This window comes from Amycolatopsis sp. NPDC059027, from assembly GCF_042739735.1.
Lineage (GTDB): Bacteria > Actinomycetota > Actinomycetes > Mycobacteriales > Pseudonocardiaceae > Amycolatopsis.
Genome location: NZ_JBHYIK010000035.1, coordinates 1 through 45,322, shown reverse-complemented (window position 1 = coordinate 45,322; position 45,322 = coordinate 1). Strand labels below are relative to the sequence as shown.

At 68.9% G+C, this 45,322-nt stretch carries 39 protein-coding genes; 21 read left to right on the top strand and 18 right to left on the bottom strand.

The annotated features are described in order from the left end of the window. Window positions 1–119: 119 nt before the first annotated feature. The 3 genes from ACFWY9_RS24135 to ACFWY9_RS24125 form a co-directional block, all read right to left on the bottom strand. Window positions 120–836, bottom strand: coding sequence for a S1 family peptidase (locus ACFWY9_RS24135; protein ID WP_378328356.1), 717 nt, complete (start codon window positions 834–836; stop codon window positions 120–122). A 214-nt stretch (window positions 837–1,050) separates the two neighbouring features. Then, window positions 1,051–2,286 (bottom strand): sodium:proton exchanger, encoded by a 1,236-nt coding sequence (locus ACFWY9_RS24130; RefSeq protein WP_378328357.1) that lies wholly within the window; start codon window positions 2,284–2,286, stop codon window positions 1,051–1,053. 101 nt (window positions 2,287–2,387) lie between these two features. After that, window positions 2,388–3,152: a methyltransferase domain-containing protein gene (locus ACFWY9_RS24125; protein ID WP_378339984.1), complete on the bottom strand. Its 765-nt coding sequence runs from the start codon at window positions 3,150–3,152 to the stop codon at window positions 2,388–2,390. 144 nt (window positions 3,153–3,296) lie between these two features. Here ACFWY9_RS24125 and ACFWY9_RS24120 point away from each other — a divergent pair, with 144 nt between their 5' ends. Together ACFWY9_RS24120 and ACFWY9_RS24115 are read left to right on the top strand one after the other, a co-directional pair. Next, window positions 3,297–3,698: an Lsr2 family protein gene (locus ACFWY9_RS24120; protein WP_378339983.1), complete on the top strand. Its 402-nt coding sequence runs from the start codon at window positions 3,297–3,299 to the stop codon at window positions 3,696–3,698. A gap of 14 nt (window positions 3,699–3,712) precedes the next feature. Next, window positions 3,713–4,354, top strand: a complete 642-nt coding sequence (locus tag ACFWY9_RS24115; RefSeq protein WP_378339982.1) for a MerR family transcriptional regulator — start codon at window positions 3,713–3,715, stop codon at window positions 4,352–4,354. A gap of 41 nt (window positions 4,355–4,395) precedes the next feature. On the opposite strand, the gene ACFWY9_RS24110 is transcribed toward ACFWY9_RS24115, so the two are convergent. From ACFWY9_RS24110 to ACFWY9_RS24100, 3 genes are all read right to left on the bottom strand, one after another. Then, window positions 4,396–4,524: a hypothetical protein gene (locus ACFWY9_RS24110; RefSeq protein ID WP_378328361.1), complete on the bottom strand. Its 129-nt coding sequence runs from the start codon at window positions 4,522–4,524 to the stop codon at window positions 4,396–4,398. A 219-nt stretch (window positions 4,525–4,743) separates the two neighbouring features. Then, a complete protein-coding gene (locus ACFWY9_RS24105; protein ID WP_378339981.1) occupies window positions 4,744–5,616 on the bottom strand; it encodes an SGNH/GDSL hydrolase family protein in 873 nt (290 codons plus the stop codon). 129 nt (window positions 5,617–5,745) lie between these two features. Next, on the bottom strand, window positions 5,746–6,963 hold the full coding sequence (locus ACFWY9_RS24100; protein WP_378328363.1) for a PucR family transcriptional regulator: 1,218 nt from the start codon (window positions 6,961–6,963) through the stop codon (window positions 5,746–5,748). Window positions 6,964–7,138: 175 nt separating this feature from the next. Here ACFWY9_RS24100 and ACFWY9_RS24095 point away from each other — a divergent pair, with 175 nt between their 5' ends. Continuing rightward, window positions 7,139–7,750 (top strand): TetR/AcrR family transcriptional regulator, encoded by a 612-nt coding sequence (locus tag ACFWY9_RS24095; protein WP_378328364.1) that lies wholly within the window; start codon window positions 7,139–7,141, stop codon window positions 7,748–7,750. Between the two features lie 140 nt (window positions 7,751–7,890). Continuing rightward, window positions 7,891–9,210, top strand: a complete 1,320-nt coding sequence (locus ACFWY9_RS24090; RefSeq protein WP_378339980.1) for a hypothetical protein — start codon at window positions 7,891–7,893, stop codon at window positions 9,208–9,210. Window positions 9,211–9,490: 280 nt separating this feature from the next. On the opposite strand, the gene ACFWY9_RS24085 is transcribed toward ACFWY9_RS24090, so the two are convergent. The 4 genes from ACFWY9_RS24085 to ACFWY9_RS24070 all read right to left on the bottom strand — a co-directional run bounded on the left by ACFWY9_RS24085 (window position 9,491) and on the right by ACFWY9_RS24070 (window position 15,020). Beyond that, complete coding sequence (locus tag ACFWY9_RS24085; RefSeq protein WP_378339979.1) at window positions 9,491–10,528, bottom strand: LLM class flavin-dependent oxidoreductase; 1,038 nt, start codon at window positions 10,526–10,528, stop codon at window positions 9,491–9,493. Window positions 10,529–10,955: 427 nt separating this feature from the next. Next, the gene (locus tag ACFWY9_RS24080) at window positions 10,956–11,186 is read right to left on the bottom strand and encodes a hypothetical protein (protein WP_378339978.1); all 231 of its coding nucleotides are present in this window, start codon (window positions 11,184–11,186) and stop codon (window positions 10,956–10,958) included. Window positions 11,187–11,356: 170 nt separating this feature from the next. After that, entirely contained in the window at window positions 11,357–14,101 is a 2,745-nt protein-coding gene (locus tag ACFWY9_RS24075) for a CHAT domain-containing protein (protein ID WP_378339977.1), read from the bottom strand. Next, window positions 14,091–15,020 carry a hypothetical protein gene (locus tag ACFWY9_RS24070; RefSeq protein WP_378339976.1) on the bottom strand — a complete coding sequence of 310 codons (930 nt, stop codon included), beginning with the start codon at window positions 15,018–15,020 and terminating at the stop codon, window positions 14,091–14,093. Before ACFWY9_RS24070 ends, ACFWY9_RS24075 begins: the two co-directional genes overlap by 11 nt. Window positions 15,021–15,092: 72 nt before the next feature. On the opposite strand from ACFWY9_RS24070, the gene ACFWY9_RS24065 reads away from it, so the two are divergent. Beyond that, window positions 15,093–15,440 carry a hypothetical protein gene (locus tag ACFWY9_RS24065; protein ID WP_378339975.1) on the top strand — a complete coding sequence of 116 codons (348 nt, stop codon included), beginning with the start codon at window positions 15,093–15,095 and terminating at the stop codon, window positions 15,438–15,440. A 4-nt stretch (window positions 15,441–15,444) separates the two neighbouring features. Then, window positions 15,445–16,329 carry a hypothetical protein gene (locus tag ACFWY9_RS24060; RefSeq protein WP_378339974.1) on the top strand — a complete coding sequence of 295 codons (885 nt, stop codon included), beginning with the start codon at window positions 15,445–15,447 and terminating at the stop codon, window positions 16,327–16,329. A 714-nt stretch (window positions 16,330–17,043) separates the two neighbouring features. On the opposite strand, the gene ACFWY9_RS24055 is transcribed toward ACFWY9_RS24060, so the two are convergent. The 3 genes from ACFWY9_RS24055 to ACFWY9_RS24045 form a co-directional block, all read right to left on the bottom strand. After that, a complete protein-coding gene (locus ACFWY9_RS24055) occupies window positions 17,044–17,460 on the bottom strand; it encodes an organic hydroperoxide resistance protein (protein WP_378328372.1) in 417 nt (138 codons plus the stop codon). A 2-nt stretch (window positions 17,461–17,462) separates the two neighbouring features. Continuing rightward, complete coding sequence (locus ACFWY9_RS24050; RefSeq protein WP_378339973.1) at window positions 17,463–18,407, bottom strand: NAD-dependent epimerase/dehydratase family protein; 945 nt, start codon at window positions 18,405–18,407, stop codon at window positions 17,463–17,465. 101 nt (window positions 18,408–18,508) lie between these two features. Next, on the bottom strand, window positions 18,509–19,072 hold the full coding sequence (locus tag ACFWY9_RS24045; RefSeq protein WP_378339972.1) for a TetR/AcrR family transcriptional regulator: 564 nt from the start codon (window positions 19,070–19,072) through the stop codon (window positions 18,509–18,511). Between the two features lie 173 nt (window positions 19,073–19,245). Here ACFWY9_RS24045 and ACFWY9_RS24040 point away from each other — a divergent pair, with 173 nt between their 5' ends. After that, window positions 19,246–19,677 carry an amidohydrolase family protein gene (locus ACFWY9_RS24040; RefSeq protein WP_378339971.1) on the top strand — a complete coding sequence of 144 codons (432 nt, stop codon included), beginning with the start codon at window positions 19,246–19,248 and terminating at the stop codon, window positions 19,675–19,677. A 229-nt stretch (window positions 19,678–19,906) separates the two neighbouring features. Here the strand turns inward: ACFWY9_RS24040 and ACFWY9_RS24035 are convergent, their stop codons facing one another. The 3 genes from ACFWY9_RS24035 to ACFWY9_RS24025 are packed head-to-tail and all read right to left on the bottom strand — an operon-like array spanning window position 19,907 to window position 23,614. Next, window positions 19,907–20,881, bottom strand: a complete 975-nt coding sequence (locus ACFWY9_RS24035) for an AraC family transcriptional regulator (RefSeq protein WP_378339970.1) — start codon at window positions 20,879–20,881, stop codon at window positions 19,907–19,909. Between the two features lie 28 nt (window positions 20,882–20,909). Further along, window positions 20,910–22,022, bottom strand: a complete 1,113-nt coding sequence (locus ACFWY9_RS24030) for an alpha/beta hydrolase family protein (protein ID WP_378328377.1) — start codon at window positions 22,020–22,022, stop codon at window positions 20,910–20,912. Next, window positions 22,019–23,614 carry a bifunctional 3-(3-hydroxy-phenyl)propionate/3-hydroxycinnamic acid hydroxylase gene (locus tag ACFWY9_RS24025; RefSeq protein ID WP_378339969.1) on the bottom strand — a complete coding sequence of 532 codons (1,596 nt, stop codon included), beginning with the start codon at window positions 23,612–23,614 and terminating at the stop codon, window positions 22,019–22,021. Before ACFWY9_RS24025 ends, ACFWY9_RS24030 begins: the two co-directional genes overlap by 4 nt. 210 nt (window positions 23,615–23,824) lie before the next feature. Here ACFWY9_RS24025 and ACFWY9_RS24020 point away from each other — a divergent pair, with 210 nt between their 5' ends. From ACFWY9_RS24020 to ACFWY9_RS23965, 12 genes are all read left to right on the top strand, one after another. Then, window positions 23,825–24,949 (top strand): FAD-dependent monooxygenase, encoded by a 1,125-nt coding sequence (locus ACFWY9_RS24020; protein ID WP_378328379.1) that lies wholly within the window; start codon window positions 23,825–23,827, stop codon window positions 24,947–24,949. Between the two features lie 14 nt (window positions 24,950–24,963). Then, entirely contained in the window at window positions 24,964–26,106 is a 1,143-nt protein-coding gene (locus ACFWY9_RS24015; RefSeq protein ID WP_378328380.1) for an alpha/beta hydrolase family protein, read from the top strand. Window position 26,107: 1 nt separating this feature from the next. Next, entirely contained in the window at window positions 26,108–27,046 is a 939-nt protein-coding gene (locus tag ACFWY9_RS24010) for a VOC family protein (protein WP_378339968.1), read from the top strand. Window positions 27,047–27,080: 34 nt separating this feature from the next. Beyond that, window positions 27,081–27,542, top strand: a complete 462-nt coding sequence (locus ACFWY9_RS24005) for a lipocalin-like domain-containing protein (protein WP_378328382.1) — start codon at window positions 27,081–27,083, stop codon at window positions 27,540–27,542. Then, entirely contained in the window at window positions 27,542–28,015 is a 474-nt protein-coding gene (locus ACFWY9_RS24000; protein WP_378339967.1) for a cupin domain-containing protein, read from the top strand. Before ACFWY9_RS24005 ends, ACFWY9_RS24000 begins: the two co-directional genes overlap by 1 nt. 335 nt (window positions 28,016–28,350) lie before the next feature. Continuing rightward, window positions 28,351–29,169 (top strand): polyphosphate kinase 2, encoded by an 819-nt coding sequence (gene ppk2, locus ACFWY9_RS23995; RefSeq protein ID WP_378328384.1) that lies wholly within the window; start codon window positions 28,351–28,353, stop codon window positions 29,167–29,169. An 88-nt stretch (window positions 29,170–29,257) separates the two neighbouring features. Next, window positions 29,258–29,455: a DUF1918 domain-containing protein gene (locus tag ACFWY9_RS23990; protein WP_378328385.1), complete on the top strand. Its 198-nt coding sequence runs from the start codon at window positions 29,258–29,260 to the stop codon at window positions 29,453–29,455. Continuing rightward, window positions 29,442–30,347, top strand: coding sequence for a universal stress protein (locus ACFWY9_RS23985; protein ID WP_378328386.1), 906 nt, complete (start codon window positions 29,442–29,444; stop codon window positions 30,345–30,347). Before ACFWY9_RS23990 ends, ACFWY9_RS23985 begins: the two co-directional genes overlap by 14 nt. 41 nt (window positions 30,348–30,388) lie before the next feature. After that, window positions 30,389–31,549 carry a CHAD domain-containing protein gene (locus ACFWY9_RS23980; RefSeq protein WP_378328387.1) on the top strand — a complete coding sequence of 387 codons (1,161 nt, stop codon included), beginning with the start codon at window positions 30,389–30,391 and terminating at the stop codon, window positions 31,547–31,549. Between the two features lie 87 nt (window positions 31,550–31,636). Further along, a complete protein-coding gene (locus tag ACFWY9_RS23975) occupies window positions 31,637–32,245 on the top strand; it encodes an HPP family protein (RefSeq protein WP_378328388.1) in 609 nt (202 codons plus the stop codon). Continuing rightward, a complete protein-coding gene (locus tag ACFWY9_RS23970) occupies window positions 32,242–33,129 on the top strand; it encodes a universal stress protein (protein ID WP_378328389.1) in 888 nt (295 codons plus the stop codon). The genes ACFWY9_RS23975 and ACFWY9_RS23970 overlap by 4 nt, the downstream gene beginning before the upstream one ends. Then, window positions 33,126–35,486, top strand: coding sequence for a phosphoketolase (locus tag ACFWY9_RS23965; RefSeq protein ID WP_378328390.1), 2,361 nt, complete (start codon window positions 33,126–33,128; stop codon window positions 35,484–35,486). The genes ACFWY9_RS23970 and ACFWY9_RS23965 overlap by 4 nt, the downstream gene beginning before the upstream one ends. Before the next feature lie 574 nt (window positions 35,487–36,060). On the opposite strand, the gene ACFWY9_RS23960 is transcribed toward ACFWY9_RS23965, so the two are convergent. Together ACFWY9_RS23960 and ACFWY9_RS23955 are read right to left on the bottom strand one after the other, a co-directional pair. Further along, complete coding sequence (locus ACFWY9_RS23960) at window positions 36,061–36,642, bottom strand: hypothetical protein (RefSeq protein ID WP_378328391.1); 582 nt, start codon at window positions 36,640–36,642, stop codon at window positions 36,061–36,063. 249 nt (window positions 36,643–36,891) lie between these two features. Beyond that, on the bottom strand, window positions 36,892–39,240 hold the full coding sequence (locus ACFWY9_RS23955) for a tetratricopeptide repeat protein (protein ID WP_378328392.1): 2,349 nt from the start codon (window positions 39,238–39,240) through the stop codon (window positions 36,892–36,894). A 452-nt stretch (window positions 39,241–39,692) separates the two neighbouring features. On the opposite strand from ACFWY9_RS23955, the gene ACFWY9_RS23950 reads away from it, so the two are divergent. Further along, a complete protein-coding gene (locus ACFWY9_RS23950; RefSeq protein ID WP_378339966.1) occupies window positions 39,693–44,726 on the top strand; it encodes a PA14 domain-containing protein in 5,034 nt (1,677 codons plus the stop codon). A gap of 10 nt (window positions 44,727–44,736) precedes the next feature. Next, complete coding sequence (locus tag ACFWY9_RS23945; protein ID WP_378339965.1) at window positions 44,737–45,168, top strand: hypothetical protein; 432 nt, start codon at window positions 44,737–44,739, stop codon at window positions 45,166–45,168. Window positions 45,169–45,322: the final 154 nt, after the last annotated feature.

The following is a 45,322-nucleotide window of genomic DNA, read 5'->3' as shown; positions in this document are numbered from 1 at the left end:
GTCATCACCCGCGGCGCGAGCGACTCGGCTTCCTTCGACGAGGTGCTGGAGCTGCGGGACCGCGGGGGCGGCGGGGGGGCCCCCGCCGCCGCCCCCCCCGACTCGAGGTTCGGGGTGATTCAGTTGTTGGCGCCGATGGTGTCGCGGATCCAGTCCATATTGGACGCGATTCCGGTGTAGATGGTGCCACCGCTACCGCACGAGCCGCTCGTTCCACGGCTGGTCACGGCGACGGCTTCGCCGTTCACCAGTGCGGGAGTGCCGGAGTCGCCGTGACAGGCCGCGGCGGTCGGCGACTGCTTGACGCAGACCTCGGTGTCGTCGATCCCGCAGGCGGAGCCGTCGAGGACCGTGGTGTCCAGTTGCTTGAGCTTCTTCGGCGAGTAGTGATCGGTGTTGCTCTCCCAGCCCCAGCCGAGCAGTTTGATCGCCGCGCCGGCCGAGGGCAGGTTCGCGGCCACTTTCATGGGCGCGGATTTGGCCGGAGCGGTCAGGCGGATCAGCGCGATGTCAGCTCCGTCGCGGGTGAACGTCTTGTCCCATTTGACGAGTTCGCCGCCGGATGTCCGGTCGTTGGACCCCACGCGCAGTTGCTCGAACTGGTGGCCGATGCAGTGGGCGGCCGTCACGACCCAGCGGTCCTGGATGAGCCCGCCGCCGCAGCCGTGTCCCTCGTTCGCGTCGTCGTGTCCGAGGTCCACGATCCAGGAATAGCTTTCGGTCGCCTCGCCGCCGCCGATGATGGCGGGCTGGGCGGCGGAGGCCGTTCCCGGTGCGGCGAGGCACAGCGCGCCGGCCGCAAGCGGCAGGAGCAGGGAAGCAAGGCGCTTGTGCACGTAAACACTCCTCACGCTCGAGAATTATCTTCGCTGACACGCTACGACCGCTCTCGCGCGCCGAATACCGACCAACGTCGGGAGTTCCCCGGTGTTCAAGCGTGACGAGCGGGAATTTCTCCGGTGACGATCCGGGAATCGTTCATGGGCTGTCCACATCGCCGGGCGCGAATACTGAGTGTCCATTGTGGATGAGCGGTCGTGAAGTCCGCCGCTAGTGCGGATCCTCCGGGATGTGACCGCCGATCGCCATCGTCGTCGGCTTCAGCTGACGGAGCCGGGGGATGAGGAGCGTCACCGCGACGGCCAGATAGACGTAGGTGAGGATGAGCCTCGCGGATTCGCCTGGCAGCACGAACTGGACGGCGAACAGGACGAAGAGCCCGATCGCCTCCCACAGCCGGAACCGGAGGTCGAGCAGGACCACTACGGCGAGAACTGTCTGCGCCGCGGTCAGTGCCACCTCGTCGACCTGGCGCTCGACGAGGGGCAGCGCGGCGGAACCGCCGCCGAGCAGGTAGGCGATCGGCAGTGCGCCGACCAGCAGCGTCCATTGGTTGATCTTGCTGGACAGCAGCGCGCCGAGTCCGTCGGCGGCACGCAGCCGCCAGGCGAAGACCACGGCGACGATCAGTTCGGGGGCTTCCGATGCCAGCGGTGCCAGCCACTGGATCAGCAGGAATCGGTCGATGCCCAGCGCGCTGCCCGCTTCGACGAGTGATTCGGCGAACGGCTCGGCGGAGGAGAACACCAGCACCGCGGCCACCGCGAACAGCAGGATCGTCAAGGGCCGTCGGCGGTTCGCCCGCAGTGTCGCCAGCCGGGCCGGAACGCCGGCGAGTTCCTCCAGGTCTTCGGCGCCGCACCGGCTCATCCGCCACAGGTAGAACCCGTACCACCCGATCAGCACAACCGAAAGGTACAGTCCGATGTGGCCGGTCAGCGGCATCACGAACGCGACGAGCGCCGCGACCGCGAGGAAGGCGACGTCGATGCGGTGGTGCGGCTCGAGCCGGATGTGCGGGCTTGCCGAGCCGCGTGATCGGCGGACGGCCAGCGCGGTGGCGATGGCGACCAGCGGCCAGCCCACGCCGACGAGCAACCTGTTGGCGCCCGTCATGTTGGCGGCCGCGTAGGCCACGTAATCGGGGCGAGTGCCCGCGCTGTAGGCGAAATAGAGGTCCACGGCGTACTCCGGGAGCACGGCGATGAGGGCGAGCAGCGCCAGTGCCAGCGCGCCGGAGATGTCGGCACGCGCGGTTTCCGCCGCCCACATCAGCATCACCGCCGCCGCGAGCACGCCGAGTCCGAACAGGACGCCGCCCCAGACGGCGTTCGGGTGCGTCCCGGTCAGCCTGAGCACGACGGCGGGTGCCGCGGCGACCGCGACCAGGGTGAAGCGCAGCGCGACGGCGCCCCGGCTCGGGAGTGACCAATTTTGACTGTTCATGGTGTCTTTCCTGTCGCCCGGTCACTTCGGAAGATAGAACAGAGCACACGGGGCAGCCATCCGAAACGAGGGGCTTTCGCCGAACATCACCCGAGAGGCAGCTATCCGGGGAGTTGTGCGGTCATCATGAGCTGACTGTCGCCGAACCGGTAGGGCTCGTCGGTCGGCCCGGCGAACCGTGCCACGTCGACGAAGCCCGCTTCGGTGAGCAGCTGGCCGAGGTGGGCACTGGTGTAGATCCGATGAACGGCCGTCGCGGTGACCTCGGCCGCACCACGGCGGAAGGTGTCGTGCGAGATAATGGCGGACCGCTCGACGTCGTAAGTGTTGACCGATTCGACCTCGATATCGCCGACCTGATGTGCGGAGCGCTCGGCATCGACGAAGCCCGGCAGCACCGATTCGGCGGTGATCCCGACGTCCACCACGATGCCGCCGCCGGGCCGGACCGTGGCAGCCATTCCCGCGACGAAGTCGCGTAATGCTTCGATGTCCAGGTAACCGAAGCTGTTGCCCATGCACACCACGGCGTCGTATGCGCCGTCGTTCGGTAATTCCCGCATTTCGGCCACGGCGAGGTCGACATCGAGGTCGCGTTCGGCGGCCCGCTTGCGTGCGTGGTCGATCGCTTCCGAAGAGATATCGATACCGCGTACCCGGTGTCCGCGGGCAGCAAGTTCGAGTGAATGCCTGCCGCTCCCGCACGGCACGTCGAGTACCCGTGATCCGGCGGTGAGGCCGAGCCTGCGCACGATGAAATCAACCTCGTCCTCGGTGGAGAACGTCGTCGCGACTCGTCGCCAGAACTCGTTGGGCAGCTCGGTGAAGAACGTTTCGAACCAGTTGTCGGAAACGTCGCTGGACATGAGTGAGCCTCTCGCCGTGCCGATTGCCGTGTCTATCGCGTCGTGATTCTAGGCCAGTGCCCATGCGGCCGGCTTACAATCGGCTAGACTTCGTAGGTTGTCGGGGCGCGCATGCCCCGCGTAGCGGCAAGTGAGGGAAGTGTGATGGCTCAGAAAGTTCTGGTTCAGGTACTGGACGATATCGATGGCAGCGAGGCCGACCAGACCGTTCCGTTCAGTTTGGACGGAGTCGACTACGAGATCGACCTTTCGCAGGACAACGCCGAAGAGCTGCGGGACCTGCTGGCGCAGTTCGTGTCGGCGGGGAGGCGAGTGGGTGGCCGGAAGGTGCGGTCGACGGTCGCCCAGTTCCCGGGTTCGGTGTCCGGCGGTGGTTCGGTGTCGCCGGAGGATCGCGAGCGTTCCCGGGCGATCCGGGCCTGGGCGCTGGAGAACGGTTTCGAGATCTCCGATCGCGGCCGGATGCCGCGCGAGGTCATCGAAGCGTTCGAGGCCGCGGAGGCGAAACCGGTGAAGACGACACGCAAGCGGGGACGACGGAAGTAGCCTGTCACCACCTGATGCTGTCCGATGAAGGGGTGAAATCCGGGGTACGGATCAGGGAAGCCGCCGCCTTGTACGATCTCGCGCCGTCCACATTGCGCTGGTGGGAGGCGCAAGGGGTACTCGACGCGCCAGAACGGGAAGCCGGTAAGCGGCTGTACAGCGACTGCGATCTTCGGCGGATAGGGCTCGCCTACCTGTGCCGTGTGGCCGGGAGGATGCCACTGGAACAGGCCGCGGTCGTGACCGCGGGCACCGCGAACGTCGAAGCGTGGCATGGGGTCGTGGGTGCGCAGGTCGCTCGTCTCGAGCGGGAGATCGGGTTCCTGGTGGCCGCGCGCGACTACCTCGCTCACCTCATGCTGTGCTCCGACGACGATCCGGCGCTGTGTCCGCACCTGGACGGCGAGCTGGTCGCGCGTACGCCACGCGGACGTGTCGCCGGAGGCGACCTGCTCGAAGCCGCGCAGGCGGCAGCCCGGCACGAGGAACGCGACGAAGCTCGGAGCGGGGGCGTCGAGAACCCGGAAGACGTTCCCCTGTGCCCCGGGTGTGGAGAACAGGTCGATTCGCCGTCTCGGGGGAGGCCGCGCACCTACTGCTCCCACGCTTGCCGGCAGCGAGCCTATCGCGCGCGCCGCGGCAGACCAGGCCGGTGATCCCGCGATGCGCACTCGACGAACGCTGACTGGCCTGAGTTTCATGGCCGGCGCTCAGTATCTCGCCGCAGACAGTCGCGAGCCGCGACGAGCGCTTCGACTCCGCCGCACTGCGCGGTGACGGCTTCCTCGCCGGTCAGGCGGTTCTCCAAACCTTCCACAGTGGACATGTTCGCAGGGCTTTCCTCGCTGAGGAAAAGGTGAAACGAGTGAGCCCGTCACCGTGTTCGTGTCCAAAAAGGACGGATCTGTGTTCGGTGAGAACTGTCGCGCCGTGAAATGTTCATCATTCGCGAGCGGGCCGGTGGAACGAGTGTCCACCGGCCCGTCAGCATGTCCCGGGGTCTTTCAGTCCTCTGTGGATGAATGCGGCATCGGCTTTACGTGGTTCAGGACAGGCCGAGCGTCTCGAGCGTGTGCTGTGCCATCTGCCGCTCGCCCTCGGCGTTCGGGTGGACAGGCCCGAGAGTGCCGGACGGCACGACGGGCTCGACCCAGCGGGTACCGGCCGGTTGGCAGGCGTCGTGCCCTTCGGAGATCTCCGAGTAGTCGACGAAGGTCGTGTCGGTGGCGTCGGCGGCACGCTTGATCGTGTCGTGCAAGGTGGTTTGCAAGTCTCGCACGTAGCCGAGGTCGCCGGACGCGAGCGGGATCGTCGGGAAGCACCCCGCACCGCTGGGCAGAATGTTCAGGTAGTCGCCGATCGCGACGCGTGCGTTGGGGGCCTTCTTTTTCACGGCGGTGAGCGCCTTGACGAGGTTCGGGTAGGTCTTGGTCCTGACCGTGTGCGCGAAGGAGTCACCGAAGGCCGTTTCGCACGGGCTGCCCGTTCCACCCGAGAGCACTCCGGCGGCGCCGCAGGCGATGATCGCGGAGATGAAGGTGTTGTTGTCGTTCCCGCCGATCGACATGGTGACCAGCTTGGTGGCCGACGACAAGGCGTCGACCTGTGCCGGAACCCCAGGATACTGCGGGAGCGTGTAGTGCGTGGTCGAAGCGCCTCCGCACGAGACGTCCTTGAGGCGATAGCCCTTGGTCGCGGCGATCACGTGGGCCCAGTTCTTCGCGGACTGCGCGCACAACGGACTCATGCCCGGCGCGAGTGGCAGGATGCCGGAACCCGCGCTGAAACTGTCCCCCATGTTGACGTAGTCCGGCGCGCTCGCTGTGTCCGCCACGGCGGAACCGGGAACCGCTACAGTGGCGAGTAGTGCGGACGAGACGATCGCGCCGGCAACGCGGGCGCGAGAGAACAAAGGCATCGGCGGTCCCCTTTGACAGGCCGGAATCAGAATGTCGAGCCATCATCGAGGACCTGACCCGGGAACAACAGTGGACGCCGCCCGAAACTTTACGCGCGAGTTTGTAGCTGTCTCCAAGAACGGCCGTCGCTACTGTGCGCTGACGAACCGGTGGGCGATCACCGCCGCGCGCAGTGTCTGCCAGCCTTCGCGCGTCGTGGGATCCACCTCGGTGAGACCGCGGACGCGGCTCAGCCGGTAGTCCACCGTGTTGACATGCAGATGTAGCCGCTTCGCGGTCTCGCGGCGAACGCCGTCGCAGGCGAGATAGGCGGCGAGGGTCTCCCGGAGGTCCGGATGACCGGCCAGGCGCTCGACCAGGTCCGCCAGTGCGGCCCTGGCCGGTCCCGGCCGGGTCACTTGGACTTCGAACCGAAGGGCGGTCAGATCGTAGACCCGGGGTTCGAGCGCGAGCCGGTCGGCGACCTCGGCGGTGTCCACCGCCGCGCACACGGCCTCCGGCATCGTGTTCGCGACGGCATTCGCCGTTCCGGCGGCCCAGCGATCACCGACCACAGGGGCGAGCGCGGTGGTCAGGCCGTCAGCACGCGCCTGGCCTTTGAGCATGATGGTGCCGCCTGTGGCGGTCAGCCCATCGAGGACGGGCGTGCCGGACAGGTCCGTCAGAACCTGGCGGATGGCGCGGTTCCTCCGGCGCACCTCCACCGCGGCGGTGACCTCGTTGCCGGGCACTGGTTCCGTGAACCGGAGAGCCAGCACCGTGCGTTCGCGCCACGGTGCGAGCCCCGCGTTTTCCCAGAGTTCGGGGGTTTCCCGGCCGGTGAGCACCGCGTCGAACAGCTGACCGCGGATCTCGCGGTCGCGTCCGGTGACGGCCAGCGTCGTCTCCATGAAGCCTTCGGTGACCGCCGTGCTCAAGGTCAGCAGGTATCTCAGCATCCGGCTGCCGATCGCCACCACCGCGGCGACTTCGTCCCCTCGGGCGTACTCGGAGACCACCTCCCACGCCGCCCCGGCGCCGGCGTAGTTCGCTGCCAGTACCAGGCGCAGCGGAATTCCTTCCTCGGCCCGCCGTGCCGCGGACCGCGTGACCACCGCCAGCTCGGCCCCCGTCGGCATCCGGTCCTCGCGGAGCATGCGGGTGACGAGGCCGAGATGGAACTCCGCGATCCCGCGGACGTCCACCTCGATCTCGGCCTCGGGCAGTTGCCGGTAATAGGGCACTTCCGTCAGTATTCGCCGCACCATCGCGTCCAGCAGGCACGGCATCCTGTCCGCCAGCCGCACGGCCAATGACGCGGAGCCGAGGTGGGCGCCGTCCCGGTGACCGATACCGCTCGTGGTCATGACCTGCCCCCGCCTGCCGAGGACGTGCGCGGGTGGCGGGGCACGGGGTGGTGCTGCACGGGAGCCTCCCAGAGGTCTGCGTCACTCGCCCTTGCGCAGCCTCCTGGATCCAAAGAAATATTTCAAGTACTCGCTTTTTAAGTTAGTCTTGCGTCATCCGGCAGGAGGAGACGATGTGGCGGACCAGCGGCGGACCCAGTCGGAGCGCCGCGCGGCGACCACCGCACGCCTGATCGAGGGCGCCATCGGCGCCGTGGTCGACCTGGGCTACGCGCGCACGACGGCGAAGGAGATCTGTGCGAGGGCGGGGGTCTCGCAAGGTGCGCTTTTCGGGCGTTTCGCGACACTGGTCGACCTCGTGCTCGCCGCGGCGCGGGAGGTCGCGCGGCGGCAGATCGAGAACTTCGCCCGCCGTTTCGCCCGGCTGTCCGACACCGACGACGTTCCGACGGTGCTCTCCCTCGTCCGGGAAGGGGCCAGGGACCCGATCAACGCGGTCTGGATCGAACTGCTGGTGGCGGCCCGAACCGACGCTGACCTACGAGCACGATTCGAGCCGATCGTCAGCGAGTACGTGGCCGCGATGTTCGTGAACGCGGAGCGCGTCCCCGCCGTACGCAGGCTGCCCCAGGAAGCCCGCGCGGCGGCGCTGATGACGACGCTCCACTTCTTCGACGGGGAGGCCTTGGGCGCGGCGCTCTACCCGGACCCCGAACTCGACGCCCAGCGGCTGGCGGTCATCGGGGTGATGACGGAGTCCTATCTCAAAGAGCAGGGAGCGCGATGACGCCGCCGCGCACCGAGGTGATCCGAGCGGCTTCGAAGATCCTTCGAACGGGGGGTGCCAGGCGGCCTGCGCGGGCGCATATCGTTCGTTGACATGGGTGAAAATGTGCGCGACGCTCGATCATTCCGGTTTCGCGCGAAATGACGACGCGGCTTTCCGTTTCGGAGGTCCTCCGCAGTGCGGCTCCGAAGGCCGAGAATCCGCTGCCCCCGCTCGTCAACGCGGGGCGGGCCCGGCAGCGGGTGGCGTTGCCGTACCGGTCACGCGACAGTGTCGATGGGACCGGCGGCGAGCATTCCTCGCCCGCGCTGATTCTGGAGAACGACTGTCTCCGGGTAACCGTGCTGCCTGCTCTCGGTGGGCGGATCGAATCGTTGTACGACAAGGGAAGCCGTCGGGAACTGGTACCCGGCGGTGACGTCGCGGGCGGTATCGAATGGAATCTCGGTGACGGCGGTTTCGCCGGCGCCGCTGTGGTGCCGATGTATGCCGCGGAAGTCGACGGCCCGGACGGGACACCCGCGCTGCGGCTGTGGGAATGGGAGCGGACCCGCGATCTGGCCTGTCAGGTGGATCTGTGGCTGCCGGAGGATTCCTCCCTGCTGCTCGTCGGGGTGAAGGTCCGCAACCCGCATGACCACGCGGTGCCGGTCGGGTGGTCCTCGAACATCATCGTCTCGCGCACCGTTCGCCTGCTCGGCAGGCCACGGGAGAGCAGCCGTTGGACGGCTGCGGTGGGCGAAGACGGAGCAGGGCTGGTGCAGTTGTCCGTGTCGCCCTCGAACGAGCACGTCGCGGCCGGAGGTTCGTGGCACCGGCTCGAAGCGTTCGGACCGTGTTACGCGGGAGCGGCCGCCTGGCGTGGTGACGCCCGTGTCGCGGCTACGGATCTGGAACGGCGGCTTCCGGACGCGGGGCTACTGGGGCGGCTGAGCCGAGCGTGGCTGGGGGCTGCCGACAACCCGCCGCGCGACCCGTTGTCGCATGGCTCGGGATGGGGTGCGCTGGAGACCCACCGGATGCTCGTCGAGTTTCCGGCCACTCCTTATCCCGCCGAGTCAATGGGTGTGGAGCAACGCTCATGGCTTTCCTTGCTCGACGGTACGCCGTGGACGGGCGACCCCGTGGTGGACCCGGGCCCGACGCCGGTCAACGCGTACTGGCGTGAGCTGCTCGAATACGCGCCGGCTACCTGGACGACCTGGTACCACCGTGGCGTCGCTCGCTGGGCTGCAGGTGAGCGCCGGAAGGCGGCCGACGCGTGGGCGATGTCGTTGGCGCACGCGGAAAACCCCTGGGCGCTTCGGAACCTGGCCGTCGTTTCCCGGCTGTCCGGTGATACCGGCCGCGCCGCGCGCCGCTATGCGCGTGCCGTGGAGCTGGCGCCCGCCGTCCGCGCACTCGCGACCGAGGCGCGGCTGGCCGCCGAAAATCCCGCCCGGCCGGCAACCGGGCATTGAATGTCCACTGTGGATACGGGTGTGGGTAGGCGCTCGTACTCCGCCCTGGCGCTTCGCGCAGGCGCAGCGCGGTTCCGGATCGTCGAGAAGACGCCGGAACAGGGCAGCGTCCAGCAACGGCCGACGCCGAGGGCCGCGTACGACAGGCGGGCCGCGACTACCGCCACAGCGTCTCCAACGAGAACGGCTGCCTGTGTCTCGCGGGGCCTACTGTTCGACGGGTGCTTTCGGCAACCGGTGCGGGAAGCGCCGGTGGGCCACGGCCGGACGACTACTTCGTTCAGGCGGTGAGCTTGGCGAACTCGGCCATTTCCGCGGGCGGGTCGACCACCGGCTGGATGACGATCTCGTCGATCCCGGCCGCCGCCATGGCGGCGATGCGGGAAAGGAGGTCGTCCCGCGTGCCGGCCATGGCCAGTCTGTCGATCAGTGCCGGCAGGACCAGGTCCCGGTCTGCCGGATCGATGCGTCCCAGGTAGTTGGTGTAGAGCATGCGGTACCGGTCCGGCGCTGTGGCGGTGGTGCCACGCCGGTCGAGGAACCGTCGCACGGCTTCCCGTTCCTCGGGGCCGAGTACCTCGGCGAAGGAGGGTTTGTCGGCGGCGAAGACCAGGAAGGACAAGACGGTGTGGCCTGTCGCGTCCCGGACCGCGTCGCCGTACGGGTCCTCGCTCTCGCCGAGTACGTGCAGCGAGGTCATCAGATAGCAATCGCCGCCAACCGGCGTGCTCGAGTTCTCCCGGCGAGCACCGTGGAGCGCGCGCCAGGCAGAGGGATCCAGGGTGGCGAAGGAAAGCAGGCCGGTGCCGCGACGGCCGGCGATGGCAGCGGCCTTCACACCCTGCGCGGCCACCACGAAATCGACGGGGCCGGCGGTGTCCCGGTACTGCCCGGCGTGCAGGAACCGGATGTCGCGGACCCGGTCGCCCTCGCGGTAGCTGATCGAGCGGCCGGCGCACAGATCCTGCAGCGAGGCGGTGAACGTCTCGAGCTCGGCCCCGGTGGCAGGCGGCATTCCCAGGGTGCGCCGGGCGGAGTTCCCGGTGCCGACTCCGCAGATGATCCGGCCCGGTGCCAGCGCGTCGAGGCTGGCGAGCGCGCTCGCGGCGGCCGGTATCGACCGCAACGCCGGTGACGTCACGCCGACGCCGAGTCTGATCCGGCTGGTGGCCTTCGCGCACAACGCCAGCGCCGCGAACGGATCGCCGTGGACCATGGGGGTGTCGTAAACCCAGAAGCTGCTCAAGCCCAGTTCCTCGGCCTGTACGGCGAGTTCCTCCACGCCGGGCCGTGCCGCGACCACAACGCCTGCACGCAAGATGCCTCCCCGGACTCGTCGCGCCAAGGCATGGCCATCGTAGCCTTCCCTCGCCGTGCCTGTCGACGAAACGAACCAGCGGCCCGTGTGCGCGTACGAGAATCGACCTGATTCGGGACCGCGTGGCTTTCCGGCCCCCTTCTGTGCGAACGAATCCCAGTCAACGGGGGCGGTGCCCGGTCGGGGCGCATACGGCAGGAAGGTCCCGGCCGGGCACCTCGCGTGTGCGGTTGCCGGGGGTTGACGGCCGCACCGTGGATGTCCTCAGTGGAGGGAGAACCCTGGGACTCCTGTCGCCTTTGGCTCTGCCACGGGATGCGGTTTCGCAGGCGGCGGTCCTCCGAAATGGACCACCGCCGGTGACGTCTCGTGCCCGGCAGCGGGTCTGCCGGCTGGAGGCGGCTTTCTGTGCCCGTGTTCATCGGGGTCAACCGCTCGGCGTCGGCGCCTGCTTGATCAAGGGGATGATCGGGCCGAGCTGGCCGATCATCCCCTTGAGCCAGGTCAGTGCCGCGTCCGCGTTGATCAGCAGCCAGATCCCGATCGCGACCGCGCCGAGCACGAGCAGCACGAGCAGGAGTCCGGCGACCAGCAGGAGCCAGACGACCAGCCTGCCGAAGCCGGAGGTCTTGCCTGCTGTTCCCAGATTGTCGGCCATGGTTGCTCCCATCTCCTCGGTGGCGCCGGGCTGGTACCGTCCACTGAGAACTATATAATCACATAGCAATGTATGCATATATAGCGTGAGTGGTGTCACCGCTGGTCAGGTATCTCAGCCGGCCCGGCGAGGACGCCGAGGCTCGATCCCGGATCCTTGGCTGGCCAGGATCATGGCCCGGTGTGCGCGTGTGCCGCCCAGCGCAAGGGGTGGCCACCCGCGTAGTGGTCCCGGAGGTCGCGCGTGGCGGCGTGCACGGCGTCGGCGGGGTGGCTTCCCTTGCCGAGCAGTTCGGTGTAGACGCGCTCGGCGAATTCCGCTTCGTCGCTGATCGGCCACAGCGTGGAGATCACGTGCGGATACCCGGCCTGCTGGAACGCCGACGCGATGTGGATCGCCTCGTCCGGGAGTGTGATCCCGGTTCGTCCGGTCGCGCAGGCCGACAGGTAGGCGAGCCAGGCATCGGGGGTGTGGCCGTCGGCGATCTCGGTCACGGTCAACGGGCCGTCGGCGAGTACGAGGTGACCGGACGAAGGGTCGGTCGCCCGGCTCGTGGCGTGACACGCGAAGTGGACCAGATCGCTGTTCGCGATCGCGGCACACACCTTGGCGCGCGTCGCCTGCTCGTCGCGCAGGACACGAATTCCCGGGAGCAGGGTTCGTAGCGCCTCGATCTCCCGTCGTGCGCCGGTCAATTCGGGGTAACCGTCCACGTGGGACACTCCGACGGCCAGCGGCGAGACCGGGACGCCGGGGCCCGGCTCGGTCGCCGTGGCGTGCCTCAGTGCGGCGATGGTCGGTGTGTACGAGGAAATCACCCGATCCAGGACCGTGCGGCCGTCCTGCTCGACGTGGTATCCGGCCGCGTGCAGCGGCAGGAACGCGAGCGGTCCCACGGGCATCCACCACAGCCGGGGCGGTTTGCCGCCGACCGGAATGTCCATAGTGGACAGAATCGGTTCGGCTACGACGTCCCACAGCCAGCGCAGCAGCCGGGCGACGAACCGGGAGGCGGCCCACACGTCGTCGACGTCGAACGCGTGTTGGAACTCGGTGATCTCCACGGCGTACTGGAACGCCCCGATCCGGTGCAGCACGGCATCCAGGGTGAGCTCCGGCAACGGCACCGTACGCACCCGCGAGCCGGTGACGATGATCGCCGCGCAGCCGTGTTCGCTGACGTTCACGGCCACCACCGGGCCGGTGACGGCGCCGCCTGCCTGCGGCGGTTGTCCCAGCGCCTGGGTCAGCAGCACCCCGCGCCCGCGTTCCAGCAACCGCAGTGCTTCGGTCGCGTCGCCGTGCCGTAACGCGCAGGCCGCCGCGTCGGCGGCCAGGCCGGGGTGACGCAGGTTGTGCTCCTGATCCGACCTCCGGAGCTCGGCGGGCGCCGACTGGGCGAACGCGTCGACCGCTATCCGGTAGCCCGCGGTCGCACTGGCCCACTCGCCGGCGCGCGCGGCCAGCGCGCCCCAGCTCGATCCGGCGCTGATCCTGGCGTGGACGTCGGCGAGGGGATCGCCTGCCGCCTCGGTGAAGGCGGCGATGGCGCGCACGCGGTCCTCTTCGCTACCGCTGTCGCGGAACCGCTTCTCCAGAGCCGTTCCGAGCACGTCGAACCGGGCGACCCGCGATCCCGCCACCTCGCCGGTCGCGGATTCGGCGAACCGCACCGCCTCGTCCAAGCGGGCGGCACCGGCGTGCTGGTCCTGCCACAGCATGGCCAGGTTTCGGGTGATCATCGGGCGTGCGTGATGATCGGACGGCAGGTTGTCCAGGGTGTCCTGCATGATCTCGATCGCTTCGGCCAAGTCCGCCGGCGTGCCGGCGGGTGTGAGCGCGTGGCTCGCGAGCGCGAGTGCGAGACCGGATCGCGCGACGTACCGCGTCGGGTAGTCCCGCGAGGACGCCTTGCGATAGGCGGCGATCGCTTCGGTGAGGTCGGCCAGGTGGTGGTACCGGTGGAACCGATTGCCCAGGCACCTTCCCAGGTTCACCAGGTCTCTGGCCGGCACCGGGTCGTCGTCCGTCGTCCGCTGGGCCACCACCGCCCGCTGAACGGAGATGGCCTCGTCCAAAACCCTCGTGTCGTCCGTGGCCTCGAACAGCGCGTTCAGCGACAGGCCGAGATTCGCGCGGATCTCGGCGCTGTCCGGCTCCAGCCGAAGCGCGGCACGCAGCAGTTCGATCGAACGCCGCAGCGCGGCGACGTCCCGCTGCCGTCGATGCTGGTAGCGCAGGACACTGGCGAGGCAGCTGAGCGGCCGGGGTTCCTCCGGAGCCAGCGAGATCGCCCGTTCCGCCGCCTCCCTCGCCCGAGCCAGGTCTTCCGGCCGGTCGGCGTGCTCGTAGCGCCGGAGCAGGCTTTCGGTGAGGTTGAGCTGCGTGCGTGCCTGGTCGTTCGGCCACTCCAGCAGCCGCTCGGCGGCGTCGACCGCCAAGTCGAGATCGGCCCCGTCCGACGTGTGTTCGTAGCGGACGCGAGGGAGCTCTCGAAGGTAGGACAACGCGATGACACGTAGGTCGCGGTTGTCCCCGGCCGACTCGTCGGCGCTGCGCAGCGCGGCGATGCTCTCGTCGAGGTCGTGTACCCACGAGCGCCGCGTGGCCAGCGCGACGCCGTGCATCAGGGCCACCCACGCGGCCAGTTCGTGATCGCGCTGTGGGTAGCCGTGGGCGTAGCGGCCCAGTTCGACGGCGGCGTCGAGGGCGCCTGGCCGTTCGGACGTCTTGCCGAACACCAGCTCTCGCAGTACGCCGGCCATCCGATGAACACGATGTGTCCCGCTCACCCGCGCCCTGGCCAAGGCCATGATCAGCGCGCGGACCGCGACGTCGATTCGTTTCCGGTTCGTGGACCCCGCCGCCGCGTAGAGATCGCTGACGGCTTTCGCGATCGCGTCCTCAGCCGGCATCGTGACTCTCCAGAACGAGACGAACCGGCTCGGGGATCACCAAGGCACCCTGCTCGGGCGGGCCCGCCGCCAACCACGTCTTCGGAAACGACACGGACTCCGCCGCACGCACCACCCGGAACAGCCGCAGGGCCTCGGCGAGATCGTCGGCGGCGTGGGCGCCGGCCAGCGTTCGCCTGGTGTGCCTCAGGATGTGCACCAGGGCGCACACGTAGGTGGCCTCCAGATCGAACCCCGCGCTCAGCTCGCGCAGTTCGCGGGCCTCGGCCACCGCCTCCGGCGCCAGCACGGCGGAGTGGTCGCTGCCCCGGCCGGCGGCCTCCTCGAGCCGCTGCGTGAGCGAGGTCAGCAGTTCCTGCCGCCGACGGGTCGCTTTGCCCGGCCATGGCGTGTCCTCGGCCACGACCCGTCCCTTGGCGAACACCTTGATCCGGTGCAGGAGGGCGTCCCGGTGGAACCAGTCGGGCCGGACAAGCCGGACGACCTTGCCGATCTCACTGGTGAAGGCGGATCGCGGCACCTCGTCGGCGCCCGGTGGGATGAACTTGAGCGCCTCCTCGATCGCCGCCGGAGCGAGCCAACGACCGTGGCGCCGGTCCTGGCGAGACCGCGAGCGGTCCGCCGCCAGGTCCGCGAAGGCACCGCCGACCACAAGCCACTCACCGGGATCGAGGATCTCCGACAGCCCTTCGCCGTATGGCTGATCAGCCCGTGCTCGCCGCTCCTTCAGGGTGTAGAAGTCGAATCGACGAGGTGCGCCACAGGCCGGGCACGCCCAGGTGTAGGTCCGTTCCGTCCTGGTCACGCCGTGGACGGCGCCACCCGACCAGACCTCGACCGTGTCGTCGCCGCAGTCGCACGGATGCACGCCCATGTACGCGTGTTGCTCATCCACCGAGCGGGACGGCAGAGCGGCCATGGTCACCAGCATGCCGCACGATCATCGGCGAAACAGCCGATTTCGGTAATCGCTTCAGTACGATCTGCTGCCATGGGTGATCCGAGGGACGATGTGGCCAGGCTCTGCGCCGGCCTTGCCCTGCTCCGCAAGTACGCGCCGGACGACGTTTCCGGGCTGATCGAGCAGGCCAAGGACGGGCGGCTCACCGCCGAAAGCCTGGACTCGGTGCTGGCCAAGGTGCACGGCCCGCCACCGCCGTCGGTGTGGCGTGGCGATCAGCCGGGCCCCGCGCTGCTCGGCCGGTTCGGCCGCCGGTCGGCCCATGAGGTGTACGTGTGCCCGAACAGCCGTTGTTCCCGGGTCACGCCAAGGAGATCGGGTGAACCGGCGCCGACCTGCCACCTCGACGAGGCGCGCCTGCGCCCGACGAAGTTGTGACGGGATGTCCGCCTTCCTGAGCGAGTTGGGCCGCAAGCTCGCGGAGAAATGGCTCTCCCTGCTGGTGCTTCCCGGGTTGTTGCTGCTCGGCGCCTGCGTTGCCGGCGGTGTCCTCGGGCAGGCGCACTGGGCCGACACGACACGGCTCACGGCCGTGGCACGGTCCTGGAGCACGGCGGTGCAGGCCTCGGGCGCGGTGCTCGCCGTCATGATCGCGGCGGCCGTACTGCTGGCCGCCGCCGCGCTCGGCGTCGCCGCGACGGGCCTCGGCTGGGCGGTGCGGAAGGTGTGGCTCGACCCGTGGCCGCGCTGGGCCGGCTGGTTGCTGGTGCGATCCCGGCGGGCCAGGTGGAACCGCGCGACGGCCGCGTATGAAACCACCCTGCTCGAGGCGCGGAACGCCGACGACCCCGAGGCAGCGCGGCAGGAACTCGACCGGTTGGCCGGGCGGCGCAACCGGATCGGCCTCGTGCGGCCGGGCCGGCCAACCTGGATCGGTGACCGGATGGCCGCGGTGGACGCCAGGGTGTTCGCGGAGTACGAGCTCGACCTCGGCACGGCGTGGCCGCGGCTGTGGTTGACCGTGGCCGACGCGACGCGCACGGAGGTACGTGCCGCCGCGACGGCGTTCGGCGCGGCGGCCACCCTCTGCGGCTGGGGCCTGCCGTATCTGGCCCTTGGCGTGGTGTGGTGGCCGGCGGCCGTGCTCGGGCTGCTCATCGTGGTGACCGCCTGGCGTCGTGGCCGAAGCACGGTCGCCCTGTACGCCGACCTCGTCGAGTCCGTTGTGGACCTGCATGCCGCGGGACTCGCCGACGCGTTGGGCATCAGCGCGCCGCCGGACACCGCGGGGGCCGAGATCACCTCGCGGCTGCGTAAAGGCGCGTGACAGTACCTCCACAGCGTGCGTTACGCGGGAGAACGCGGCCCCGGCGAGTACCGGCGCGATGGTGGCCAGCGCGTGCAGTTTGGCGCGAGGCCGGTGCCGATGAAGTCCGGCAGTCCGGGGTCGCAGGAGACCACAATGGACAGTCTGCAAGCGGAAGGAGAATTCCGGAGAACACAGACTCCGGGTCATCAAGTCCGATGACCTGGAGTCTGGGGGCGCGTCATCAGGGACCCGAGCCCCGAACCCGCTGGTCAAGAGCCGAAACTCCGTTGTGTCGAATGATGCCGCGCGGGGCTTTTTCGTCTGCTCGGGGCCGATTGGACAGTAGTGGCACGGCGGCCATTGCGCACTGTCCGAGCCTCGCTGTGAGTCAGTCCGGAACTTGCGCCAAAGGCGGCCTGTGGATCGTGGGACTTCGGCCAGTACGGCGACTGGATGTCGCTGTGGTCCCTGATCGTGGCTGCGGGTGGACAAGCGTGCTACCCAGGCTCCGGCCGAGCCACGCGAGCGGCGAGGCGGTCACGGGCTCGAACGGGGCGCGGGGTCGAACGCTCCAAAGCCGATGCTCAAGGAGCACCTGGTGTCGAAGGGGTTCTACCCGAGGACACCCTGGAAACCACGAGGGACGATCTCCCCGCACGCGTTCCGTGAGCGAAGATCGTCCATCGCCTGTGCCCCATGACCGTTGTGCTCGCGGGTGCCGGGGCCCGCCGGTCAGACGGCCACGCGCAGTGTGACGTCGACGTTGCCGCGGATCGCCCGGGAGTACGGGCAGCGCCCGTGGGCGTCCTCGGCCAGCGATTCGGCGTCCTCTTGTGACAGCCCGGGAAGCGAGACGGACAGCTCGACGTCGAGCAGGAACCCGGCCTCGTCCTGGGCGAGGCTCACCCGCGCGACGACTGTGTCGCCGGACAGCTTGACCTTGCGCTGCCTGGCGACCAGTCGCAACGCGCTGTGGAAGCAGGCCGAGTAGCCCGCGCCGAACAACTGCTCGGGGTTGGTCGCCGTGCCGGAGCCGCCCGCTTCCTTGGGGAGCGCGAGGGCGGTGTCCAGCAGGCCGTCGTGGGAGCGGACCTTGCCGTTGCGGCCGTCACCGCTGGAGGTCACTTCGGTGGTGTACAGGGTCTTCATTGTCATTGTCCTTTCCGGACGGAGTGGGCGAACCAGGCGAGGGTCTTGGCGAGTGCTTCGCGCATGGGGGTGGCGCGGACACCGAAAGTGCTGGTGTAGAGGGAGTCGTCCATGACGAACGGCTCGGTGTGCCAGTAGAAGAGTTCGCGGTACTCGGCCATGAACTCCTCGTCGTAGGGGCCGAACGGTCCTGGCTCGCGCTGCACCGTGATCTGTGTCGGCTCGCCGGTCAGGTCGCCGATGACGTCGTGGATCTGCCGGGTCGTGTACGGGCCGTCGACGGGCAGGTGCCACAGCTTGCCCAGTGCGCGCTCGTCGGAGCCGAGTACGGCGAGCCCGGCGGCGAGGTCGGGCACGTAGGTGTAGCTCTTCGGCAGGTCGATGTCGCCCAGCCCGAGCCGGGCCTCGCCGGTCAGCGCGGCCGGGAACACCGACACGCCCAGCGAGGACAGCAGAACGCGCGGGCCGAAGAAGTCGGCCGCCATGCCGAGTGCGACGCGGACGTCCCCGCGCTGGTGCGCGGCCAGGTATCGCTCGGTGATCGCGGCGCGCGTCTTGCCCTTCGGGCCCGGCGCGGCGAGCGGCGTCCGCTCGGTCATCGGCACCCCGCCGGTCGGGCCGTACTGGTTGAGCGTCTCGACGGTGACCAGCTTCGCGCCGCTGCGACCGACGACGTCGAGCAGCGCGTCCTGGATCACCGGCAGCACCTGCGGCTGCAACTGGTACGGCACGTGCGTGCAGTTGTAGACGACGTCGGCACCCTCCACTACCTCGGCGAGCTTGACCCGGTCGGTCACGTCGGCGGCGACCCGCACCGAACCGGCGATCCGCTCCCCGCCGCCGGACCGGTTCACCGTGCGTACCCGGTGGCCCCGGGCGACGAGCCGCTCGGCGAGGGTCAGGCCGACCGGTCCGGTGCCGAGGACGACGTGCAGTTCCTGGTTCATCGCTACTCCTCCCGTATTGAGTGGTTAACCACTCACACTATGGGTCAAAAGAAAGCCGCGCGACGCGGCTGTTCTCACGGTGAAAGCTCAGTGGTGAAAACTCAGTAGTGGCGCAGGCCCGCCGAGAGCGTGTTCGCCCACGGCGCGTCGAGCTCGGTGGCACCGATCGCCACCACCAGGTGGCACAACGCCCCCCAGGCCATGAAGTGCTGGATCGCGTCGGCGTCCGCGCCGGAAACGCTGCGCACGTACTCGACGGTCCTGGCGTAGCTGCGCTGCACCACCTCGCGCACCGCGGGCTCGGAAGCCGCGGCCGCCTGGGCGTGCACCTGGACCAGTAACAGGTCCTTGTCGGCGATGAGCCGGGCGTATTCGTCGCCCATCGCCATCAGCACCTCATGCGGCTCGCTGCCGCGTGCCTTGGCCGCCCCCCTGGCGAAGCTGTCCCGCACGAGGTCGAAGCAGTGCTCGACGACCGCGACGAACAACGCCTCCTTGTTGGGGAACAAGCGATAGACATAGGCCTGCGAGATACCCGCCCGCTTCGCCACCTCGGTGGTGTTGGTGCCGTAGTAGCCACGGGCCGCGAAGCTGCTGACCGCGGTGCTGAGCACCACTTCCCTGCGTTCCTCAGCGGTGCTGAGCACCCGTCCCGTCGCTGCCATATGAGTAATAAACCACTCACACTTTCCCGTGTCAACCCCTCGACGCTTCCCGCCAGGCCGCCCAACCCGCGCCGCCAACGACCGCACACGAGCCGGTCAGCCGAAAGGCCAAGGTCCGTCCCGTTCGACAGCGTCCTGGCCCCGGCCGGCATGTGACCCTCCCGCGCCCTCCGATGACAACGGCCCCATGCCGTAGGTCGCTTGTGGACGGTGGCGGTCGGTCGATCTTCGGTGGCGTCTCCGACCGATACCCCGGCGCCCGGATCATCCTGGGGCACATGGGCGATTTCCTCCTGGCCCAGCTGCACCGCATCGACGCCCGCTACCGCGACCTCGACCCTCGACTACAACGATCACTGGAGAAAGCGCCCTCGGAGTACTTCGGAACCAACATCACGATCACCACGTCCGGCGTTTTCTCGCGCGCGGCACCGCTCGGCACGATCCAGACAATCGGCGTCGACAACGTGATGTTCTCCATCGACTACCCTTTCGAACCGACCAGGGAAGCGGCCGAGTTCCTACACGCCGCACCGCTCTCCAGCCCCGACAAAGAAAAAGTGGCATACGTCAACGCCCAACGCATCCTGCGACTCACACCGTAGCCGTGCCCGGCCCGATCGGCCGCCACCGTCCACAAGTGACCGGCGGCACGGGGTTTACCCTTGGCAGGGAAACGACAAGGGGCTAGTTCGCGGCCCGCGTCCGGGCCAGTGGATTGATCGCGATTCACGACTTGACGCTTTCGCAATGCCAGGGAGAAAAATGAAGCCCAGAAGATGGCTGCCCCTTTCGGGCTGTCGGCCGGTGGCTTCGAGTGGCTGGAATCGGACGCTACCGCCGGGAGGCGGTGGTCGACGGCAGTTCGCCGAATCGTGCACGGTAGTCACTCGCGAACCGGCCGAGATGGGTTACGCCCCAGCGATAGGCGATGTCGCCGATCCCGTCGTCGGTGGACAGGATGTCGTGGTGGATCCGGTCCAGCCGGAGGTTGCGCACGTAACTCATCGGCGACGTCCCGAGCTTCCCCCGGAACGCGCTGCTGACGGTCCGTGCGCTGCACCCGGCGGCTTCCGCGATCCGGCCGAGGGAGATCGGTTCGGACAGGTTGTCCTCGACGAAGGCGATCGCCGCGCGCAGTGCCCTGGGATGCGGCGTCTGGCCGACGCCGCGCAGCGTCGCGGTATGCGTGTGGGGCTGGGCCAGCAGCAGCGCGGTCACGATGCACCGAAGCTGGTTCCGGCGCAGTTCTTCGCGCTGGAACAGCGGGTCGTCCGAGTCCAGCTGCTCGATCAGCGAACCGATCAGCAGCCGCACCGTGCTACCTCGCGGTTCGGCCAGGTCGAGCGGAAGGTCGAAGCGCACCGCGGAACCGGTCGGGCGCCCGGTGAGCGCCGCGAGTTCGCGCTGGACGAGGCCGGCGTCGATGCGCAGGCCGAGGAACCTCGTTCCCGGCCGGTTCGGCCGAAGGTCCTGCGCGTCGCCCGGATTGAACACCCCGGCCCGCGCGCGGCTCAGCACGGCCTGCCGGCCGCCCCGGCTCGCGGTGATCTCACCGGCCACGCCCAGGTTGACGAAATACGAATCCCGCCCTGGCGCCGCGCGCACCCGCACCGCCAGTGACGAGGCGAAGTAGCCGACGGCGAAATCCGCGGCCGCGACGCCGCGTACCTCGTGCTCGCCATCGGCGAACGGGCCCAGGGGACTGGCGTTGACCGCGCCGCCGAACAACCGGCCGGCCGACCGCAGCAGGTTCACCGGATTCTCGGACTTCGTGATGACGTAATCACGCAGGGGACTCGACAACATCGCTCACGCTCCCTGGTAGGCAAGACGATCATGCCATCGATCGAGCTGGCGGAACACTGCTCGAAGCGTGCAGCCGGTCGGTGAACCAGTCCGCGACCAGCACATGCTTGGCGTGCGAATGGTTGTAGACGCAGTGGTCGCCGTCGGGCCACTCGGCCCAGTGCTTGTCGGGCGATCCGGCGCCGTCGAACAGCGCGCGGGCGTTCTCGACCAGGAACACCCGGTCCGGTGTGCCGTGCAGGACCAGCAACGGGACCCGCAGGAGGGCAAGGCGTTCCGGGGTGAGCCGATAGCTCTCCATCGCGGACCGGGCCTGCTCCGGATCGTCGATCCCGAGCAGCGGCCGCACCTTCGCGGTGAACCGGGGAAAGCGGTCCAGGATCTCGGCGGGGCGCACGGTGCCGCCGTTGACACAGCAGGCCGCGAAACCCTCGCCCGCGCTCGCCGCCAGTGCGGCGAGGAACCCGCCCATGCTGTTCCCCCAGATCCCCACCCGGTCGCCGAGCCGATCGTCCGCCCGCAGGGTCCGCGCGACCGTCTCGAACGCCTTGTCCACCTCCGGGGTCATCGTGCTGCCGTGGAACAGCCTGCTCTCGCCCTGCCCGGGACCATCGGCGAGGAATGCGGCGATCCCGCGGTCGAGCAGGTAGGTGGCGCCGACGTGGTACTCCTCTCGCCAACCGTCGAAACCACCGACGATCACCACGGTGGGCGGGGCCCCGGCCCCGGCCGGGCGCAGCAGCCAGCCGGACACGATCCCGGCCGGGGTGTCGATGTCCCGGTGCTCGGCGATCGGCTCGGTCAACGCGCCCGCGGCGCCGAAGGCGGTGATCAGCTTGCGGTAGAGCTCCCGTTTGCGTGGCTCGGTGTCGGCGAGCGGGACCTGCCCGGCCCGGAAACAGGCCGAGGCGAACAGATACCAGTCGCGGGCCGTCAGGGTGTGCCCCCCGGCCAGCGCGCGGTCCGCGCGAGCCATGTTCCGCTCGCCGAGTTCCTCGGCCGCCTCGTCCCACGGGCGGCCGGTGTCGACGAGCCGGTAGAGCTCGGTGACATCGGCGAAATCCATGCCGTTGCCGACGAGCCGCCGCACCGGCATCGCCCGCTTGTGCGCCTCGGCCGCCGCTTTCCCACTCGGAGTCATGAAATGGCCGCGATCCGCACCGGTGCCCCGATCGCCCGGTCGAGCGCGTCGACGACCCGGCCCACCCCGCTGCTGTCCTGCGCGGCACCGAAGATGCGGAAGTCGGGGCGGTAGAGGATCATCGAGACGCCGGTCCTGGCGAAGTAACCGGCGTAGTAGCCGTTGATGTCGGCGGTGTCCTCGCCGAGGGCGACCACCCGGACGCCGAGCCGGTCGAGCACCGCGCGGTGCCCCGCGGTGAGGCGAGAGTCGGTGCCGGGAGCGAAGAGCAGGGTCCACCCGCTGCCGACCACGTCGTCGAATCGCCCGGTCTCCCCGCCGGCTCGCACCCGGCCCTGCGGGGCGAGCCTGCCGACAACCTCGGCCGCCCTGCCTTCGGCCCCGGTGTCCAGCAGCCCGTCCAGCAGGTGCGGAAACGGCGGCGGGGGCGGCACTTCGCCGCACCGGAACGCCTCGTCCCTGGCCTCGGCGATCTCCGGATCGAAGGTGCAGGACACCCGGCCCGCCTCGATGGACATCCGGATCAGCGTCTCCACGTGTGGCGCGCGCTCGATCTGGTAACTGTCCAGCAGGGTGTCCTCCGCGATGCCGCGCAGCACCAGATCGAGCCGCCAGGCCAGTGCCTTGGCGTCGCGGATGCCGGAGCACATGCCCTGTCCCATGAACGGCGGCATGACGTGCGCGGCGTCGCCGATCAGCAGGATCCTTTCGTCGCGCCACCGGTCGGCGAGCTTGGCCTGGAAGGTGTAGACCGCGTGCCGGACGAGCTCGGCCTTGTCCGGGGTCACGGCGTAGGGCGCGAGCAGGTCCCAGGCCACGCCGGGATCGCGGAAGCGTTCCGGAGCCTCGCCGGGCAGCAGCGCGAATTCGAACCGGCGGTGCCGGGTGCCGAGCTGGAACAGACAGTGCGGCCGAGCTGGATCGCACACCTGCCCGTTGTCGAATCCGAAGTCCAGCGGGACCTTCGGTTCGAGATCGCAGACGAACCAGGTCTCCCGGAACCCGAAGTCGGTCTGCGTGGTGCCGAGCCGGTCGCGGACGAAGCTGTTCGCGCCGTCGGCGCCCACCAGGTACCGGCCGCGCACCGTCCGGGTCCGCGCGCCGGCGATCTTCTCGCCGTCCGGGGAGGTGGTGATTTCACGCAACGTGACTTCGACGTGGTCCTCGTGCCGGGTGAGCGCGGTGGCCTCCCAGCCCTGATGCACCGAAACGGTCGGCTGAGCCCGCACGGCCGCGTCGAGCGCGTCCTCGATCGACGGCTGATACATGATGTAGTCCGACGGCCAGCCGGAAATGCCGTCGGCATCCCAGTCGAACGTCAGCAGGGTCTCGCCGCGCGCGTTGCGGAACACGTACTTGGTGGCCCGGACCATGTCCCGCTCGATCCGCTCGGCGATCCCGAGGGACTGGAAGATCCGCATGATCTCGTGATCGACGTGGCCGGCGCGGGCCCGGCCGTACAGCCCGGGCCAGCGTTCGAACACGGCGACCCGGTGGCCGCACTGTCCGAGCAGGGCCGCCATGGTCTGGCCGACCGGGCCGTAACCGATTTGCACGACGTCGTAGGGCAGGTCGTCGTCTGGCTGGGGCATCGTTGCCTCCCAAGGATCTGCGCCGCCGCCGATAGCGGCTGTGGCCACGCTAAGCCGGTGACGGCGGGATCGGTGTCCGGTTCCGGAGATGCCTGTCCGATTCCGGCGGCCCGGAAAACGTTGCCGGAACCGGACAACGGCCGCCGGAAACGGACGGGAAAGCCGGGCTCACGGACCTAGTTTGGTCGAGCACATCGGCATGGAGGTCCTATGGAGAACAGTGACGGCACCCGTTCGGCGTTGATCGTCGGTGCCGGCATCGCGGGGTTGACCACGGCGAGCGCCCTGGCGCGGCGGGGGTGGAGTGTCGAGGTCGTCGAAACCGGCTCGGAGGGCGCCACCGCCGGGTGGGGGCTGAGCCTGACCGGCCCGTCGCTGCGGGCGCTCCACGGTCTCGGCCTCGCCGAGCACTGCCTCGCCGCCGGATACGGCATGAGCGTGATCACCAACGTGGACGCGAACGGGGTGACGACCCCGATCGAGCTCCCGCGCCTGATCGGCGACGATCGCCCGGCGATGGCCGGCATCGCGCGCCCGGAGCTGCACCGGATCCTGCGTGCCGAGGCGCTGCGGCTCGGCACGCGAATCCACTATGGACTCAGTGTTTCCCGCCTGGACCAAGGAAACGGTCAGGTACGCGTCGAGCTGACCGACGGAACGGCGCGCACCGTCGACCTGCTCGTGGGCGCCGACGGCATCCGCTCCACCGTCCGGGACCTCATCGGCCGGCCCACCCCGATCCGGTATCACGGCCAGATGGTGTGGCGGGCCCGCGTGCCGCGGCCCGGCTGGGCCACGAGCATTCACACGTTCGCCGGTGCCGGCCACCAGACCGGAGTCGTGCCGATCTCCCCGAGCCAGGCCTACGTCTTCCTCACCGAGAACGGAGTGCTGCCGGACGTGCTGCCGGACGCCGAGCTCGCCGCGCGCATGGGCGATCTGCTCGCGCCGTTCACCGGCCGGATAGCGGAGATCCGGCCCGAGGTCGCGCGGTCCGATTCGGTGGTCCGGCGGCCGGTGCAGACCGCGTTCGTCGACACGGCGTGGTCCGACGGGACCAGCGTCGTCATCGGCGACGCCGCGCACGCGCCCTCGCCGCAAATGGCCAGCGGGGCCGCGCTCGCCATCGAGGACGGCCTTGTCCTGGCCCAGGAACTGGACCGGTACGAGGACATCCGGAAGGCGCTCGAGGCGTTCACCGGCCGCCGCCGGGAACGGTGCTCGGTCCTGGTGAAGACCTCGGTCGCGATCGCCCGGCTCGAGCAGGAGCAACGGCATCGCGATGCGTATCCCCTCATCGAGGCTTGCCACCAGCGGATGGCGCAGCCGGCGTGACACAGGAGGTTCACTTGTCCGACAACACCGCCCCGTCCCTGTCCGAGGCGAAGTCGTGGTTGCGCACGCACCTCGCACAGCGACGCAACCCGTTCAACGCCATCGGCCAGGACGCCGCGGCGCGGTACATCGAAACGCTGCCCGGCGTCGACCCGGTCCGGTGGGCGGAGCACTGGCTCGGCGGTGCGGCGGAGTTCGCGGCGTCGGCCGAGCGGGCCGAGGCCGACGGCGACCGCGGCGACGCGCTGGAAAACTGGTGGCAGGCCTACCAATTCGCGTTCCTCGGGCGGTACCCGTCGCCCATCCACCCCGCCAAACTGGCCGCGTACGAGCTGGCCCGGAAATACTTCGCCCGGGTGTGCGAACTGGAGGACACGCCGGTCGAGCGGGTCAGCGTGCCGTTCGACGGCCGCGCGGGCGAAGGCGACTCCGTCTCGTTCCTGGTGGCCCGGCCGCCCGGTTCCACTGTGGACAGGCCACCGGTCGTGCTGATGTGGGGCGGAATCGACGTGTGGAAGGAGGAAAGCTACGCCCGCGGCCGGCTACTGCGCGAACGTGGTTTCGCCACGGTGCACATCGACAAGCCGGGAGTCGGGCAGTCCCCGGTGCCGGCAGGTCCGGACGCGGAACGCCAGTGGGATCCGGTGTTCGCGTGGCTGCGAACCCGAGCCGACCTCGACGCGGACCGGGTCGCGGCTCTGGGGTTGTCCTTCGGCGGGTACTGGGCGATGAAACTGGCGCACACGCACCGCGAACAGCTCACCGCCGCGGTCAACTGGGGTGGCGGCGTGCACCTGACGTTCCAGCCCGAGTGGCAGGAGAAGTCCCGGAACGCCTCGTCCTATCTGATGGATCTCATGCCCGCCCGCGCTCGCATCTTCGGTGGCCACACCTACGAGGACTACGTCGCGCGATGCCCCGAACTTTCCTTGCTGGATCAGGGAATTTTGGAACAGAAGTCGTGCCCGCTGTTACTGGTCAACGGAAAGGACGACCAGCAGAACTGCTCCGCCGACATCCACCTCGCCCTCGAGCACGGCGACCCGAAGACCGCACGGCTCTTTCCCGGCGGACACATGGGATCCGGCCCCGTCCTGCCCACCATCGTCGACTGGCTGACCGACCGGCTCGGCCACCCGGCAACCGAAGGGAACTGACATGCACGCCACCGGTTTGATCACGCACCTGCGGCACGTCGACATCGCGATGCCGAACTTCGCCGAGCAGCGCGTCTTCTACCGGGACACGTGGGGGCTGACGGAAACCGCCGACGACTCGGGAGTGTCGTTCCTCGCCGCCGAGGGCTCACCGGAGCTGTATGTCGTCCGGCTGCGCAAGGACGAGCGGAAACGTACCGACCTCATCGCGTTCGGCTCCGCCGGCCCGTCCGATGTGGACACCCTGACCGAGCGACTGATCGGTCAAGGAGTGACGCTGGTCCACGAACCCCGTGTGCTGGACACACCGGGCGGCGGCTACGGCGTCCGGTTCTTCGACAACGAGGGCCGGGTGGTCGAGGTCTCCGCGGACGTCGCGGTCCGGGCACACCGCAAGATCGAGGCGCGCGAGTCCATCCCGGTACGGCTTTCCCACGTGCTGATGAACACGCCCACCCCGGAAGCGACCGTCCGCTGGTACATCGACCACCTGGGGTTCCGGCTGTCCGACACGATGCGTGTCGGCGACCGCGAGATCATGTGGTTCCTGCGCTGCAACACCTTCCACCACAGCTTCGGCTTCGTGCGTGGTCCGCATGCCGCGTTCCACCACGCCTCGTTCGAGATGCGCGGCGTCGACGAGTTCATGCGCGGCACCGGGCGGATGAACCGTCTCGGTTTCGAGCGCCTCTGGGGCCCCGGACGGCACCGTGCCGGGGACAACTCGTTCAGCTACTACCTGGACCGGGCCGGCAACACCGTCGAGTACACGACCGAGCTCGAGGTGATCGACGAGGACACCTGGCACCCGCACATCTACGACCTGACCGATCCCGCCAACGCCGACCAGTGGGGCACCGCGAACGAGATGGACGAGTTCATCGCCGCCCGCTCGCACAACGACGTCGACCGCGGCCTGTTCATCGCGCCGCCGATGTGACCGGGCACGGCAACCGAGACGAAGGAATCCAGTGATGACATCGGTTCGCGCCCGCCTGCTCGGCAGCTGGCGGATGATCGACTGGAAGGTGTTCCGTGGCCACGAAACGCGCGATCCGCCGCTTGGTCCGGCCGCGGCCTGCACCGGGCTGCTCATCTACACCGAAGAGGGAACGATGAGCGCCAATCTCATGCTCGCCGGGCGAGCGTCCTTCGCCGACGGGTCGCTCGACCGTGGCACGCAAGAGGAACGAGCCGAAGCGTACCGCTCGATCATCTCGTACACCGGCACCTACGAGGTCGACGAACCGACCGCCACGGTCGTCCATCACGTGCAGATCGCGACATTCCCGAATTTCGTCGGCACCGACCTCGCCAGAACGTGCGTCTTCGAGGGCGAGGACACGCTGAAACTCGACACTCCGCCGATGAAGATCGGCGGCGAATTGCTCGGAAGTTACATTCTCTGGCAGCGGAAAGGAACGGAGGTCCGATAATGCGGACATTTCGCAGAATCGTCACCGGCCATGACCGCGACGGACGATCCGCCGTCGCCGAGGACCGCGAATGTCCGCACGTCGAGATCACCGCCCACGCCACCGTGACCAACCTCTGGTTGCACGAGGGACGCCCCGGCAACGCGGACCCCTACCACGACCCGGTCGCTCCCGGGACGCCGCTCCCGCCGCCGGCCCGGGGCAGTGTGCTCCGCATGGTCGAGTTCCCGCCGCGTGGATCGGGTGCGGCTCCCTACGTCCATCGCACCGATTCACTCGACTACGCCTACGTCATCGACGGCGAGGTGTACAACGTCCTGGACAGGGACGAGACACTCATGCGCGCCGGCGACGTGCTGGTCCAGCGGGGCACCAACCACTCCTGGGACAATCGTTCCGACAAGCCCTGCACGGTTCTCTTCGTCCTGCTGGACGCCGATCCGCGACAGGGAGCAGACTCCGAATTCCCCTGATGATCGACCTTCCTTGGCGGTGAGGGAATTCTGCTGTCCGGCCCGGGCCGCCGGGGGCGGGTCCGGCATGGGGACCGCGATCGCTCTGCGACTCGCCGAGGAAGGTGCGACGGTCGTCATCGCCGGGTGCGACGCGGAGAAGTTGAGCCGAACCGTCAAGCAGGCTCCCGAGGGCAGCACGATCGTCCCCGGGCACCGGTGCGACACCAGTCCCGCGGCACGGCTGCGGGCCGGGGTCGTTGGTCCCCGATCCGCGGGACCTCGGACGCGCCGGTGGACTCTTCACACCCGGGCACGCGCGAGGTCGACTCGGGACATGAGGAACGGCGGCGGTGATGGTTGAGCGCAAGCGGGAGAAGCGGTTTCCCCGGCGGATCTACGAGCGGGAACTGCTGCGCCTGCAGGGTGAACTGGTGGTGTTGCAGGAATGGGTCCGGGCTTCGGGTGCGCGGCTGGTGGTGCTGTTCGAGGGTCGTGACGCGGCGGGCAAGGGCAGCACCATCAAGCGGTTCACCGAGCATCTCAACCCGCGAGTGGTGCGGATCGCGGCGTTGCCGAGGCCGACCGAGCGGGAACGGACGCAGTGGTACTTCCAGCGGTATGTCGAGCACCTGCCGGCGGCGGGGGAGATCGTGCTGTTCGACCGGAGCTGGTACAACCGCGCCGGGGTGGAGCGTGTGCTGGGGTTCTGCACGGCCGAGGAGCATCGCCGTTTCCTGCAGCAGTGCCCGACGTTCGAGCGGTTGCTGGTCGATGACGGGATCCTGCTGCGCAAGTACTGGTTTTCGGTGAGCCAGGCCGAGCAGACGCGGCGGTTCCGCGCCCGTATCGACGATCCGCTCCGCCGCTGGAAACTGTCCACAGTGGACCTGGAATCGGTGCCGCACTGGGCGGAGTACTCGCGGGCCAAGGACGACATGCTCACCCACACCGACACCACCGAGTCACCGTGGTACGTCGTGGAAAGCGAGGACAAACGCCGCGGGCGGCTCAACATGATCAGCCACCTGCTCGGCTCGGTGCCCTACCACGAAGTGCCACGCCCGGCACTGGAACTCCCGGCGAGTCCGCCGGCACCGGCCTACCCGCGCACCGATCGCAGCCTCCAGCACTACGTGCCTGATCACGCTGAGACGCTCCTGCGCCACCGATGACCTTTGCGGCCTTCGCCGGGCCGTTCGGCTCTAAGCCGGCAGGCCGGTGCGGGTGACGCTGGTGGAGAACCGGCGAAGAGGAGGAGCGATGTACGCCCAACCTGGCGACTGGCTGGTGATCAAGGGATATCGGGTGGACGATCCGGTCCAGCGCGGGCAGATCCTCGAGGTCCGCTCGGCGGACGGTGCACCGCCGTACGTGGTCCGCTGGCTGAGTGACGACCACGTGTCGACGGTGTTCCCCGGTCCGGACGCGGTGGTGGAGCCGAGCCATGCGACCTGCTAGCGAACGCGCAGTCGTCGTCGGCATCGACGGTTCGGAGTCCGCGCGGCTGGCCGCGGTGTGGGGAGCCGAGGAGGCGGTCCGGCGCGGGCTTCCGCTGAGACTGGTCAGTGTGTACACGGTGCCACGCGTCGGACTGGGTTCGATCACCGGCTCGGTCGAGGCGATCCGGGACGGCCTGGAGGCGCAGGCTCGGGTCCGGCTCGAAACCGCGAGCAAGTCGGTGCGGGCGCTCTATCCCCACCGGCCGGTCGAGCTGGCGGCCCGCGAGTGGAACCCGGTCGCCGCGCTCACCCAGGAATCGGAGCGGGCGAGCCTCGTCGTCCTGGGATCCCGGGGCCTTGGCGGATTCACCGGTCTGCTGGTCGGATCGACGGCGGTCGCACTGGCGGGACACGGACACTGCCCGGTCGTCGTCGTGCGGGGCCGGACGCCGAACACCCCGCCGCCGGTCACCGGGCCCGTCGTCGTGGGACTGGACGGATCGGCCGACAGCGTGTCGGCATTGGCGTTCGCCTGCGAGGAAGCGTCGTGGCGGCGGGCGCGGCTGGTGGCCGTGCACACGTGGAACCCCGCGCTGGCCGACGGCAAGCCGCGGCCACATCCGCTCGATCTGGACCCGGCCGAGGTGGATCGCGAGGAACGGCGGGTGCTGGCCGAACAACTCGCGGGCTGGCAGGAGAAGTATCCCGAGATCGCCATCGACCGCGTCGTCGCGTGCGGGCGGCCGGTTCAGACGTTGCTTGACCACGCGGAGCGCGCGCAGCTGCTCGTGGTCGGCTCACGGGGCCTGGGTGGCTTCCGGGGGATGATGCTGGGGTCGACGAGCCAGGCGCTGCTCGCCCATTCACCGTGCCCGGTAGCGGTGATCCGGCAGACCGGCGAAGGTTCGTGACCGCGCTCCCCGCGCCTCGGCGACCGATGCCCACGGACGCCGTGACGACCGAATTCTTCGACACCACCGGCCTGAGGTTGCTCAAGCAGGGCTTCGCGCTGACCCGCCGGTCCGGAGAATGGTGGCTGCACACCCAACGCCGCTGCGTCCTGCTGCCCTACGGCGCGCGCGAGACCGGAGCGGCGGCGCGGCTTGTGCTGGCTCCTGCCCGGGGAGTGGAACTCGAACCGGTCGCGGCGACCGCGACAGAGCCGGGCGAGAACGCCGGGCTCACAGTGGCCAAGCGAATTCTGGCCGACCGGCTCACGCGTCCCGAACGGGTGACCGACGGTTCGGCACGAGACGCGCTTCTCGTGACGTTGCACGAAATGCTCGGAAGAATCGCCGAGGCCGACGTCGATGTCCGGCTCGGTGAGCGCGCCGCCGCGGTCCGCCTGCGTGTCGCTGTCCGGTGCGTCCGCGACCTGCTCGGCGTGGCGGCTCCTGCGCTCGGCGGACGACTGGGCGCGGGGATACGGCGTGAGCTGGGCTGGCTCGCCGCCGAACTCGCGCCTGTTCATGAGGCCGAAGTGCTGGTCCCGCGACTGCGTCAGCGGCTCGCTGCGCTGCCTGAGGAATTCGCCCGAGAACCCGCCCAGGCACGCGTCACCCGGTACTTCGCCGACTGCGGCCGGGCACGCGCGGCCGCGGCGCTTGGTTCGCGAAGGTACCTTCAGGTGCTGAACGCCATTGACGTGCTTGAGGTCGTGCTGGCCGAAACTCCGCGCACACGGTGGCCGAAGGCCGCTCGACGTCCGGCGTCCGCGGTGCTGCCGTGTCTGGCAGCGTCATGGACGAGAAAAACGACGCAGGAACTGCGCCGAGCGAGCCGAGACCGGGGGCTGAGTCAGGCGCGCCACGCGGTGGAGAAGCTTCGATGCCTGGTCGACGCGGGCCGTCGAGCCGGGATCAGCACCCGAAGCGCCGAGGCGTCGCTCGGCACGGTCGGTGATCTGCTCGACGAGCAGCACGTCGCGGTGACGGCGCATCGGCATCTTCGCGCGCTCAGAACACAGGCCGCCGACGCGTGTGAGGACACCGCGGTCTTCGACGCCCTGTTGCGTGCCGAGATCGCCGCCATCGACGAGTACGCGGCGCGGGCCGCCGAAGCCTGGCAAGCGGCGCACCCGGCGTTGAGTCCATTGTGGACCAATGGGACGTAGGTCCCGTGGGGTGGTGACCAAGGCATGCGGTGCGGTGGGACCGGCCCGAATACCGTCGGTGGCAGGCCGCGAGCAGGGAGGTAACCCATGCGAGCCCGTGACGTGATGACCGCGCCGGTGATCACCGTGGATCCGTCGACGACGGCGAAGGAGGCGGCGGAAATCCTTTCGTCGCGCGGATTCACCGCTCTTCCGGTGGTGGACGACGACGATCGCCTGATCGGCATCGTCACCGAGGCGGATCTGATCCGCGACCGTGTTCCGGCCGATCCGCGCCATCGTGGCGGCGACCAGCACACGGCCCCCGAGCCGACGGTCGGCGGGGTGATGACCACCCCGGCCACCGGGATGGCGCCGGGCACCGACGTCGCCGACCTGACTCGCGCGCTGGTCGATTCCGGGATCCGCGCGATGCCCGTCGTGGACGGCGCGAAAGTGATCGGCATCGTGACCCGCGGGGACATCGTCCGCGTGCTGGCGCGGGACGACCGCGCGATCCTGAACGACGTCCGGCACCACCTGGGGATCTACGGCGGGCCGGACCGCTGGACCGTGGCAGTGGACGACGGTGTGGTCCGGGTCGTCGACGCCTACGACGACGAAACGGACCGGCACGTGGCGACTTTGCTGGCCCGCGCCGTACCCGGCGTGGTGGATGCCCAGGTCGTCTCCGAACACGAGGGGAGCACCCGATGAACGACACCATCCTGGTCGGAACCGACGGTTCGGACGACGCGCGACGGGCCGTGGCCTGGGCCGCCGAGACCGCGGCCGTGCACGGCGCCGGCCTGCGGATCGTGAGCGCGGCCAACATCGCCGGGCTGTACTACGGTAGCGGCGTCGCGTTGGGCGAGGGCATGCTGAACGACCTCGTCCAGATGACCGAGGACGCCGTGCGGCGCGCGGCGGAGGTCGCCCGCTCGGTGGATGCCGGGATACGGATAGCGACCGAGACCTGGCGTGACGCACCGATACCCCGGCTCATCGAGCTGTCCCGGGACGCGCGGATGCTGGTCGTGGGCGCGGGGCAGGGGGGACTGTTCGCGACGCTGCTGGGTTCGACCACGTCCGCTGTCGTGGCCCACGCGCATTGCCCCGTCGCGGTGGTTCGTGGCCGGGACGGCACGGGCCAGGCCCCGGCGGAAGGGCCTGTGGTGGTCGGGATCGATGGCAGCCCGACCAGCGAACGCGCGGTCGCTGTCGCATTCGAGGAGGCGTCGCTGCGGAAGGCGCCGCTGGTGGCGCTGCACGCGTGGAGCGACGTCGTCTACGACTCCACCCGCGGGAGCGCCCGGCTGCTGCCGCAGCGGGAATCGCTGATGGACGACGAGGAACGGCTGCTGGCCGAGCGGCTCGCCGGCTGGCGGGAGAAATACCTGGATGTCGAGGTCAGCCGTGACCTGCGGCTGGACCGGCCGCGGCACGCGCTGCTGGAGCTGTCCGAACAGGCGCGGCTCGTGGTGGCCGGCAGCCATGGGCGCGGTGGCTTCACCGGGATGCTGCTGGGCTCGACCAGTCAGGCACTGGTCCAGCACGCGCGGTGCCCGGTGCTGGTCGTGCGGCCGGAGGTGACCCGATGACCGCGGTCGAAACGCGAGACGTCGCGCTCACCGGCACGGAACTGTCGCAAGTGGACGCTCAGTGGCGGGCAGCGAACTACCTGTCGGCGGGGCAGATCTACCTGATGGCCAATCCACTGCTGGCCGAACCACTGCGGCGCGAGCATGTCAAGCCGCGGCTGCTGGGGCACTGGGGGACCAGTCCCGGGCTGAACTTCGTCTACGCGCACCTGAACCGCGCGATCGTCACGCACGGCACCGAGATGCTGTTCGTGACCGGCCCCGGCCACGGTGGTCCCGCGCTGCTGGCCAACACCTGGCTCGAGGGCAGCTACACCGAGGCCTGGCCCGAGATCACCCGGGACGCCGACGGGATGTCCGCGCTGTTCCGGCAGTTCTCCTTTCCCGGCGGAGTGCCCAGTCACGTCGCGCCGCAGGTGCCCGGCTCGCTGCACGAGGGCGGCGAACTCGGATACTCGCTGGCGCACGCCTTCGGCGCGGCATTCGACAACCCCGGGCTCGTGGTCGCGTGCGTCGTCGGGGACGGCGAGGCGGAGACCGGGCCACTGGCGACGAGCTGGCACGGCTGCCGCTGGCTCGACCCGGCGCGCGACGGCGCCGTGCTCCCGATTCTCCACCTCAACGGCTACAAGATCGCCAATCCGGCGCTGCTGTCCAGGATCGCACCGTCCGAACTGGACTCGCTGCTGCGCGGGTACGGCTACGCACCGCTGTATGTCGAAGGCAGTGACCCGGCGACGATGCATCAGGCGATGGCGGCCGCTGTCGACACCGCGCTCGCCGATCTGGGCAGGATGCGCGGCACCGGCACGCGCTCCGCGTGGCCGATGATCGTGCTGCGCACACCGAAAGGCTGGACTGGACCGTCCATAGTGGACGGCAAGCGGGTCGAGGGGAGCTGGCGGTCCCACCAGGTGCCGCTGCCGGAGGTCCGGGACAACCCGGAACACCTGCGGCAGCTGGAGTCCTGGTTGCGGTCCTACCGGCCCGAGGAACTGTTCGACGCCGACGGCGTACCCACCGCCTCCGTGCGGGCGCTCGTTCCATCACCCGCGCTGCGGATGGGGTCGAGCCCGCACGCCAACGGCGGCCGGATCCTGCGGCCGCTGGGCCTGCCGGACGTCGCGGCGCACGCCGTCGCGGTCACCGAACCCGGTTCCGTGACCGCGGAACCCACCCGCGTTCTCGGCCGGTATCTGCGGGACGTGTTCGCTCTTTCGGCGGCTCGGCGGAACTTCCGGCTGTTCGGCCCGGACGAGACGGCCTCGAACCGGCTCGACGCGGTCTACGAGGTGACCGCGAAAGCCTGGCAGCTCGCGACGACGGCGGACGACGAGCATCTCGATCCCGACGGCCGCGTGCTGGAAGTCCTGTCCGAGCACCTGTGCCAGGGCTGGCTCGAAGGCTATCTGCTGTCCGGGCGGCACGGGCTGTTCTCGTGTTACGAGGCGTTCGTGCACATCGTCGACTCGATGCTCAACCAGCACGTCAAATGGCTGAAGACGCACCGGAAGATCCCGTGGCGGCGCCCGGTCGCGTCGCTGAACTACCTGCTGACCTCGCACGTCTGGCGCCAGGACCACAACGGCTTTTCCCACCAGGACCCCGGATTCGTCGACCACGTCGCGAACAAGAGCGCCGAGGTCGTGCGGGTCTACTTCCCGCCCGACACGAACACGCTGCTGCACGTGGCCGACCATTGCCTGCGCAGCCGCGACTACGTCAACGTCATCGTCGCGGGCAAGAACGACACCCCGGTCTGGCTTGACGCCGAAGAAGCCGTGCTGCACTGCGCCCGCGGCGTCAGCAGATGGGACTGGGCGAGCGCGCACCCCGGCCGCGAGCCGGACGTCGTCCTGGCCTGTGCGGGAGACGTGCCGACGATCGAGGTGCTCGCCGCCGCGAAACTGCTGCGGGAACAGTTGCCCCAGCTGGCGGTGCGGGTGGTGAACGTCGTCGACCTCATGCGGCTGCAGCCGCGTTCCGAACACCCGCACGGGATGTCCGACCGTGAGTTCGACGCCCTGTTCACCACCGACCGTCCGGTGCTGTTCGCCTACCACGGCTACCCATGGCTGATCCACCGCCTGGCCTACCGGCGGCACAACCACGCGAACCTCCACGTCCGCGGTTACACCGAGCACGGCACTACGACGACGCCGTTCGACATGCTCGTGCTCAACCGCATGGACCGTTTTCAGCTCGTCATCGACGTCATCGACCGCGTCCCAGGCCTGCTCGCCACCGCTGGCGCGTTACGGCAGCGGATGACCGAATCGCGGGAGCGGCACCGTCGCTGGATCCGCGAACACGGCGAAGACCTCCCCGAAATCCGTCACTGGACCTGGAACGGCTGAGCGTATCCGCAACTCCACGACAAACGAGGCTCGAATAAGACTGGCCGCACTTGTTCGTGGATTCCGACCGCGCATGTCGATCACATGTCATGATCAATGTCGGTTGCTTCGACCGCACTATGGCGTTGCCCGCGATCAAGCGTGGCAGTACGCGAGGTACCTCCAGGTCGTTCGACCTCCGCTTCGCTCTGAGCGCTCCGCAGTGTCGCGTGCGTCGGCGAGGGGCCGCCACGTTGCCAGCCGCACGACCACCGACAGCAGCGCGAAAATGGAACAGGTTGTCGTGCGAGCGATCGGCAAACGCCGCTTCCCCGGATCGATCGATGAGCGGCAAGAGCGGACGTTCCGTTTCCGCCGCTCAGCTGCGCGTCGGGTGGTGTGCAGGGTCTGCGGAACATCGAGGTAGCGCTTCCGAGGCAGGCTGGACATTCGCTGACGTTGTGCGCGTGCGGTACCTGCTGCCCGACCGCGCGGACTCCGAGCCGTGCCGGCCGGTGCTGCGGGCGTGTTTCGGGGACGTGCGCCCGGCCCATCCGGCCATGAGGTCGACGCTCGGCTACCCGCTACCTGAGTCTCACCACTGTCGTGGAGGGTGCTGGCCGTAGCCGGGTTGCGAGGGTGGGCCGTAGCCCGTCTGCGGCGGGTATCCGGGCGGGATGGGCGGGCCGGGGTGGACCGGTCGCCGGGAGGCGCCGAGATAGCGGAAGGTCGACGGCAGTGCCGCCAGGATGAGCACCAGGATGTTCAGCACCATTGACAGCAGGTTCAGGACACCGGCCAGCGGGACGATCGCCAGAAGCCGTACGTAGTCCAGGGAGTCCCCGCCGGTCAGCACGGCTATGGACACCAGGGCCAGCACATTGAGCGCCGCGCCGGTCAGCAGCAGGATCGCACCGGCCTTCACGCGGGCGAAGACGAGGATCGAACCCACCAGCAGCAGGAGCACGGTCGGCACCAGATGCCCGAGACCGATCGCGGCGGACAGGCCGAAATCTCGCGTGACGTCGAGGCCCGGCACGAAGGAGGAGCCGTCGATGAGGATCTTGACGATGGCCAGGACGGCCGCGGTGATCGCGGTGCCGCCGGACGGCCGAGCCTGTCCCGGGTACGGGGCGGGGCCCGGCCACCCCATCGTGGGCTGCTGGGGATGTGTCATGCGCTCATCTTGCAGGAAGCGCCGGGGAATCGAGCCGGATGGCCGAAACGGGTCGGCAGGGCTCGGCGGCGTCCCGGTTCTCAGCAGTCAACTGCATCGCGCTGAGAAACGTCCGCTATTCGGCATGTGCGTGCATTCATTGGAATGCGCGATAAGCGGCATGTGAGCGCGTTGCGAGAACTGCGCCGCGAAGCAGCCTTGTCGATCATGCGTTTGAGCGGCTCTCCGTCTGGCTCAAGTCTGTTCGCGCTATAGGTTCTGCGGCACCGCGTGCGGGGCTGGATCATCTCGTTCGTTGTGGTGGATCGCCGCGGTGCCGGCGGATGTGTCGAGCGCGTCCAGATGTTGTTGGGCACGCTCGGCGTCGTCATCCCGGTGCTGGGCCCGGTACAGCCCCAGCGCTTGTTGCCAGTGGTCGCGGGCTTGCTCGTGGTGGCCGAGTGCGTGGTGGGTCTGGCCGATTTCTTCGAGGGTGTCGGCCTGTTTGCAGGTGTCGCCACGGGCGTGGAAAAGGGCAAGGGCCTGCTGGTAGTAGTCGAGGGCCTGGGCGTGCTGGCCGGTGTGGTGGGCGATGTAGCCGAGGCTGCCCAGCGTGTATGCCTCGGTCTCGCGGAAACCGTGGTGGCGGCACAGGGCGAGTGCGGCCTGGCAGTGGTCCCTGGCGTGCTCGTGATCGCCTAGCCGGGCTTGGCTCCAGCCGACCATGTTCAGCGCGTCGGTCTCGCCCGCGAGGCTGCCGTGGGCGTGGAACAGGCGCAGGGCGTGCTCGGCGTGTATCAGAGCCGCACGGTCGTCGCCGCGTTGTTCCCACGCCCAGGCCATGTAGCGATGGACATGTCCCCGACTGTCGGGATCCTCGGCGCGCTCGGCGAGAGCGAGGGCCTGCTGGAGGATCTCCATCGCCTGCTCATGGTGGCCGAGCAACACATGGGCACGGCCGAGGTAGCGGCGGATCAGAATCTGCGCGGCAGTGTCGCAGAGGCGGTCGGCGGCGGCCAGGCCGGCCTGCCAGACGGCAAGGTGGCTCTCGTCGGGCCCCGACTGCCAGCCGACGCTGCGCAGGGCCCACGCCAGCTGCCACACCCGCCGGGGCCAATCCAGTGAGACGGCGAGTTGCTGGGCTGCCAGAAGGTTGGGGCGCTCGGTGTCCAGCCAGGCGATGGCCGCTGTGAGGTCAGCCGGCCGGCGGGGACGGCAGCCAGGCTCTGCCGGGTCGAGCGGGACCGCGGTGAGGTAGGGGTAGAGCAGCCGGTCGACATCGGCGGCGGTGTGCAGGTAGAAGTCGACCAGCCGCCGCAGCGCTGTGTGCCGGTCGTGCTCGTGCGGTGGATGACGCGTGTGATCGGCGGCGAACAGCTTGACCAGGTCGTGCATGCGGTAGCGGCCGGGTGCGGGTTGGTGGAGCAGGGACAACCGTTCCAGCGCCCGTAACGCCTGGACCGCGTCGTGATCGGGCAGGGCGGTGAGACTGGCGGCGGCGGGCAGGCTGATGTCCGGGCCGGGCGCTGCGCCGAGCAAGGCGAACACCCTGGCGTGATCGGCCCGCAGGGCACGATCGGTGCAGGACAGCGCGGCCCGGACGCTGGCGGTGGGGTCGCCGGCATCCAGGGCGTCCAACCGGGATTCGGTGTCGCCCAGTTCGGCGGCGATCTCGGTCAGCGGCAGATCGGGGTGGATGGCGGCGCGGGCGGCGACCACTGCCAACGCCAGCGGGAGACCAGCGCAGCGGGCCAGCAGTTCGGTGACTGCCCTGGGCTCGGTGGCCAGCCGTTCACTGCCCACCCGGCACGTCAGCAGGTGCCGGGCGTCGGTGTCGTCGAGAACGTCCAGTGGCAACGGTGTCGCGCCGTGGGCGGCGACCAGGCCGGCCAGCCGGTCGCGGCTGGTCACGATCACCGCGCAGGACTCCCCGCCGGGCAGCAGCGGGGCGACCTGTTCCGCGTCGCGGGCGTTGTCGAGCAGGATCAGCATGCGCTTTCCGGCGGTCAAGCCGCGGTATAGCGCGGTTTGGGAGTCCAGGTCGGCGGGGATCGCGGCCGGGGCGACGCCGAGGGCACCCACGAGCACGCGGGTGGCCTCCGCTGCCGTCATGGGTGTCCTGTGGGGGGTGAAGCCGCGCAGGTCGACGAACAGCTGCCCGTCCGGGAACCGGTCGGAGTTGGTGTGTGCCCAGCGCAGCGCCAGCCAGCTCTTGCCGATCCCGCCCCCGCCGACCGCCGAAACCACCACCATCCCGCCCTGCCCGGCGGCGTCGAAGGCCTTGTCCAGTACCGCCAGTTCGTCGTGACGGCCGACGAACACCCCCGGCTGGGCGGGCAGGTGCCGCGGCATCGAAGCGGCCAAGCGTGGTGGACCGTGGGGGCTGTCCGAGAACACGCTTCCTGCTGCGGCGGCCAGCAATTCCTCGTACAGGTCCGGTTCCAGGCACAGGGCTTGGGCCAGCTGCCGCACCGTGTGTGTGCGGGGGTTGGTGCGCCGGCCGGATTCGAACCCGCTGATGGCGCGGACCGACACGCCGGAGCGTTCGGCCAGTTGTTGCTGGGTCTGTTGCGCCAGCTGGCGCAACTGCCGCAGCAGTACGCCGAATCCCTCCGCCACAGCACACCCCAATACCCCCGGGTGACCGTCCTCCCGTTGCTCTGCGGCACGGGAACCACATCCCGTGCCGTGGAAGTGGCCACGACGACTAGCCATATATGGCTAGCCGTATGTCCTGTTCCCGCGGCCGATCGTTACCGCATGCTCGACCGTGCCGGGCAGCCCCTCGACGGGGGCTGCCCCGTGCGCCCAGATCGTCGTGGCGCGCGGTACTCGACGGCGATGTCGATGGAGGGGTCATGGCCTCGTGGGGACGTGGACGCACCCGGCTAGCCATCCGAACCCGACCGCGATCGTGTCGTCGCGCGATCGCGGTCGTGCTGGCGATGGCGTTGACGAGCTCGCTGGCGCAGGTGGGAACCTCGTCATCGCCACTCGCGGCAGCGGCGCCGAAACCGGTGCCGCGGGACCTGCCGCTCTTGTCTGTGCCTTCGGCTGGCAAATCGGGCGCCTTGACCGAACCGACACGACCGAAGTCCGACTTCGCCCCGCTGGCGACCGGCAAGCATCCTCGGTTCGACGCGCAACGATCAGCGAAGGACACCGGCGCGGCGCCGCCGACGAGTCTGGTCAGCCCGGTCGACCAGGCCGTGGTGGGCACCGAGACCCCGGTACTGCAGGTCGCCGCCGCCGGTGACGGCGTCCTGTACTGCTTCAAGATCTCCACCGGATTCGATGGCCGCTCAGGCAGCGTCATCGATTCCGGCTGTCTGGACCAGCCACAGTGGACAGTGCCGAAGCACGTGCTGCACGACGGCGCCCGCTACACCTGGACAGCGGCCACCGCACTGCCGGGCGCGACCACGGCGACGCCACCGAAGTGGGTCGGGCACTTCACGGTCAACCAGCGGGTGGGGGACCCGGGCCCGGCGCCGACCGATCATCTGGGCCCGGTGACGGTGAACCTGTTCAACGGCAACGCTCACCTCCAGGCCGCTGGGCCGGCGTTCTCCGCGGTGGGCGGTGCGGCGGGGGTGAATCTGGCCTACAACTCGCGAGAGGGCGCGCCGCATGGGGTGCGTGCCTCGTACTTCAACGACTCCCGGCACGCGGGGACCGCGGATGACATCCCGGTGATGGTGCGTGGCGAGTCCCAGATCAACCTGGACTGGGGCATCCCGTGGAGCGGCAATCCGGACAATCTGCCGTGGCGCGACAACCCGATGCCCGTGGCGCTGGACAAGAACTGGTTCGTCGTCCGCTGGGAGGGCCACTTCAAGGCCCCGGTCAGCGGTGATTTCCGGTTCGCCGGCGGGCACACCGACGGCGCGAAGATCTGGGTCGGCGACAAGCTGGTCTACGACAACCCCACCGCCGCCGAACCCGGCGACGACTTCCTGCTGCCCGGTCCTCACCAGGACCGCGACATCCCGCTCAAAGCCGGCCAGCAGGTACCGATCCGCGTCGAGCTCTATCACCACTCCGACGATCGTCCCCGGATGGTGTTGTGGGCCACCAGCACCACCGGCGACGACACCGCGCGCAGCCACAACCTGCAACCGCAGATCGTGCCCACGGAATGGCTGCTGTCTGCGGACTCCCCGTCGCTGCCGGCGGGCTGGACCCTGGCCGCACAGTCCAGCGCCTACAGCCGCGCGGAGATGCTGGACGGCTCGGTGGTGCTCACCGACAGCGCCGGCGGCAAACACACCTGGGCCAAGCAATCCGCGGGTGGCTACAGCCCACCGGTGGGCGAGGACGGGGTGCTGGCCTTCGACAACACCGGCCGGATCACGGTTACCGAAGGCGATGTCGTATCGGTGTTCAATCCCGACGGCACCCTGGCCGCGGTGTCCTCGGTGCTGGACGGCAAGAAACCCGCCGCTCTGCAATACCTCTACAGCGGCACACCACCACGACTGACGCAGATCAAGGATCCGGTCTCGGGCCGGTCGCACCAGCTGTTCTACAACACCGATGGCAGCGACAACTGCTACGGCGGAGTGTCCCGCCCGCCGGGCGCGGACCCTGCTCCACCGCAGATGCTGTGCCGGATCCGGTACTGGGACGGCACCGAGACCCGGCTGTGGTACCTGATGGGCACCCTGGCCCGGATCGAAAACCCCGGCGCGAACATCCAGGATTTCGACTACACCGGCCGTGCCTCCGCAAAACAGCGCTATGACCAAGCCGGCGACAACGAGGAGGAGAAGCAGAAAGCCCTCGACAGCGTCGGGCCGCTGGCCACGATCCGGGACAACCTGGCCTACGACTGGCTAGCCCGCCAGCCCGCGTCGGCGGACAACGGGTGCACCAACACCGGCGACGTCGCCGCCGCCTGCACGGTGATCGGCTACGACCCCGTGGTCGAGCACTACCCCGAGCCACCCGTCCTGCGCGCGGTCCAAATCCTGGCCCCGGCCCCGGACGGTCGGGACAGCGCACATCGCGCCGAGCACTTCTACCAGTACTACCTCGAACGCAAACAAGCCACCGTGGCCGTGGCCGGGGTGGATGACGCCACCCACTCCACCACAGTGACCTGGGATGACGGCGGCCGCACCCTGGCGACCACCGACCTCACCGGAGCGACTACCTCCACGGAGTGGAACACCAAGGACAAACCCACCGCGACCGTCGACACCAGAGGCAAACGCACCACCAACATCTACGACCACGCCGACCGCCTGACCGACTCCTACGGGCCCGCGCCGGCATCGTGCTTCACCGGCCAAACCCCGACGGCGGCGTGCGCGGCCACGATGCCGCACTCCCATCACGGTTTCGACGAGGGCCTGGCCGGACTGCAGACCGCCCTGTACGACAACCCGTCTCTATCGGGCGTGCCCACGGTGTGGCAGACGGGCATCGGCACCGCCGACGGTTCCCTGGCCAGCAACTGGGACCGCGCGCCACCAGTGGCCAACACCTCCGGCTGGTCGGGTCGGTTCACCGGTGAACTCCAGTTCCCCGCGATCGGTGACTACCACCTCGGCTTGACGGTCGTGGACGGTGTCCGGCTGTGGATCGACGACGTGCTGACCGTGGACGGTTGGACCGACAAGGCGTCCACCACGGTCACCGGCAAATACACCAGCACCGCGCCTGGCGCCTGGCACCGCGTCCGCGTCGACTACTACAACCGCTCCGGCACCACCGGCGCGCTGAACCTCACCTGGGCACCACCAGGTACCAGTGCGGCGATGACCGTGCCCGGCCGGAACCTGGCGCCCCGCTACGGATACGAGACCAGCAAGGCCACCGACAGCACCTCCGGTGGCGGCGTCGAACGCGCGCCGTCGACCAAGACCACGACCGGCTACTCCGACCCCGCCGCGGGGATCGACCCGGCATTCGGGCTGGTGGTGTCCGAAACCAACGACCCAGGTGGGGCGAACCTGTTGCGGCGCAACAGTTTCGAGCGGCCCGGCCAGGGGTATCTGCGCCGGCTGGCCAACTCGCTGCCCGCCGGCGAGATCACCAACCCCGCCCAGCGTGGCACCTCGACCTACTACGGGGACAACGAAACCCGCGCCAACCCCTGCGTTCCCCGTTCGACCGCGGTCAGCCAGGCCGGCATGGCCAAGACCGTCACCGCGGCCAAGAACGCCGACGGGACAGCCAACACGGCCGAATCGGTGTACGACGCGGCCGGTCGCGTGGTGGCGGCCCGGATCAACAGCCAGCCCTGGTCCTGTGTCAGCTACGACGATCGCGGCCGCACCCTGAAGAAGTCGTTCCCGGCGATGGACGGCCAGCCTGCCCGCACCATCACCTACGACTACGCCGTGGGCGGTGACCCGCTCACCAGCAAGGTCAGCGACGACAGCGGATCCACCACGGCCGTGGTCGACCTGCGCGGGCGGGTCGTGTCCTACACCGACGCCAGCGGTGCCGTCACCACCACCCACTACGACCAGGCCGACCGCAAGACCAGCGAGGCCACGACCGTCAAGGGCGTCACCTCCACGGTGACCTACCACTGGAACGACGCCTTCCGCCTGACCAGTGAGGATCTGGACGGGACCACCGTCGCCACTCCCGCCTACGACGCGACGTTCCTGCAAAAAGTGAGCTACGGCAACGGATCCGCCCTCACCATCACCCGCAACGACACCGAGACACCGACCGCCGTGACCTGGCAGGCCTCCGGCTCGACGGTCACCGACACCGTCACCCGCTCCCGCGATCAGCGCATCACCGACGACACCATCACCGACACCACCACCCCTGCCACCACCTACGCCTCCGCCTACACCTACGACGGCGTCGGCCGGCTGGTCGCGGCCACCGTGCCACACCACCGGCTGACCTATGCCTACGCCGGTGACGGCGGCTGCGGGCAGAACCCGAAGGCGGGAGCCAACAGCAACCGCACCGCGTCCACCGACAGCCTCAACGGCGCACCCGCGATCACCACCAGCTACTGCTACGACAATGCCGACCGGCTGACTACCACCAGCGGCGGCACCACCCTGTCGTTCACCTATGACGCCTACGGAAACGCCACCAAGATCGCCGGCGACACCCTGGGCTACGACTCCACCCGCCGGCACATGTCCACCAGCACCGCCACCGGGCACACGGTCCAGTACACCCGCGACGTCACCGACCGCATCATCGCGCGGACAGCCCAGGACAACGCCAAGCCCGCGCAGGTGACCCGCTACGGCTTCGCCTCAAGCTCCGGCGGCCCTGACGTCGTCCTGGACGCCTCCGGGAACCTGGTTCAGCGGGTGCTGACACTGCCCGGTGGTGTCGTGCTCACCAAGAACTACACGCCCAATCCGACCAGCAACTGGTCCTATCCCAATCTCCACGGCGACATCCTGTTCACCGCCGACGGCACCGCCACCCGCACCGGCACGGTCCACCTGTACGACCCGTTCGGCCAGAACATCGACCCCGCCACCGGCGTCATCGGCGACATCCCGATCCCGGCCACCGCCGCGGGGGGCATGGACTTCGGCTGGCTCGGCGAACACACCGTTCCCATCGAACATCTCGCCAGCCAGCAAGCGCTTGAGATGGGCGCACGCACCTATCTGCCCGCCTTGGGCCGGTTCCTGCAAACCGACCCCGTCTCCGGCGGCTCGGCCAACAACTACGACTACGCCAACGCCGACCCCGTCAACTCCTCCGACCTTACCGGCAAATGCGTCGAGTGCATCATCGAGATCATCGAGGGTGCAGAAGGCATCATCGAGTACGCTACTACGGACGACCATCCCGCCAATCCTGCGCCGTCGAAGCCGGTCTATGAGAATCCAGGCCATCATGATCCAAAAGGAGGGCCTAATCCTTACAATCCAAAGAAGGCGGTACTACCTGACGACGCCGAGGCGCAATTCGCGAACAGCGTTGAGGTGAATGGAGTACGATGGACAAAAATCGGCACCGGGAAAAAGGCAGTGTACTACCGTTACTTTAATACCGGAAAGAATGTCTGGCACTGGAGTGGTAGCACTAATGGTGTAAATAGTCGCGGAGAGCCGGTGGAGATTCCCGAGGATGATGTTCCCATCGTCATTAAGAGGGGGCGCTAACGTGCAAATCTTGACCAATGACGGTCGGTTTGGGTTTCTCATTTCTCCGACGGTCGGCCGTGGCATGTTTCGCTTTCAACTCATTATCGATGGCAACTTAATCGGAGATGAGGAGCCATGTTTACTCGGAACTGCGATGAGGCAGCTCGGAAGCATTGCCGATCTGAAGGATCGTCGCCTTGATGCGCTCTCAAGTGACCCAACTTCGGTACTGTTCACTCTGCGTTCCGATGAGGAGCTGCATGACCGCACCACAGTAGCACTGGCGGAGTCGTTCGACTCGTGGCGAATTAACGCTTACCGTCACGAAGGTCGTGTCGTTTTCTTGGCTACCGAGGTGCGGAAAAATGAGCCACCTTCTTTGATCCTGGTGTCAACGGTAGATTTGATCGAGTACAATCAAATTGTGAATTCTGTCCGCTCCTGCTGGGAGAGTCATTAACGGAGCTGTTTACCGGTCCGTGCACCGGATCGGTTTGCCAACCCGCTCCTATCGAGTCGACGGCCAGGCCTCGAACCCCGATTGTCGCCGCCCGGCTATCCTTTGAGGGGGGGTGTGCCGCGGATGTAGGTGGGGGGGGCGAAAAAGAAAGAAA

Bases quoted from the DNA above. Each gene is read 5' to 3' on its own strand.
- ACFWY9_RS24130 (WP_378328357.1), bottom strand. From the start codon at position 2,286: ATGAACAGTCAAAATTGGTCACTCCCGAGCCGGGGCGCCGTCGCGCTG.
- ACFWY9_RS24125 (WP_378339984.1), bottom strand. From the start codon at position 3,152: ATGTCCAGCGACGTTTCCGACAACTGGTTCGAAACGTTCTTCACCGAG.
- ACFWY9_RS24120 (WP_378339983.1), top strand. From the start codon at position 3,297: ATGGCTCAGAAAGTTCTGGTTCAGGTACTGGACGATATCGATGGCAGC.
- ACFWY9_RS24115 (WP_378339982.1), top strand. From the start codon at position 3,713: ATGCTGTCCGATGAAGGGGTGAAATCCGGGGTACGGATCAGGGAAGCC.
- ACFWY9_RS24110 (WP_378328361.1), bottom strand. From the start codon at position 4,524: ATGTCCACTGTGGAAGGTTTGGAGAACCGCCTGACCGGCGAGGAAGCC.
- ACFWY9_RS24105 (WP_378339981.1), bottom strand. From the start codon at position 5,616: ATGCCTTTGTTCTCTCGCGCCCGCGTTGCCGGCGCGATCGTCTCGTCC.
- ACFWY9_RS24100 (WP_378328363.1), bottom strand. From the start codon at position 6,963: ATGACCACGAGCGGTATCGGTCACCGGGACGGCGCCCACCTCGGCTCC.
- ACFWY9_RS24090 (WP_378339980.1), top strand. From the start codon at position 7,891: ATGACGACGCGGCTTTCCGTTTCGGAGGTCCTCCGCAGTGCGGCTCCG.
- ACFWY9_RS24080 (WP_378339978.1), bottom strand. From the start codon at position 11,186: ATGGCCGACAATCTGGGAACAGCAGGCAAGACCTCCGGCTTCGGCAGG.
- ACFWY9_RS24075 (WP_378339977.1), bottom strand. From the start codon at position 14,101: ATGCCGGCTGAGGACGCGATCGCGAAAGCCGTCAGCGATCTCTACGCG.
- ACFWY9_RS24070 (WP_378339976.1), bottom strand. From the start codon at position 15,020: ATGGCCGCTCTGCCGTCCCGCTCGGTGGATGAGCAACACGCGTACATG.
- ACFWY9_RS24065 (WP_378339975.1), top strand. From the start codon at position 15,093: ATGGGTGATCCGAGGGACGATGTGGCCAGGCTCTGCGCCGGCCTTGCC.
- ACFWY9_RS24060 (WP_378339974.1), top strand. From the start codon at position 15,445: ATGTCCGCCTTCCTGAGCGAGTTGGGCCGCAAGCTCGCGGAGAAATGG.
- ACFWY9_RS24055 (WP_378328372.1), bottom strand. From the start codon at position 17,460: ATGAAGACCCTGTACACCACCGAAGTGACCTCCAGCGGTGACGGCCGC.
- ACFWY9_RS24050 (WP_378339973.1), bottom strand. From the start codon at position 18,407: ATGAACCAGGAACTGCACGTCGTCCTCGGCACCGGACCGGTCGGCCTG.
- ACFWY9_RS24045 (WP_378339972.1), bottom strand. From the start codon at position 19,072: ATGGCAGCGACGGGACGGGTGCTCAGCACCGCTGAGGAACGCAGGGAA.
- ACFWY9_RS24040 (WP_378339971.1), top strand. From the start codon at position 19,246: ATGACAACGGCCCCATGCCGTAGGTCGCTTGTGGACGGTGGCGGTCGG.
- ACFWY9_RS24035 (WP_378339970.1), bottom strand. From the start codon at position 20,881: ATGTTGTCGAGTCCCCTGCGTGATTACGTCATCACGAAGTCCGAGAAT.
- ACFWY9_RS24030 (WP_378328377.1), bottom strand. From the start codon at position 22,022: ATGACTCCGAGTGGGAAAGCGGCGGCCGAGGCGCACAAGCGGGCGATG.
- ACFWY9_RS24025 (WP_378339969.1), bottom strand. From the start codon at position 23,614: ATGCCCCAGCCAGACGACGACCTGCCCTACGACGTCGTGCAAATCGGT.
- ACFWY9_RS24020 (WP_378328379.1), top strand. From the start codon at position 23,825: ATGGAGAACAGTGACGGCACCCGTTCGGCGTTGATCGTCGGTGCCGGC.
- ACFWY9_RS24010 (WP_378339968.1), top strand. From the start codon at position 26,108: ATGCACGCCACCGGTTTGATCACGCACCTGCGGCACGTCGACATCGCG.
- ACFWY9_RS24005 (WP_378328382.1), top strand. From the start codon at position 27,081: ATGACATCGGTTCGCGCCCGCCTGCTCGGCAGCTGGCGGATGATCGAC.
- ACFWY9_RS24000 (WP_378339967.1), top strand. From the start codon at position 27,542: ATGCGGACATTTCGCAGAATCGTCACCGGCCATGACCGCGACGGACGA.
- ppk2 (WP_378328384.1), top strand. From the start codon at position 28,351: ATGGTTGAGCGCAAGCGGGAGAAGCGGTTTCCCCGGCGGATCTACGAG.
- ACFWY9_RS23990 (WP_378328385.1), top strand. From the start codon at position 29,258: ATGTACGCCCAACCTGGCGACTGGCTGGTGATCAAGGGATATCGGGTG.
- ACFWY9_RS23985 (WP_378328386.1), top strand. From the start codon at position 29,442: ATGCGACCTGCTAGCGAACGCGCAGTCGTCGTCGGCATCGACGGTTCG.
- ACFWY9_RS23975 (WP_378328388.1), top strand. From the start codon at position 31,637: ATGCGAGCCCGTGACGTGATGACCGCGCCGGTGATCACCGTGGATCCG.
- ACFWY9_RS23970 (WP_378328389.1), top strand. From the start codon at position 32,242: ATGAACGACACCATCCTGGTCGGAACCGACGGTTCGGACGACGCGCGA.
- ACFWY9_RS23965 (WP_378328390.1), top strand. From the start codon at position 33,126: ATGACCGCGGTCGAAACGCGAGACGTCGCGCTCACCGGCACGGAACTG.
- ACFWY9_RS23960 (WP_378328391.1), bottom strand. From the start codon at position 36,642: ATGACACATCCCCAGCAGCCCACGATGGGGTGGCCGGGCCCCGCCCCG.